Below are 51420 nucleotides of genomic sequence, written 5' to 3' on the forward strand. Positions count from 1 at the left end.
ATCAGACATTTGCTCCAAGCCGTCCAAACGAAGTATGGCTGACTGATATCACCTATATCAGCACTGGAGAAGGATGGCTTTATCTGGCAGGGATCAAGGATGTGTATACCTGCGAGATTGTTGGCTACGCCATGGGAGAACGAATGACGCAAGCCTTGACTGCGCAGGCGCTCTGGCGTGCAGTGCGCAACAAACGCCCACAACCTGGATTGATTCACCACTCAGACCGGGGCAGCCAATACTGTGCGCTGAGTTATAGAGAATTGATGACACAATTCGGCATGCAGGCGTCGATGTCGCGCAAAGGAAACTGCTATGACAATGCGCCGATGGAAAGCTTCTGGGGTAGCCTGAAAAATGAATTGATACATCACCAGCACTACCCGACCCGTGCTGATGCACAGGCTGCTGTTCAGGAATATATCGAAAGCTTTTATAATCGCCAGCGTCGTCACTCACGCCTCGGCTATATTCCACCTGCCTTGTTTGCTGATAATTTCTATCAACAATCGCAGGCTGCTTGAAACATGAGTGTCCGTTATTGACAGTACACCTCAATCAGTGAGCAAGCCAAACCCACGGTGCGCATGGCGCACCCTACTGTTGGAAAATACCTGTACCGAATGTGAGCAATCCATGCGGCGCATTGCAATACGCCCTACATGGCGGCCATGCTTAACGCTACGGTAGCTGCAATGCGCAAGTGTGTTCTCAGACTAGCGTCAATCACAAATATCTCAATTCTTCACACCCACCACACACTCCCTTCATCTGGACATGACATGCTGTGGATTCAATGGCGGCGCGGGCTTGCATAAGGCTTGGTCCCGTGGGCCACCATCATTGCTGAATTCAGTATGACATTTTTTATGAGCTTTTTATTTTCTGTATTCCTGCCCTTATACGCTTTACCCTTTTGCATCATGGCATTCATGCCTGGCCGCCGTGCACTGGCTATTGCAGGCTCTGTTCTTGGCTTACCGATCATCGCATTCATCATCTTCGTATTCAGGGAGATGAGTAATCCGGACAATAATGCATCGTCATTCGGGGTTGCCATACTTTTGTGTAGCCTTGCTTTGGTGTGCATGGCTTTGGTTGCGGGCGCCATTACCCGCCTTATCCTGCTGCGAAGGCAAGCTGTGGTGGCCAGCCCGCGGGTGCGGGCGGGGATCATGCTGGGGGGCTTTTTGTGCCTGCCTGTATTGCTTGCGTCGTTGATGGTTTAGCCAGTCAGGGGGTATTGAACAAAAGCGCTATATGGCGGATGATCGTAGCAGACACAGTCTGCCAGCGCTTGTCCATTTTCAATACAATGTGTTCAGGATCCTGAGGCTGTTTTCTACGCCAGAAAAAATACTCAAAAACAGGTTTGAAAACAGCCGTGCAGATAGCTTTAACATTTTTTCAGTGGGTTTTTCAGAAGGCGCTCAGTATACTTTATCGCGGCATCTCCTTGATGGCTGTCGCACGCTCTGCCAGTTTGACAGACTCCTGTTTTTTACCCATGCGTTTGTACATGTCTGCCATATCTTCAAGAATGACAGCTACGTCCGGGTGATTTGGTCCCTTGATTTTTTCGCGTATGCTCAGCGCACGCTCATACAGCGGCTGTGCCTGGGCATATAAGCCTTTTTCTCTATCAATTGAGGCGAGGTGATTAAGTGCGATACTCACTTCTATTTCATAGGGCCCCATAAATTTTTCTGCCATCTTCATGGCACGCTCTGCATAGACTGTAGCTTCTGCGTATTTTTTTTGTAACAAGCAGAGATTCGATAAATTATTAAAACTCATGATGAGATCAGGAGCGTCTGGACCCAGGTTTTTTTCTTTGATGACGATTGAGCGTCTCAGTAGTGACTCTGCTTCCGCATCTTTTTTCTGGTCATGCAAATTTGCCGCAAGGGTAAGCAGGCCATGAGCAAGATCTGGACTATCAGGCTCCAAAGCTTCTTCCAGGATTTGTAGCGCACTTCTGGAATAAGCCTCCGCCTCGCTTAACCGTTGTTGACTGTTATAAATGCTGGCCAAAATACCCAGGACTGGTGCCACATCCGGGTGCTTGGGACCAAGCAGCTTTTCGCTGATGATCAAGGCACGGCGCGCATACGGTTCTGCTTCAGATGGTTTTCCCATGTTGAAATAGAGGTAACTCAGGCCGAGAAGTGCTGCGGTATTATGGATACTATCTGTTCCATACAGTTTTTCGCTGATGGACAAGCTGCGTTTCAGCACAGGCTCTAATTCTTTATACCTTTTTTCATGGCTATATAATGTCGACAAATAAAGCAGGCTTTCGGCAACCCACATATCATTTGGCCCATAAAGTTTTTCGCGGGAGGCCAGGGCGCGCAAATATAATTGCTCGGCCTTGGGGAACTGGCCTAGTTCCCGATAGACACTGCCCAAACCTAAAACTGCGGTGGTTAATGTGTGATTATTTTCCGTCAGGGATTGCTCGCCGATAGTGATAGCGCGCTGGTAAGCCTCTTCTGCCTGCTGAAATTTAAATTGCAAGGCATAGACCTTACCCAGATCATTGAGCGTACCGACAAGTACAACAGGAGGCTCTTTGCGTGTTTTTTCCACGATAGCCAAAGTGCGGGCATAGTTTTTCTCTGCCTGCAGATATTTCTTGGCTTCTTTAAAAAATTTTCCCTGCCAGTCTAAAGTCTGAAGCACCTCGCGATGCTGGGCACCAAGCATTTTTTCCTGGATTTGCAGAGCTCGTTCAAAAAGCGGTTCAGCCAGCTCATATTTGCCCTGCTTGGAATAGACCCAAGCCAATTCGCGCATTAAATAGCTCAAAATCAAAGGTTCGGGCGGGGATGCTTGTTCTGCCAGTGGCAAGGCTCTTTCCAGTTTGTTCCTGGCCTGATCGAATTTACCCTGATAGAGCAGCGGTTGGCTTTCATTTCTCAAAGTTTGCCAAGTTTCATTGTCCGCTACTGCGGCATTGGTACCGAACAACAAGGTGCTGATGAACAGGCTTGATAACAGATTAGATACCTGACTTGAATGCAATTTCAATTTAGTTCTTTCTTAATTCATTTTTCTCTTATTTTTATCCGCGCGTTGCGGCATAAATTCCATTGACCCCGCCATTCTGCCTGGTCCTGAACACCGACACCGCATTCATCAGTTCACCCGACTGGTCATTGAGGCTGGCTGCTGCTGCGGCCATTTGCTCTACCAGGGCGGCGTTTTGCTGGGTGGTCTGGTCCATCAGGGTCACGGCCTGGCCGACCTGGCCTACGCCTGTCGATTGCTCTGCACTCGATGCGCTGATCTGGGCGACGATTTCACTGACCTTGCGGATAGAGCTGACTACTTCGGCCATGGTGCTGCCTGCCAGATCGACCTGCTGCGTGCCTTTGCCCACGGCTTCTACGCTGGTACCGATCAGTGACTTGATCTCTTTGGCGGCCTCGGCACTGCGGCCTGCCAGTGATCGCACTTCGCTGGCGACCACGGCAAAGCCACGCCCCTGTTCACCGGCGCGTGCGGCTTCTACTGCGGCATTCAGGGCCAGAATATTGGTCTGGAAGGCGATGCCATCGATAACGCCGATGATGTCCTGGATTTTTTTGGATGATTCATTAATGCCGCGCATGGTGCCCACGACTTGCTCGACCACGTCGCCACCTCGGCTGGCGACTTCAGACGCCTGGGCGGCGAGCTGGTTGGCCATCTTGGCGCTGTCGGCGTTGTGATTGACGGTGGAATTCAACTCATCCATCGCCGCCGAGGTTTCTTCCAGTGAGCTGGCCTGGCTCTCGGTGCGGTTACTCAGGTCCATGCTGCCAGAGGCAATTTCATTGGTGGCCTGGGCAATGCCGCTGGCCGAACCGCGCACGCCATTGACGAGCGATTCAAGCGAGGTCTGCATCTCTTGCAGCACACCCATGAGGCTGTCGTCACCGGCATTATTGTCTATGTTTTGCGCGAGGTTGCCCCTGGCGATATTTGACAGTGCATTCCTGGCTTGCGACGGGTCACCACCGAGTTCTTTGTGCAGGGTTTTCTGGCAATAGAAGGTCAGGAACACTGCCACCAGGCTGGCCAGCACTGCCAGGATCAGCGACAGCGTGACGGTAAAGCTGACCTTGCTGTTAACATTCGCATGTTCTTGCGCCGAGCGTTTGCCCGCCTCATCGCGCTGCTTTAATAATTCTGAGCGCAGGTTGCGCCACGCTGGGGTTTCTTCTGCATTCAAAACCGGCGCGGCATCGCCTTTTTCTTTGAGGATGGTGACGATTTTTTCCTGCGCTTGTGCATGGGCAGCGCGCAACTTGGGCAGCTCAGCCAGGCTTTGCGTGGTGTTATTGTTGGCCGATATTTTTTTGGCTTCTTCAAAGGCCTTGTCATAGGCTGTTTGGGCGGCCTGGAAGTTATCCACACCTTTTTTATTCGATGGATCAAGCACCACATTCCGCAAAGCCTGCCCCATCTGCAAACCCTGGGCATACATCTCAGAAATACTACGCTCCAGCGCCTGTTCAGTTGAAATATAGTTATCAAACTGGCTGCGCGTCGCCATCAGCGAAGTGATGGCAGTGGCCAGGCCTATAGCAAACAGGACAGCAGGGATGGCAGAGCAGAGGACGATCTTGGCTGAGAATTTCATGCTGACTCCATTATCTTGCCCGTTTTTGGCAGGCAAACTTTAAGTTTGTATGGTATTACAGCTAATGTGCGTGCCCAATGAACGGTAGACGTTTGCTGAGTGTAACTGATGAATGTGACAAGAGGTGTTGCGGCGATGTGAAATATTTTTCCAGGGTAATAGTAAATAGTAGGTCATTATTGTCTCTGGCCCCACTTTGTCCGTGTTGGGCATTTGGTACAATGAAACTTCTCCAGACAAGGATTTTTGCGAAAGACCAGGCATGCGTTCAGACGACTATACCGCCCATCATATTTGCCAGGCCATGGGTATGCCAGGTTTTGCTGTGGACCCTGTCCTGCAGTCCGCTCGAGAGGCATTGCGCTTATTACTGAAGCCCTCTTTTGATCCAGAAATCTGTATCACCGTCATCAGCGATGGGCAGCGTGTTGAGGCAAGGGTAGTCGCTGCCCGATGGATGATATGGCACCTGTTCGAAATGGCTCCCATGATGACGTATAGAGATCAGTGTGAGTTACCCATGGCGTGTTTTCAGGAATGGGTAAAAAGTGCAATTGTCTCTGGCAAGAGTGCCGACGCCTCAGGCATAGCTATAGACGGGATGTCAGTCGAATCCATCCTGATAAAAAATGGAGAGCTTGTCGCACAAACGGGGCGTGATTTAGGAGAACCCTATTTTTCGCGTAAGCTCACTGGCCAGATCATTCAGACAGTGTGGGCCGCCTTGCAAGATGTGAACTGTAAAAATGCATTGGCCCTGGTAGCAAGGTATGAGCAAGTCAGCTTGCCCAGCTTGACTGCTCCAGCACCTAAAATGCCGATTCAAACTGCCATAATTGGGACAGAACAAGACAGAATAGAATTACTGAAGGCGATGAAAAGGCAATTTGGTTGATGGGCGATACATTTGCCTGAAAGATAGGGGCTCGCAAAATTCAGAGACTGCATTCAGCCTATATCGATACCACAACCCCGGCTCGCCCTTCTGCCACACGGGCAACAATACTGCCATCTGGTGCGATGATGCAGGTGCAGCCATGGCTGATCTTGTCTTCATGGCTGCTTGCGAGCGTGCCAACCACGTCCGCTGATACTACCCAGCAGCCGGTTTCGATGGCCCGCTGGCGCAGGTTATCGAGGCTCTTGCTGCGCCACTTTTCTGCGGTGGCAGGGGCCAGCATATTGTTCAGGGGGTAGCATAGCAGGCGCGCACCTTGCTGGCTGAGCTCTGCTGCGCAAGCAGGGTAATTGGCATCATTGCAGATATTGATGCCGTAAGTGTATCCAGATTTTTCAAATACCGGCGAGGCATTGCCAGCCACTACGCCGCGTTCATTGGGGTACTGCTTTGCATATACACCCATGAGCTGACCTTGCCTTAGCACGGCGGCAGAATTGTAGATGCCTGCCACTCGCTGCTCAAAAAATCCCAGGATGAAATCGGTGTTGAATGCGGATAATTCCTGTAGTACCTGTTTGAAAACCGGGCTGTCGATGGCGAAGGCACGTCGCGCAATCGTCTGCGCATCGGACGAATAACCCAGCAGATAGCATTCCGGGAAGAGGGCGAGTTCAACGCCTTGTTCCTGGCACCATTGCAGATCAGTATGTAACTGAGCTATTGTTGCTTGCAGATCGTCAAATACAGGGTAGCGCTGGAAGGCGGCAATGCGTATTTTGTTGGTCGTCATTGTTGTATGTTGTGCAAAGCCATCATTTTTTTTATGTTGAAGTGAGTAAGGCTAGTATTTCTTCTTCAGTTGAGACTTGGGTTTCAATAACCTGTTGTCCGTCGCCATTCGTGAGCACAAACCATCCTTGATCGTTGCGGGATACCTGAAAAGACATGGCATATATTGTTATCCCTGCATGAACGGACATAGTGTGTCCTCCAATAATTCGCGGTGGTGGCCCCGGAATTATGCGTCCTGTCATGCCATGAGCCAGGATGATGTCGAGTAAATGCTGAAGCTCGTTCACATTGTTCCATTTCTTGAAATTTTTGAAGTGTTTTAGCTCGTAACTGCGGGTTCCTCTTTACGGCTATGTTCGCACTTGGGAGCATCTTCACTCACCCGGGCTTAGCATCGTTACCGTCGCATCATCCGCCTTCTTCACCGTCATGCCACCTGCCTTGCCCGCTTCATGCATGCGCAATTCCTGCATCATCACCTCCATCCCACGGGTCGCGCAAGCCTGCATCAGGCTTTGATCGTCGTAGAGATGGTAGCTATCAACCAGCCGGTAAAAACCATCCGTCATCATGAGCAGGCGCTCTTTGGCAGCCAGGCTAAACCTGTATTCACGCGCCGCAAAGCGGCCCTGTGGGTGCAGGCAAAGTATCGATGGCTGCGGGCTGTTGTTCTGTGCCACACGGCGCTCGCGCAGCATGGGCAAGAGCCTGGCCCAGCGTGCCTGTTCATCGAGACCTTCCTGTGTTAATTCTTCTATCGCCGTCTTGAGTATGCCTTCCTGCGGATTTTCATATGGGTCAAGGTTGTTTGCCTTGCCCTGCGCATCCAGTAAAAAACTCTTGCAATCACCCAGGGCATACAGGCTGCACTCTTCACCATTCGCCTGCACGCGCAGCCAGCTCAGGGCAGCAACCGGCCAGGCATAGGCGGGCATGGCAGCGGCCTGCAACAGGCTGCTGTGCTGTGTGCACAAGGTTTGCAGGGCCAGCATGATGCAGTCTGCCTGGGTTTGTGCTGGGGTGGCGGTTTGTTGCAGCGCCAACGCAAATTGCTGCACAAACCAGGCCGGGTCACCTAGCTCGGCATCAAGATAATGCCGGTCTGATACCGAGCTGGCACCGTCAAACATCAGCACATCGAGGGTGCCGTCAGCGTGTGTGAAGTGGCAGGCCAGGTCTTCGTTTGCTTTGTCAGGTTTATTGCCAGCGGCGGTGGAGAGGGTATTGATCTGCATAATTGTGGAGCCTGGTTTCTGCATGTTTATTGATGGCAGAATATAGCATTGACGTGACGTGGTTGTGGCAAATTGTGAGAATGTGCCTTACATGCAGCTAATGTGCAAAAACGCCCGTTTTAAAGCGATGCCGCCCAACCCGTCATGCCGGACTTGATCCAGCATCAAGCGGCGTTCGTCGTGCACGCTCAACGTGTTTTGCTGATTGCTTGAAGTTGTATTTTTCCGGCTCCGGGCAGATCAGATGCATGGGGCATAACGACACTGGATGCCAGATCAAGTCTGGCATGACGATGTTGGGGCTCATTGCTGGCGAAGGATGTTACCGTGCATGATGCAGCAAAACCAAACGGGCTGCGAACACGTATTTCGCGTTTATATGCGCATCCTCAAACCCGTCATGCCGGACTCGATCCGGCATCCAGCGGCCTCCGTAGCACACAGCAAGTGCGTACTCAACTGCTGACATCAAGCTGCTTTTGCGGTTTCACTTGAGTACGAAGCAAGACTTAAAAATACTGGATGCCAGATCAAGTCTGGCATGACGACATCAGGGGCAGTGCCTGATCATCCGGCCACAGGAAAGGCGATTCACTTCTGAGGAATACTCTGCTCAAACTTGAAATAATCGTGCGGATCGTATTTGTGTTTGACGATCTTTAAACGGTCCAGATTAGGGCCATAATAAGCCCTTGCCCAATTTGGTTGTTCTCGGTTCGGGAAATTGACATAGGCTTGCGGCAGTACAAAAGGGCTCATGGCAGTAAAGTAATCGCGCAGCCATTGTTGCTGCTTCTGTACCACGTCCAGCTTGTCTATCGGCCCCCAGGCGGCTTCCATTTCAAAAATATAATTGGCATTGCGATGCGGGTAAGCGGTGGCATTGACGGGCACTTCACGCACCTTGCCGCCAATGGCAAACAGGATGCCCATGTTTTCTGGTAGGAGTGAGCCGCCAGGCCATTTCAGCATCCAGCGCAGCATCATTTCCATGCCTTCTGGCGACATTTTTTCGCCCACATAGGATGAACGAAGGTCATACATGCCGTTGGGGTCATCGGTGATCAGGTAATCGCGCGCCTGCCAGTAAGTCATTTCACGGATGTCGGCCTTGGCTGGTGTCAGCATTTTCAATACCGGTTCCAAAGCCTTGAGCGCGGCTTCTTTACCACCAAAGAACTGGCCCAGGGTCGTGACCTGTAAATCTGCCATGGTGTAATTGGTACCAGCACGGCGTGGCACGATTTTGCTGCGGGTAGAAATCGTGGTGGGACTATTTTGCTGCAGGTCTTGCAAGGCAGAAAATAATTCCAGCTGCTGCTGGGCAGGCCAGAGGATATTGAAAATCGTGACGTTATGCGAGACATCGACCAGGTTAAAGGTGAACGAGGTATTCACCCCAAAATTGCCACCACCGCCGCCGCGCAGTCCCCAGAATAAATCCTGATAGCTGCCCTTATCCTCGGCCACCACCAGTTGCTGGCTGGGTAAAACAATTTCTGACGACTTCAGGCTGTCGCAAGTCAGGCCCGCGTGAGTGGCAGAAAACCCCCAGCCACCACCCAGCACCAGGCCCGCCGCACCCACGGTCGGGCAACGGCCAGATGGCACGGCCAGGCTGCTGCCGCTGAAAAAATTGGCCATGTCCTGGTTGCTGACACCGGCGGCTATGGTGCAGGTATTCTCTTTTTCATCTACCCTGATGCCATCCATGGCCTTCACATCAATCAGCAAACCCCTGGTAGTAGAAAAGCCTGCGTAATTGTGACCACCAGAACGCACTGCAAAGGGTTTGCGGTTGTCGATCGCCCAGCGCAGGCACAACTGCACATCCCTGTCATTGGCACACATGGCAACAGCAATGGGCAGGATATCTGCATAGCGCTGGTTATTTGGCGCGGCGGCCATCATGTAGCCCAGCTCGCCAGGCAAAATCAGGCGCCCGGCCATACTGCGCGCAAGCGCTGCCAGGTTGTGCTTGCTGTGCAGTGCAGGCGCAGCTGTGGTCTCGCCCGACATACCCAGCATGCTGGCGGTGGCAAGGGTGGTGGATGTCTGCAAAAAACGGCGGCGTGAGGGGGCAGGGACAGGGTCGGTAACCGGGGTTGTGACTGGGGTGGACAAGACATCCATGAACTTCTCCTTGCTTGGACAAAATAGCGCTGAATTCAGGAACAGAAGCGCGTAGCACCAGGCGATCTGGCGAGCAGCGATCAAGCATCGCAACTGCCCATCCTTGTTTTTCTCTGGCCAGCATTTTGGTTATTGTCTTTTAATGTAACTATTTATGCAATATTGAATGAGCACCTCCACAAAAAAACAACCGAAGGCTTTTCGGCATGAGAGCTGGAGCCGACGTGGCGAAGCAGGCGGTCTTATAAGGAAGTATGGAGTTTTTCGGGCGGAGTGAGGTGTTACATGCTGAAATTGAATAAATGTAGCAATATCGGACCTGACTCTGCCTTCAATGCAGATAAGATAAGAGTTCAGTTTGGGATGTTATTATTCATACTGGAGGGTCTAAGGGGAATCGAATAAGTGAGTAAAGATACCTGTTCCGTCCGCAATTAATTTGAGTTTATTCATTCAGGCTTACATAAGCCTACGTACATTTAAAATTACATAGGCCCCAAGCTAGACCGTAGCTTTAGAACCAGGCTCAGAAAAATTATCAAAATACCTATTTACTATGTCGCTAAAAAACAGAATACAAGTTATTTCAGCTGGATTCCTGATTATGGGGTTGTTCGAGGGTATAGATGGATTTTTCGAAAACTATGCTTTCAACAATCATGGAAAAACCGGTCTGGTCGAACCACTTAAAAAAATATCTGAACCAGCGAACAATGAAACTGGCGTCCGTTTGACTTTCACTACTGAACAGGGGCGGAAAGTAACTATAACCACAAACATTGATCAGGCAACATCCCAAACACTGCACGGTGGGCAAGGAATGAAGATCATGTATTTAGAGGATGATCCTTCACGTACTAGATGGCCATGGGAATCCAGGAGCGTGAAAACGGGGCTATTACTTGCTTTGTTGGGTTTTTTCGTTTTGGGCGGTGCCCGGATATTTACGTTTATTCGGTAAAACTAAATTAGCAATGCGCAGAAAAGTGATTGGAACTCATTTCATCAATTGGTGTGTTATGACGCACCCTGCACATAGTGTTGAGAAGTCTTCCTTTTTAAGATCAACTTTTGAAAAAACAAAACCCGGCTGATCATCGATCACCGGGTTTTATCATTTCTGCTGCCAGCCAGTTATCAACTGGACTTTACATCAGCACATGACCAACACAATTAGTTCTGTGTCGATTTCTGTGTTTTGGATGTCGCTACTTTGTCGCTATTGGCTTTGTCAGCAGCCAGGCGTGTTTCATTGGCTTTGACCAGGGCAGCTTTTTGGGCTGGGTACCAAGAGAAACCTTCCATGCCGATTTCTTCACCGTTAGCACGGGCTTCTTGCAGTTCAGCGACGACTTGGGCGCGGGTTTTTGGGGCTGTAGTATCTGTATCTGCAGCAAAAGCGGCTGTAGCTGTCAAAAATGTCAGGCTAGTTGCCAAAAAGAGTTGTTTCGCATTCATGATCGTTCCTATCAATAAGTAAGTTTAAGAGATAGCCGCCTCGGTGATCTTGCTCAATTGTCATGAGAAGTGAAATTTCACTTCCGATAACAACTGAAACAAGTCGTCGCCAGCGGCGCGGTGTAGAGCTTGATTTATGTTGCACTGCACCGATGGAAAGAAGTGTAGGCTTTTCGGATTCAACAATAAAGTATGTAAATGGGAATATACTATTGCTGAATCAGGAACAATAAGGGGCTTGAAAATGGACAGATTGCAATCAATGCGTACTTTTGCCAAGGTGGTGGAGCTGGGCAATTTTGCCAAGGCTGCTACGGCACTGGACATGTCTAACGCAGTGGTCACCCGTTATATCGCGGATCTGGAGACCCATCTGGGCACGCGATTGCTGAACCGCTCTACCCGTAAATTGTCGCTGACAGAGACGGGTCTGGTGTATCTGGACAGGGTGCGTGCCATCCTGAGCGATATTGACGACGCTGATGCCATCGCCTCGTATGCGGCCAAAAAGCCCAGCGGCACCTTGCGCATCTATTCTGTACCGCATTTCGGCAAAGCGCAACTGGCGCAGCTGTTGCCCGAATTTGCCAGGGATTATCCCGACGTCATGCTCGACATCAAAATCACTGACCACCAGGTTGATCTGGTCGAAGAGGGTATTGATGTCGGCTTTTACCTGGATTTGCAAAAGATAGACGGCAGCATGATCTCGCGCAAGCTGGCCACGTCTGAAGTACTGCTGTGTGCCTCGCCCAGCTACCTGAAGGAACATGGCACGCCGACCACGCCTGAGGATATCTCTGGTCACCGCTGCCTTAACTTCAATTACGACTTTTTGCGCGATAACTGGATGGCCTTTGACAAGCGCGTAGGCCGCGACTCTTACCGCAGCATCCCTATCCAGAGCAAGGTCATCAGCAATAATGCCGACGTGCTGCGCGCCTGCGCCCTGGCGGGCATGGGCCTGGTCTTGCGCACGTCTTTCCAGATTGATGATGACCTGGCGCAGGGCAGGCTGGTCAGGCTGTTTCCTGAACACTGCTTTGGTGCGGTGTCGATTTCCATGGTCTACCCCAGCCGCCGCCAGTTGTCGGCCAAGGTCAGGCGCTTTGTCGATTTTGTCGCCAGCAAGTTCCCGCGTCCAGACGAAGACATGTGGCTGGGCACTTGCCCTTTCCGCATCCATGAAGAAAAACTCAGGGAACTGGGCATACCGCATCCGGGCAAAATGCGGATTGGTTGAGACAGTACACGCACCTCTGCCACAGATGCGCCTGATGCAAAAGTATCCTTACTCAGTTTACATGCTTGTAAGCAATTGTAAAATATCGTCGTCACACTTGTGTAACATTAATCCGATATCCTATGATTGTTGTGTCTCCTTAGGTATTTTGCCGCCACGGAAATCCCCCTTCCGTGGCGGTTTTTTATTTGGGGAAGTGATTCGTGCGCGTTATCATGCAGGCATGATCAATTGCTGATTTGCAGGGTGCGCCATGCGCACCGAAGAATGTTTATCGCCAGACTCCAGAACGGTGCGCACGGCGCACCCTACTCATCCACATTTTTACAAGATGAAATTCTTTGAATCACAGCAGGTTGGGGAATATGACTTCGATTTTTCGTCTTATCAACGATACTTGCAAGAGCATCGTGATCTTTTTCCGCCAGACGTGTATGCCTTCGCTGTAGACACGGGTAATTATGATCTGAGGAGCCACCAAAGCCTGCATGACGCCTGGTTGGAGCGGTTTTGTATCTCTGAACCGGCAAGTGGAGAACGTTCAGAAATTCGCGCCATCCAGATAGAGGCAAGTTTTCTGGGGCCGTACCATGATCTGAAAATCCACCTTGTTTATTCGGGCGTGATTGAATACAGCATCATGACACCGCAAGACTTTGCTCATCCCCCATTTGCGACAATTGGCCACGGCGATTTATGGATACACGAAGTGAGCCTGACAGACGATCATCAGGCTGTGGTTCATGAATGGTATTTCTCACGCGGCAGCGTGTTCAGGATAGTCTGCAAAACTTTCAGGCACTCGGTTGAGCTAATCAAGTAGCAGGGGTATTTGCATGCCTGGGAAAAATGCCTATGCCGTGCAGGACGCTGACATGCGGCGCATTACAATGTGCCCTACGAGCTGGCAATTATCACGAGCCTCATCGAATCACATGCTCTCCACGAGTGAGGACTCCCTCTGGGTCTTTTACAAATTTCCAAGCTAAAGAATCCCGCAGTGCTTCGATGACCATGTCCGTGTCTGGGTCTATCAGTCTGCCGCCATCTTTCAGCGCGAGTTTGCAATCCAGATCGTGCGCAATGTTGACAATGGCTGTTAATAAGGTGACGTCCAGATTGGCGACGTTAAAAGCGCAATGTATGCCGTCATCCCATACCTCCAGCTGACTTTGTTCTTTACTGCCATACATGCGTGCGTCGCTACTCCACGAAGTTTTGTGTGGCAGTAATTGCTCTAGCAAGCGCACTGGTCCCGATGACAGATCAGAGCCTGCCCAATAATTGAAGAAATCATCGTTTTCCAGGAGTGGTGCGTCTGGCTGGTGTCGGCCATATTCCGGCAAAAAATCCACCATCTTGCCATGCGCCTTGCAGATACCTGCAGTAGGGATCAATGAAAATTCGAAATGCCAGATTGCCATAACAGTTGGGTAGAGTGCGTAGGGTGCGGTATCGCGATTGTAAAGCAGCTTCGATATTGTGAGATGAAGCATGCGGTAGCATAACAAAGCCCATGGAACCAGCAGTAGGGTGCGCCGTGCGCACCGTTTTTATCTTTCGTGACTTATGGACATTGGGACACGGGGACATGGACGAACATGGTGCGCACGGCGCACCCTACAAAACATCAATCCACAAATTCCGTCTTGAAATCCCATGCATCAAAGCCGCCCACATTGGCAGCGATGCCGCCTGTGTGTTCCAGGAAAAAATGCACAGTGCGTAAAAATTCGCGGTAGTCTTCCAGCGATGCAGCCTTGATTTCAAACGAGGCTACGCACAGGTTTTTGGCTTCTTGCACATTCTTTTTTTCTTTGTACTGGCCATCATTGCGGTATTGAAAATAGCGGGCTAGCTCATGTGCGGCATCGCCAGTTTTTTCGCGATGTACATACAAATGAAAGTCACTATTGCGGCCATTCGCATAATGCTTGGTCAGCTTTAGCGTGGTCCATTCCTTCGATTCATCATCGCCATAAAAATCGCCATCTGAATCAAATTCTTCTGCCTGCCAGAACGCCGGACAAAAATCATCTTCGCCAGGCATGGCGACGTGGTCATACAGAACGATGATTTCAGAATAAATTTTCATGCTTCTCGCCTTTACCGGGGTCAGACTGACTTATTGACTTCAGTGCTACTTGTATTTTGTTTCTGGTTTGCTGAGTGTTCGCTTATTGCTTGCTTCGGCTTACTCTGCATTACTTCTAAAATATAATGCCACAGTCCCCAGAACTTGTCTTAGAACATCAAGATGATTTTCTTTTGCCAGCCGGGCTGATGCTAAAAACGGACAGGCACGGGCAGGTTTATTGCCCGATAGTACAATGGTCTTTAGCGCTGGCAGTCAGGCTAGCCTTTCTCTTTACTTGAGCTTGCCCACTTTGCAACAGCTTTACAAAATGTGTAATATGGCTGCAGCAGCAAATCCAGCAGTAATCCAGCATTAATAATCAGGACAAAGATATGATGCACGCACAGGCAGCCCAGGGCAGGCAAAGAGAAGATGAGGTCTTGCTGACTATGGATAGCACCCCCATGATAGGTATCATGCTGGCGCTGATCGCCATGCTGGTCATGACTGTGGCGCCAGAAAGGCATCTGATTGAATATGGCCAGGTTGGCTGTACGCTCAGTTTTGGCCGGGCTACAGACGTCAGTGTTATTGACATTGATTTCGACGGCAGCCTGCAATGGAATGGCAAGGCGGCGACAACTGCACAACTGGAAGATTATTTTCAAGGCCTGACCAAGGACAAGGATAGTCGTCACGACGTGCATCTTCGCGTCAGCCGCACTACCACCTACCAGCAAGTGATGACAGTGCTTGCATTAACCCAGCGCTACGGATTAACTTCTGTCGGTGTGGTCAACGGCGGCATACTGTCTTGATCAAAACAGATCAGCCCCCCTCAGAAACGGAAAACACATTATGAGCATGGTTTTGTGGATACAGCTTGAAAGCGACAGCGACGATGTCGCACCAGACGACCTCGGTTATTTGCTCGACGAGCTCGAAGACATCGATGCTCAGTGTGAAGAACTGGGCGTGCAAGCCTTGAGCGAGTTTGTTGCTTATTCTGACGTTGAATACAACATCAGCGAAGAAGACCTCGATGAAAACTGGCCTGCCGAAAACGCCAAATGGGTCAGCCCCACCGAGCTGCTGATCAGCATACGCGCACTCGAAGCGGCGCTGAGCGAATCAGGCGACAACAACGAAGTACTTGAAGAATTGCAGATCATCGGGCAACGTTGCAAAGAGGCAGAAGAAAACGCAGTGCAAGTGCGGCTGATTGCGGTGATGTAAAAACGACGGTGCTACCTCGCAAGGGGCGCCATGCGCAGTGGCTTTATCATGCAGGCACTCACGTTATTCAACGATGGTGCGCACGGCGCACCCTACGCAATGGCAAACATCGCCGTGAACAACGCACACATGCGGCGCACTATAATGCGCCCTACGGCCATGCATTGACTGACCTCGCTGCAAGAATGAACGCCCGATGTGTTTAAAGACTTGAATATATAACGCTTCAACATCATCATTAAACTGCGCCGTGCGCATCCGCACAATCACCTGGATATAATACTTATGCGCACACTTTGTACCCTTGCCCTGATTACTTTATTCTCCACCCTGGCCAGCACCACGCAAGCCGCCAGCTTTGATTGCAGCAAGGCCGCCAAACCGGTGGAACGCATGATATGTGATACGGGCAATCTCTCTACTCTCGATGAACAGCTTGCCGGTGCCTACAAGGCTATGATGAAAGCGGCCAGCCCAGCCACAGGCACCGATACCAGCGAGTTACTCAAATCCAGCCAGCAACGCTGGTTGCGCACTAGCCGTGATGCCTGCAAGACTGTGCAATGCCTGGAAAATGCCTATGTCGGGCGGATTGCATTTCTTGTGCAATGGAATGAGGACGCACCGGCAAACAGCAAGATCGACGGCAAGCTAGATGGCAACTACGAATTCAGCCATGACATGGAGTTTGCCAACGGTAGCCATACGACAGTGCAGGATTGCCTGGCAATCAAAAGCACAGGCAATGCCCAGGCACAGGTGAATACCATACTCGTGCAATCGAATGGGCACAATTGCAGCCTCAATGGCAAGTTCGCGCTGGCTGGTAATGTGTATAGCTATCTGCCAGGCAAAGGTGAAAACGATATTCAGAATTGCCAGATCAAGCTGACTGTCAAACAACACCAACTCGTCTTGTCAGCTACGGGTGATGGATGCAGTTCACACTGCGGTGCCCGCGCCAGTTTTGCAAACGGCGCCAGCTTTTTGCGTACAGACAAAGCTAAACGGGCTTGTGTGGCGGATTGAGATTTGTGTGGCAACTGAGCGTTTTGCGTATAGTCTGAAGTAGGGTGCGCCGTGCGCACCACACGCATAACTCGTTCCAGCGCTTCGCAAATCATGTCACGCATCTGCTGTTGAATTGTATTGCAGGGTATTACCGGAAAAGGTTGCCAACGCACACAACCCCAACACCGTCATGCCGGATTCGATCCGGCATCCAGTGCCGTTAGTCTTCAAGCCATGCGGTATTTATCTGCGAGGATGGCGGCAGGTCAGCGCATTGCGGCACGGTGAATAAGTGCCTTATCGGTGCACAAACAACGCCGCTGGATGCCGGATCAAGTCCCACTGCTGTCCGGAATAATGTGCTTGACAAAAATAACGAGTAAATTCCCTCCCTTTCAAGGGGAGGGTTAGGGTGGGGATGGGTTTCGGTTGATTAACGATAAATGAATTTACGCCGGAAACCCATCCCCATCCCAACCTTCCCCTTGAAGGGGAAGGAGCTTCAAGCACGACCGCTCGCAAATAATGTTCAATTACAGAATTAAGTCTCCGACGCGGGAAAAATCGCCAGGACACTGCTTGTACTTGATGTTCAGAACGAGTCAAGATAATTATTCCGGACAGTAGTGGGATTAAGTCCGGCATGACGGGGTGGGGGGCGCCACTTAAAATGGATATACGGAGGGTTTGCGGCAGTAAAGTAGGGTGCGCCGTGCGCACCACACGCATAACTCGTTCCAGCGCTTCGCAAATCATTTCACGCTTCTGCATTTGAATTGTATTGCAGGGTAATGCCGGACAACATTGGCAACGCGCATAACCCCACCACCCGTCATGCCGGACTTGATCCGGCATCCAGTGTCGTTAGTTTTCAAGCCATGCGGTGTTTATCTGCGAGGACAGCGGCAGGGCGGCGCATTGCGGCATGGTGAATAAGTGCGCTATCAGTACGCAAACAACGCCGCTGGATGCCGGATCAAGTCCGGCATGACGGAGTGGTGGCCGCCACTCAAAATGGATATATGGAGGGTTTGCGGCGGTAAAGTAGGGTGCGTTGTAACGTACCCTGCACATTTCCATGTTTTACCAGCGCCCGTCATGTGGCCGTCGCTACTTGCGCAAACCCGTTGCCAACCCTGACACCCCCAAACTCTTCCTCGCCATCCTGGCAACCGACGCATTACCATCTTCTGCCGCCAGCGTAGCCAGCGGCGCCCAGGCCAGGGCATGTGACTCTTCGCTGACATTAAAATCCACTTGCTGCGCCTGGAATAAAAATCGAACGTCGTAATGATAGTGTGCAGGCTCGCTGCCCCGGGCCGGGATGGGATGTACATCGACGTCAAACAGGGCATCGCTCAGCAGGCGCAAATCAGCCATGCCGCTTTCTTCCCGCGCTTCGCGGGCGGCAGCGGCTTGTATGCTGGTGTCGGCATCCTCGGTATGCCCACCGAGTTGCAGCCAGCGATTGAGTTTCTTGTGATGCGTCAGCAGGGCAGATTTACCATCGGGGTGCAGTATCCAGGCGGATGCGGTGACATGCCCGGCCAGGGTAGCACGGCTGGCGCAGTCGGTGGTGCTGCGCACGAAGTCCAGCGCGGTTGACAAGTGCATGGCTTCTGTGGCGTCGCTGGCCGTATGGGCCTGTAGCAGGGCGGTGAGCTGGTCTTGCATGATGTCATGTACGTTTCAAAACGCAGATTATAGCCGAGGGCTGCCCACCTGCATCTTTGGACTGCCCTTGCGCAGCATAGCGGCATACATTGCAGGAGCGGGATGGCACAATGCAGATGTTGTTGCCGTCATCATCATGATGCTACACTGGCATGATCATTGTAGATTAAGCAGGGATCTGAGCATGGCAAAAAAGAGTATAGTCTTCAAAATCCTGGGCGTGGTCGCTGGTCTTGCATTCATGGCAGCGGGTTTCTCTGAGCGCTCATCCCTGGCACATATGAAGGCCATAGGCAAAACCGCCGTGGTTGATCCTATCAAGAACTACACCAAGCGCAAATCGATTTACACTGCCGAGTTCAGCTTCACCACTGAAAAGGGTGAAAAAATCACCGCTAAACATTCTTTCCCTTCTGAGTTGATCGCCGATTTTGAAGCAGGCAGACCAGTCAGCGTCTTGTATGACCCCAATCGTCCACATGAGTTTGTCTTTGAAAAAGAAAAAGCATCCTGGTATATGGTCATTGGTGGAATTGTCTTTGCGATTGCCGCCTTGCTGTTTGCGTGAGTGGCGGTATTGCGTTTTTAGAGATGAAAAGTCAGCCAGTCAAGCTGCTGCAAGAAACCCGACTGGGATAAGTAAAGAACTTCATTTCCCCCAATGTGGCTGCAGTAAGCGTATCACTGCCAGGTGCCTGTCTGTCAGCCCGGTATAGCGTGATGTGATCCCCTCAGTTTCATCACCGTCGGCCAGGCGACTCTTGATGAAATGGACGCTGAGCTCGCTCCCTGAAAACATGGGATTGCCATACTGGTTAATCTCTATCGCATCACCAAGCTGATGTGGCCCCAACATGTCCTGGTAATATTTTCGCTGCACCTCGCTTTTAACCTGTAAGACGGATGCCTGAATCGCCGCCGTTGTCTGTACTGGTGAGGGCAACTCCTTGCCATTGAGCATGACAATTCTTTTCGCGCCTTTGCCATTTTGCCTGGCAGATGATGCCGTCAATTGCAGATATGCATACCGCTTGGATAATAAGCTCAATAATTTCTTGGGCATAGCCAGCGATAGTTCAAAAATAATGTCTGTGTGCTCGTCCGCAACGCCGATCACGGCGTCACAAACATCTTCACTGATTCCCCAGTATTGCTTGCACCAGGTACTGGCATGCCCATGCCCATAGTGATCAAGGTTGGATTTGAATAATTCTCCAAGCGATAGCCTGGTCTCACCAAATTCACCCAGGGACTTGATGCAGTTCAACACTTTTTCTTGCGTTGCAAGAGGGAATGGGTAGCCATAGCTTGCCGCTGCATCTTTGAACATCCACCGGCCCGTCAGGGTATGCCAATCCCCATATAGGGCAGCGTAACCATCATCGACAAAGTTATTGAGCTCGAAATTCAATTCAGCTGGCATGTATACAATTGATGCAAATGAAAAGTTATTCTCCGTTAGGTGATTTTGAAAAAACAATTTCATTGATGCGGCTGGCCCTTCTACCCGCAAGTGCACATCATAAAAATCTATATGGGCCATATGGTCATTCTCTATTTTTTCGAGGTTGTTGCAAAAATTAAAAACATCAATCATATGCGTATCAACCCGCCATTTTCTAGCGGGTGGAGTGGACAGGGTATGTTTTTGCAACTTACTCTGCGTAGGCTGTTACTAAACCTCAAGGGCACTAAGCAACATCTCACTTACCCCGGCCAGCAATATATACCAGCGTTTTAAGGTCGTCTTCACTGGCAATGGTTCTTTCAAAAATACTGTCACTGCCAATGACACAGCTGGTATTTCTATTGTAGTAAAGCATGAGGTTGATTTCACCTTGTGCAGGGCATTCTGGCGCAGAGTCATATCTCTTTCCCAGCAGGGTAGATGTACCTGCATGTCCCCAGGACCATAGCGCGCCGAATGCATGCGTCAATAGTGGATGGCCAACTTCATGCGCCGCTGTCATGGCATACGAGCGCTCAGGGTCTGGTCCGTCATTCTCATCGTAATATAAAGTGCCGGTAAAAAACGGGTATGGATTGCGCGAGCGCCTGCTCAGGTTGCCAAGCAGGCGGCTGCCCGGGTTTGCCAGGGTCAGGGGCATGCCTTGCGCGGATCTTTCCGGCCTTACCCTGACATCCCATGCTTCACCCTTGAGCGTGATGGTTCTGCTCCAGTATTTTGCTATACCCTCATCGGCCAGCCTCGCATAGTATTCAAACTGCGCGTCGCCGGGCTTTTTGGCGAGCCCCAACAGACAGGTCACCAGTGATGGTTTGCCATAGTTCATGCATAAGCGAATGTGGATGATTTTATGCTCGTCATCCATGTTCGCAGTGGCATAAGTCAACGGGCGCTTACTGCCATTGTGTATCTGCTCATCGTTCACTGCGCCGATAGGCTGTGGCCTGGCTCGATATGGGTCAGGCAGGATAGCGCCAGGATAGTTGTTCTTGCCAGTGCGGGAATTATTTGCCATATCTTTGATTATCTACACTGGAATATCTGCAGTCGGTCGTCAAATCAGTGTCAGCATTCTTGTATATGGAAGTCCCGATGGGGGGAAGTTCGCTCAACAAATATGGCCTGTTCAGGGATGTTTGCCTGCTGGCTTTTTTTCATCGCTACATACGCGCTGATAGCCTTCATCATTGATTGCCATTCTATAATAGATCATACTTCGACCATTATTTTCCTGTACAGGAGGCGTGCCAATCCTGCTCAGGGGCACTTTTTTTCCACAAATCTCGATGGTAGTACCATATAACCAGCGGTAAAAATTGGGAACTTGTTTCCCGTTTGTGATGTACCCATTCTGATAGGTATCTCCCGGGATTATTTTTTTGCATTCTGTCGGATTATGGTCGCATATCTCGACTACCTGGGCAGTGGAGTTGACTACAGTGAAGAGAAGGTCGAATTTTTGCTCCAAAGCTTGCGCTTCCGGCGTGGTGAGCAGCAGATTACTTGCGGCGGCCAGCAAGATGAAAGAGTGCCTTAACGTCGTTTTCACTGGCGATGTTCCTTATTCAAAGGGGCTTTCCTGTAGTCTGCCTGGTATCCCGGCATAATTGCTGAGTGCTTTCTTCAGTGATGCTCATTCTGTAAAAGACAATGTCGCTGTCGTTTTTTTTCGGCACGGGTGTCGTGACCACCCTGCTTAGCGGCACAATTTTTCCACAGATTTTGATGGTCGTGCCATATAGCCAATAATAAAAATAGTGAATTTGCTTTCCGTTTGTGATTTGTCCATTTTCATAGGTATCTCCCGCAGCGACAGTTTTGCAATCTGATGAATGAGTGTCGCAAAAATCAATGGTGTGTTTTGTTGAATTGAGTACCCTGAATTCGAGATCGAACTTTTGCTCCCACGCTTGTGCTTCCGGCGCGATGAATAGCAGCTTACTTGCGGCGGCCAGCAATATGTATAAGTGTCTTAACGTCGTTTTCACTGGCGATACTCCTATTTATATATTGGCCTAGTTTTACTTGTGGATGATCATTGTGGTACTGCATGAGATTGATTTCTCCCGTTGCCGGATACATGGGCGCTTTTTCGTAGATGTCACCATAGAAAGTTGATGTGCCTTCATGACCCCATGAATAATCTTTGCTGAGTGCATCTGTTAATACAGCATGCCCAAATTCATGTCCCGCAGTTCTCTTGAGTATGGCATCAGCATCTTTACCATAATTTGTGTCGTAATACAATTTTCCTGATCCGGTCGGATACGGATTGCTTGAGCGCTTGCTCAAATCACCATAGATCGTCTTGCTTCCAGGATTGGCCAGGGTGAAAGGCATGCCATCTTTTGATCTTTCAGGCCTGACATTGACTGTCCAGTCTTCTCCATTGAGATTGACTTTCCTGCTCCAGTAGTTTGCTATGCCTTCATCGGCCAGTTTCGCATATTTTTCAAATTCCTGGTCATTGACCTGTTTGTTCAAACCAATAAAGCGACTGAATAAGGATGGTTTTTGATAATCCGTGAGGACCTTGACGTTGATGATTTTATTTTTTTCGTCAATCTCTGCGTTGGAATAGCTGACGGGTCTGTCTCTTCCCTTGAGTATTTGATGTCCATTGTATGGCGTGATCGGATGTGCATTTCCACCAAATGGCAAAGTCCATGAGCCATCTGAATTCTGTACTTCCGGTATAGACGGATCATTACCCGGAATTTGTTCCATAGGATTGCGGAATCGGGCATCCTGTCCTTTGGCGCTAAATCCATTACCCTCTTTTCTCGCAAGAGTATCGGTAAACTTACTTAACAGACCTGTTTTCTTTGCCTGATTTTTCTCACCAGTTGATTGCCCCGAATAAGCACTGGTCTGATAGCCTTGAGTCGCTGGCGACTCAGCAGCGTCGTCAATGCCGCGGTCCGGCGAATCTTCCCATTCCTCGTCGTCTTCTCTGTCAGAGTAGGTATCGCCTTCATTGTCAACTTGCGGGGATTGTTCAGTATCGTCACCTGCATCATCGCCAGCCGCCATGGTACGCAATAGCAAACCCCTGACCGGTGTGGCCGCTTGCATGCCACCCACACTGCCCTCTAGCGCGGCCAGCTTTTGCTCATAATCCGGGTTTGGTCTTCTGGAAAATTGGAGCCCGGCAAATGGATCTACGTCTGCGCTAATAGTACCTGGTAATAATTGTATATATTTGTCTTTTTCTTCAGGACTGGCCCAGTTATTCGATTGCTCATCGTCTTCTTGTGTCTCGATGAGGTAGGGCAGGCCGTCCGGGCCGGTGATGCGTTTCATTGGCATGATGTTCCTGTGGTGATTTTTATTGCCAGGTGTTTTTGCTGCATCTTCAATGTAGGTTTGGGCATGCGGTAGGGTGCGCCGTGCGCACCGCATTTTTTCAGAAATGATGACAAAGATAGCGCTGAAAAATGCTGCGCATGGCACACCCTGCTTGCTGATGCAGCCCGTAGGGGGGCGTTGCAACGCACCACATGCAAGCGTCGATGATGACAATGCGCATAGACCTGGGGAGCACAGAAATTACATGCGGCGTACAGCAGTGAGCCCTGCATTCCCGCCTTGAGCAAAGCGCACGAGGTGATCGTCAGGCTTCACCATACAAGGCGATCATCAGCGGATCGGTGCGGCGGATTTTGTCGGCAGCAGGTCTGATCTGGCGGGTATAGATGGTGGGCGCGGGCTTGCCGCTGTGCCAGCCAAACTGCAGCTTGCTGCGGCCACGGGGCGTGGGCGTGGCACGTTGTACGACATGGCCTGAGAAGCACAGGTCACTAATGAGCTTGCGCGCATAATTTTCCGAAGTGCGCAGCTCGCGCATGATGTCTTCGATGAACAGGAATTTGTCACTCAGGATTTGCGCCACCTGGGCATAGCGTACGGCGATGTCGTTTCTCATATTGTGTCCTTTCGGCGGTTGTTTGGTTTGTTACTTCTTTCCCTTGCAAGGAAAATTGCTGCGGTTTCGCAAAGCATGCTTTGCACTATCCATTTCCAGGCCGCCTGCTGGCAGCGCGGTGAAATGGCAGGGACGGCGATGGTTTCCATTTGATTGACTGATCATCACATTGCATAGGAAACCCATCTTCACCCTGAGCATCTCCTTGAAGGAGTCGGAGTTGCTACTTTGTTGATTACTATCTTGTTGTCTTGTTTTGCGTGCGGTGTTGACTATCACTCAAAACGGTAAATCATCATCCATGTTGTCCCAGGTCTCAGGTGCGCGGGCGGGCTGGCGGGGTTTTTGCGGTGTGCCATCCGTGCCATCTGCCTGGGTTGCGAATCTGCTGCTGAGCATCTGCATGGTGTCGCCGCGCACTTCGGTGATGGATTTTTCCTGGCCATCCTTGTCTGTGTATTTGCGGGTGCGCAGGCTGCCTTCTACATACACGGATGCACCTTTTTTGAGATGCATGGCCACCACTTCTGCCAGGCGGCCAAAGAAGCTGATGCGGTGCCATTCAGTGCGTTCCTTGCGTTCACCAGTTGTTCTGTCTTTCCAGTTGTCGGTGGTGGCAATGGTGATGTTGCTGACGGCTTCGCCACTGGGGGCGTAGCGGGTTTCAGGGTCGCGGCCCAGGTTGCCAACGAGGATCACTTTATTGACGGATGCCATTCGTGTTATCGCCTTGTGTGAAAATTTTTAAAAATTTCAAAAATCAATGTTGCAACGCTGTCTTGCATGCCGCCAGGCGGCTGTAACCGAGGTCGCGTATCATGCGATATACGGCGCACTTGATGCGCACACGCATGTGCAGGTGGTTGATGAGGGCATGTGTATCGTTCATGTTGTGGCTTTCTCTAAAGACAGGCAAAGTTCGCGCAGGGCTTGTGCTTCATGGGCAGCAAACCAGTGATCATCTTGTGGCAGCCTCGCTGCCAGGGCCTGCGCCTTGTCCAGCAGCTCAGGTGCCTTGGCCCACAGGCGGGCATTGGCAATGGCTTCGTCAGACGGTTGCAGGGCATCCGGGTTGCAGATTTTGCCGCTGGCATCGTAATGCGCCTCGGCCTGCCAGCCGTAAGCGATCGCCATGCACTGGCTGCTGCGTGTATCGAACAGGGCATTGCCCACGGCATGTAACTGGCGGCTATGCTTCATTGCACCCTCGCACCAAAGCCGGTCATGCGTTCTGCTTCTTGCGCCAGCTGGCTCAGCTCGCTACGCCCAGTGCCTTGCTCTGGTATTTTTTTGGCGAGCTGTGTATTCATTGATGCATTCGCAGATGCAGCCACTGGGGTAGCTGCTGAGGTAGCCACTGAGGCATGTAGTCTCGCCGCAGCCCGGCTGGCGGGAGCTGCCTGTTTTTCAGGCTGCTCAAGCTGTTCAGCGCCCGGTATTTTGTCTTCTTCATTATTGATGATGCTGAGCACAGTGCAGATGACGATATACGCCAGGGCAGTGACCAGCCAGTCTGTCAGGGATGTTTTCATACTAGTCCTCACAAAATTTTGGGCGAGCGCGTACGCACAAAAAAACGCACTCGTTCTCGTGTTAATCAATGTAATTTTTGGGTGATACTGTAAGAGAGATGCTTGAGGGTGATACCTGGTGATGCCGGGTGATACTTTGTTGTTGATGCCGTACTGCTGATACTGTGTTGCTCATGCTGTGCTGCTTTAGCTGGCCATTGCGGCTGGCTGTTGATGCCGGAAAAAAACAGGTGACAATGTGATGCGCTGGCCTTGCCCGCCGCGGGTGAACGCGGCAGCAGAAGGTGCAAGGCCAGCGCAGACAAGGTGCCGGACGCTACTCCGGCAAGTGTGAAATGGGCCGCGAACCGATTTCACCAGCGTATTCTTTTTGCGTGCTATGCACTCAGATGCAGAGCGCTTCGGTGTTATAGTCAATATCGACATTCAGTGTTGAACTTAGTGTTCAACTCAGTGCCGCACTCGGTGTTGAAACTCAGTGCTGAAACTCTGTATTCAGATTTCAAAACCCAGATTTCATCGTCCAGCTTTCAAACACAGTACAGCGATTTATTGCTGCCAGTCCTGCATGACCTTCGCCATCATCCTGCCAAAGTTTTCATACCGCCCCTGGTCCAGCATGCTGGCCATTTTGTTGCATTGTTCCATGCTGCATTCAGCAAAGGCGTCGATCAGGTTTTGCCCGTTGATCAGCACCGCAGTGGATGCAGTGGCCGGTTGGGCGTAATAGGTTTTGGGTAATCCAAAATAAGTTTGCGTGCTCATGTGTCGCTTTCTTTGTTTGTCTGACCATGAGTAGAACTATACGCTTTTGTATTAATCAAGTCAATACGAAAATGCATTAAAAAGTATGATTTCGTATGGAATTGTTGGTTATATGTAAACGTGGAAAGTGCTGGAATTGGTATAAGGCGGTTTGATTCATGTCACTTAAAGGTATTTTTATTGAATCTGACGGCAGTTAGCCGTACAATTCTTATGCAGGGAAGTATGTAGAAAATGATGCAAGAAACTATGCAAGGAAAATGACTGATGACCACAACCAAAGCCAGAATAGAAGCCAGGATATTGCCTGACAGCTATGCGCTGATCAAGCGCGCGGCTGAGTTGCAGGGTCGCACCGTGACTGATTTTGTCACCAGCGTCAGTTTGAAGTTTGCCCAGGAGGTCATTAACGAGGCAGAAGTGATGCGTCTGTCTGTCGCCGATCAGGCGAGTTTTGCCGATGCCCTGATCAATCCCCCTCCTGCCAACGCAGCCTTGAAAAAAGCCTTCGCCAGGAAAAAGCAAATCATCAACGACCAGCACTGATGGGGCTCTGCAAACATGGATGAGCCATTCCTGAACATCGTTCAGCTTGACCAGACGCATGATCGCAAGCAGTTCAATTGCCAGTCTGAAGCACTTAACCGCTATTTCAAACAGCAGCTCATGCAGGACGTTAAACGAAGAGTGACGGCCTGCTTTGTAGCGACAGATGGCGAGGGGAAGATTGCTGGATATTACACACTGGCATCATCAAGCGTGGTGCTGACATCCTTGCCTGCCGGGGTGCAAAAGAAATTGCCACGCTATCCCAGCGTGCCCGTGGTTCGTCTGGGGCGCCTGGCAGTCGATAGCAGTTTTGCGGGCAAGGGCTTGGGCGGAGTTTTGCTGGCAGATGCACTGGAACGCTCAGCTACCGCACAAATTGCCGCCTATGCTCTGGTCGTGGATGCCAAAGATGATACTGCAGCAGGTTTTTATGAGCATTTTGGCTTCATTCCCTTGCCGGATACGCCCTTGTCCCTGTTCTTGCCGCTTGAAAGCGTGCGTGCTTTGATCTAAGTGATGGCTACAGCAATTTGCAGGAGTAGAGTGTGCCATGCGCATCAAATGGCAGGCTGCGCTTCTCAAGCGATATCACCATCCGTATCAGAAGCAATATCACAAGCAATATCGCAATCCATATTGCCAAGCTATGGTGCGCACGGCGTATCCTGCTTGCCTGGTATTGCTTATCGCCGGTCAATTAAATTGCCGCGTGCGCCCCTGCCATACAGCGCATTGCAACGCGCCCTGCAATCCGGAAATCACATTCCGTAGGAGCGGCTTCAGCCGCGAACAGCGGTACCGTGGCGGCCATTCGCGGCTAAAGCCACCCCTGCACGTAAGCATGCATCATTTCAGGTTTGTCCTGGCCGCCAATGGCAAAGATCAGCCTGGCCGGTTTGCCGCCTGCCATTCGTCGCGCAAGAGCCCAAACATCCAGGTGTCCTTGATCTCGCCCTTCATCTTCCAGCGCTGGCGTAGCAAGCCTTCCTGGGTAAAGCCCAGTTTGCGCAAGAGCTGGGCAGAGGCGGGGTTGCGGGGATCGACTTCTGCCTCGATGCGGTTGATGCCCATCTCGCCAAAGGCGTGCGTCAGCAGGGCGCGCAGGGCTTCGGCCATGTAACCGCCACCCCAGTGCGATTGCGCCAGCGCATAGCCCAGCTCACAGCGTTCACTCTCGGTATCAAAGCGAAACAGCAGGCAAGAACCAATGACCTGGTTGCTTTCTTTATCGACCATCACGCATTGCACGGCTGATGCCTGCGCTGCCATTTCCTTGACGCGCGCATACCAGCTATGGGCAGCAAGGGTGTCTTCCCAGGTGATATACGGTAAAAAGCGGGTGACGGTGTCGTCAGAAAATACCTTGAACAAGTCAGGCAGGTCGTCTTCTTGAATGGTGCGCACGATCAGGCGCGGGGTGTGGAGGGCTTGCGAGAGTACAGTTTGCATGAAGCTTGATCATCCATCGTGGTGGAATTACAGAGAGCAGGGGGCAGGGCGCCGGTTGCATCACCCTGCATACAAGTAGCTATCATAGCAAATTGGCATGGGCGAGTGTACAGATATGCCGCCGCCATGTCAGGGTCTGTGCACCGTCACAAACCCATCACGCAACCATCCTGCAACTACCCAGCAACCATCCTGCAACCAACACGACGGATCAGCCGCCCTGCCTGTAAACAAAGCGCCCTATGATCTTCAGCAAGCCCACATTTTCAGGCGTGATGCGCTCATCGGGATAAGTGCGTTTGTCGGGGTTGCGGCTTTCCAGCACCCAGGTGCCATCGATTTCGCGGCGTAATTGCTTGATGCGCAGGCCATCAGGATGCTGGATGGCAAAGATCTTGCCGCTTTGTGGCTCAGTCTTGGTTTGGTCGATGATGACCATGTCGCCATCAACGATAAAGTCAGCCATCGAGCTGCCATCGGCATAGATGGCCGCCAGGTTCTCAGGCTTGACGCCATATTTCTTGAAAAAGCCCAGCTCTTTAATCAGTTGACCCTTGGGTTCGGCATCTTCATTATGTGCGCCGCCACCGCAAGAGCCCTTGGCTGCATAGTAATTAATAGTGGCGATGCTGACCTGTTCATCATTGGCAGCGACAGGTTGGCTGCTCTCATGCCCGCGCAAATCCTTGCTGCGCAAGTCAGACAGGGTGACATTAAAGAACTTGGCAATCGGCGCCAGCGAAGAGGTGCGCGGGTCCTTGGTGATGCCCTCGACGATACGGAATATCGTCGCCTGCGGCACCCTGACTTCATCAGGGAACATTTTTTCCAGGGCAGTTGCCAACGAAGTCGGGTTCATGCCCGACTTATCCATGAGATATTTGATATTAGTTTTAGCGTCCATGGCTGCATTATGCGTTATTGCATTAAAAATGCCAAGAATTAGTGAAAAAAACTTGGATGGCAATACGAAAGTGTATATAATTGAACTTGTGGGGAGACGCTCGCTTACTTTAATCAGGTATGCATCTGGCAATGAAACGAAGCTATCAACCCATCTATCCTTCAACCTTAAACATACTAGCCGTTCGCCTGCCTTGATCTGTTACCGCGCGAATACTGTTTAACCATCTACTTACTCCACCAGGATTCCCTGGTCACCATCAGCCGCCTGTGGTTTTGGCAATCCGGCTGATGATTTTGTCGTCTTTCTGGCGACTTGGGCCCCGCATGCATGGGGCATATAAATTGACGATGAAGACCTCTTGATACAGATGTACAGAGAAAAGCGAAACATTGGGAAAACGAGAATGTTGGCAAGTGCGTAGGTTGGGCTACGGGGTATCAGCCCAACACTTGGCCTTTGTTAAACGAGTGCGTTATTTCAAAGCCCAGTGCGTAGGCTGGGCCGGGCCTCGCTAGGCTACGTTTCATCAGCCCAACACCGGGCTTTTGATAAACGATTACGTTATTTCAAAGCCGAGTGTTGGGCTGATACCCCGTAGCCCAACCTACGAGGACTAGCGAGGCCCGACCCAACCTACGCACTACGCAATGGCTCCTACCCCTTCGAGGGGGAGGGAATAATGTCCATGCCTGTGAAATAGCGCTTACAAACGAGATTGTTTCGCTCCTCTGCATCTCTGTGTTGAGAAGTCTTCCGGTTTTAAAAAAACACAAACCAGACTGCCCACGCAGCCATACGACAACAACATGACAATACAAAATGACATCCTGCGTCAGGTGTCCGCACGCGCATGCCTGATGGGGCAAGCCTGTGGGGAAAATCAAGTAACACCACAAACAAGGGCCTGCCCATGCTGAGCCAGTCGCCCGCAACCACAGACTGGCAGCATCTGGACAACCGGGTGATTTCACCCACTCACACCATTACCGCCCGTCGTCTGTGCAAAGGCCCGCGCTGCCGTCACGGGCGTGGGCAGATGCGATCAATACGGCAGTTTTGCAATGCGCAGAATCAGCCTGTGTATACGTATTGCAAATTGTGCCGTGGTGGGTAGTTGGCTTGCGAATGGCTGGCCGTCCTGCGCGGTTCGTTCCAAACCCTTGCGACACCACAGAAAAATCCAGGAAACGGAAAAAGATTTTCAGCTTGCCTTGAGATGTGATGCTGCTGCAGTGGCTTGCGAATAAATGATCAAAAAATGAAAAAAGGAAAATGAAATATGGCACGTTCAAGAAATATCAAACCAGGTTTTTTTACCAATGACGCGCTGGCTGAATTGCCAGCACTGGGTCGCTTGCTGTTTGCAGGTCTCTGGACCATTGTTGACAGAGAAGGGCGCGTGGAAGACCGCATCAAAAAAATCAAGGCCAAGGTTTTGCCTTATGATGATTGCGATATTGATGCATTGCTTGAGTCATTGCATGAACGTGGCTTCATCCAGCGTTATATCGTAGATGGAAATCGCTACGTTCAAATCTGTAAATGGGATGTGCATCAGAATCCGCATTTCAAAGAAATGGAAAGCATCATTCCATCCCCGGTTGAACCCCAGACAAGTATAGGGTCGGGCACTGACAAGGTCGAAAATATAACCAGAACTAGCCCGGCTGATTCCCTTAACCTGATTCCTGATTCCCTTAACCTGATTCCTGATTCCCTCACCCCTGACATGGCTGCGCCTTGTCACGAGAGCGACGACAAAAAAATACGATCTGCCAAAGCAAAAAAACTGACCAAGGCTGACGAAGATACTGCGCAATTCGAAGCAGCCTGGAAAGGCTATCCACGCCGACCCGGTGCCAGCAAAAAAGAAGCCTGGCAAGCCTGGCTGGCAAGACGGCGTCAAGGCGTCGATGCGACTCTCATGCTCGAAGGTGTCAAACGCTATGCGGCTTACATTGCCGCTTCCGGGGAATCACCCAAGTTCATCAAGCATGCGGCGACCTTCTTTGGCCCTAACGAACATTACAAAGCGGACTGGAGTGCGCCCGCCAGACTGGCATCAAAATCTCATGGAAAAGACCTTGCCAACACCAACTACGCACAGGGAATAGCCCAGGATGGTTCATTCTGACAGCAGCAGTTTTGTCCGCGTCGGCGGCATGCAGCTTAGCAGCCAGCAGCAACACTGCACGCAGCATGGCAGTTACACCGCCTACTCGCACAAGTCCGGCATCTGGTCTGCCTGCCAGCAATGCCAGGAAGCCAGCGATGCGCAACAACGCCAGGTCAGCATGCAGCAGCAACGGCAAGAACAGCAAGCCGCACTCTGGCAAAAACGCCTGGGCCGTGCCGCCATACCGGCACGCTTTGCAGAACGCAACCTGCAAAATTATCGCCCCACTTGCGCTGCAGCAGAGCAGGCATTGCGCACTTGCCAGGCCTATGCGCAAGAGTTTGATGCTGTTCTCAAGTCTGGCCGCAGTCTGATTTTTTGCGGCAGTGTAGGCACTGGCAAAACCCATCTGGCGGTGGGCATTGCCAGGCACATCATGGATGCAGGCAAACAAGCCGTGATGAGTTCCGTTTTAAAAGCAGTACGCCGCATCAAAGAAAGCTACCGCCGCGACAGCCCTCACACCGAGGCGGAACTGATACAGGAATTTGTAGAACCAGACTTGCTGATACTCGACGAAGTCGGCGTCCAGTTCGGCAGCGAGACAGAAAAAATGCTGCTGTTCGACATCATCAACGGCCGCTACGAAGTCATGAAACCCAGCATCCTCATCAGCAATCTGGGGCTGGCAGAACTCGAACACTACATCGGCACCCGCGCCATGGACAGGCTACGTGAAGGTGGTGGCAAGGCCGTGGTGTTTGATTGGGAATCTTATCGGCGGGTGGTTTAGTTTTGATCAAAACCTCTCAACACAGAGGAAGGAAAGACTGCTTGCAAGCAGTCTTCGTTACGCAGGCGAGGAGCATGCTCCCCTACGCGGGCCGCACGAAACCCCTGCTGCACCACAGAGTATTCACAGAGGAGCACAGAGAAAAGCGAGAAAGACAGTTAAACGGAAGTGTTGGCATTCTCGTAGGTTGGGCTACGGTGTATCAGCCCAACACTCAGCCTTTGATAGACGATTACGTTGTTTTTAAGCCGAGTGTTGGGCTGGTAAGGCGTAGCCTAGCGAGGCCCGGCCCAACCTACAAGCCCGGCCCAACCTACGCGCCCAACTAGAATATGCTTCCAGCCTTTCTCTGTGTCCCTCTATGAATACTCTGCGCCTCTGTGTTAGGAGGTCTTAAAGTTTTAAAGTTTAAAAAATACGCAAGCAACACCTCTACAGCCCATGCACAACAAGGAGCAAGCATGAACGCACGTCAGAATTTTGCACACACAGTCACCAACAACAATGACCCACAAAAGCAGCAAAAAGACCTGCTGACCTATTGGCTCGACCAATGGGCCATGTGGATGAACAACAACCACGCAGAAATCGCCCGCGACACTGGCATCGGTGGCGGCATCATCGGCAAGAATGCCCTCAGCAATTATTCTGTTGCTGCCGATGATTGCCACGCCGTCTGGGATATAGAAAGGGATAAAAAAGTCAAAGAGATCGATGCCCTCATCAACGACCTGCGCCTCGAACAACCCTGGACTTACTGGGCCATCTGCAAACACCTGGGTCTCATGAACTTCTGGAAATACCCCAAGCTCGACCCGCAAGAAGCTTTTATCAACGCACTCGATGAATTGCTTTACCTGGTCGAAGAACGCAAGCTGGTTTTGTAACCGCAGCACAATAAACTGCACGCCACGCACACCCTGCACATTACCGTGCTGTGTAGGGTGCGCCATGCGCACCGCTTTTCACGCATTATTCTGCAATTTCCCACATCAAAACCCGGTGCGCACGGCGCACCCTACAGCTTAACAAGCATCGCCGCACGCGGCGCGCCTTACAAGTCAGCAAACATCGCCATATTAAGCTCGTGATGCAGGAGACGATTTTTCTGCAGGAGCGGCTTTAGCCGCGAATGACTGCATAAAGTCGCTCTCAAGAGGAAGCAATCGCCGCGGTGCAGAGAGCATTGCCACGCACAAGATGGCGTTTTACCTGTGCTGTAGCAACAACTAAGCAACAACCAAGCAACATGCCTATACCTCTATTCAAAAACACCTAAGGAACATACATGCCAAACAGAAGCCGCATACGCGGCCGTGACGGCCTGTACTACCGCATCCTCGATTTTGACGAGCTTGACGGCGACGATAATTTCAATGCGCAAGACCTTGGCAGTAACATGGCAGATGATTTGCAACTCTCAGACCTTGACCCCAGCATCCGTCTCTTACCATCTGGCACCACCATGGGAAGAGGCGGCAATGATGAAGACAGCTACAGGGCTCAAACATTCGATGGAATGGGTGGCATGAGCACAAGCGTCGGGCCAGCTAATGATGAAAACAGGGATCCTATATCAGCTACTCCACTAGTCCGTCGCTTTGAAAATGATGCTTACTATACCTCTGCTCCGGATGCATATGGAAATGCGATTACTGCGGCAGAAAAAAACAGGCGGAGCACGCGCTCCGCATCTTCAGATTCATCGGGATCTGGCTGGGCCGCCCCACAAACCAGCAGTGGCAGGCTGGCTGATTATGCAGCACAAACATACGGCCGCGCAGCAGGCTGTTCGACCATTGACGAATGCAAACTTCTCAGCGACCAGCTTCGCACGCATGCAGACACCTATGGCAGTGCATATGCCGCCCTTAAAGACAGCGATCAAAAAGCAGCGGCGGAGGAGTATTTGCGCATGGCAACGATTGCCACGCGTGCGGCAGGCTTGACAGAGTCCAGGGGGACCTATTTAGCGCGCCCGCCAAAGAGTGTCGTGCCCAGTGTAATCGATCCAGATACTTACCAAGGATCAAGCTATGGAGGTCCCAGGGGCTATCCTGTGCTGGACGATTTTAGGCAATACAGAGATGGAGTCACTGGTGCAGGAGTTGCTTATATTTCGCCCGCTGCAATCAGTCCATGGAGTAGCCCCTTGATACAGGATGATCCGGGAACGAAAGATTATCTTGCCGATCTGGATTACCGAACCTGGCGTTTTCTGGCCACTGGTGGGGCACAACTCGCATCGGATGGCATATTAAGTGCCGCCTTCAATACAGTGCCGGGAGCTGCAGCTTATGCAACAAGAGCACGAACAGCTATTCCTGATCACATAGTTCCAGGCCGCACGGGTGTTGCAGACACAAAATACCATGCTTTGCCAGAAATCACTCCACAATCGCTTAGCAGATCAGAAGCGGTTCGCGATATCATGTTACCCGAGAGCGAGCTTCACTCTGAGGGCTTATTCAAAGTCCGGCACCCTTACGCACTGGATTCCTTGCCACCTGACTGGACGAACAGGCTCAATGACTTCAGGATGTTCCCCAGCCAAAATAATGCAGAGGGTATGGCACAACAGGCTGTGAAAGAAGCGCAAAATAAAGCAAAAAGAGGAATGGCAGCTGCCTTCATTGACCGGGAAGGTAAAGTGACTCTTGGATATAGCAAGTATACTCGTAAAGACTTGCAATTATCTTCAATAGAAAATTCTCTCGTACAAGACCTGATCAACAAAAACAATTTAAATCCAGATACCGCAGGATATCGTGGCGTTTGCGCAGAACCTCAGGTTTTTTCACAGATTTTGAATAATAATGAAAAACCGTGGGGTTTCATGGGGGCAGCACAGATACATGATCCGACCGGCAATATCAGGGCAGCCTGCCGGAATTGTGGTTCGGTCAATCGCTATTTTGGGGTTGGTTATCGTGACGAGAGTTTGGGAGTCGTACCTCCGCAAAAATAGAAGAGCTTTGCGTCAATTTACACTGTGACGTGGCAGCAATCCTCATCATTATTGTTTGTCACAATAAAATTTTCAATTTTAAGATATAGTCGAAATATCATTGAAAATTTTCATGCATTGAAAACTGGCAACTGTATCTGCACCTGTATTAAATGGACGCAAAAGATAAATCAAAAGACTATTTACACATTCACTCATCAGAAAAATAATATGTCCGATCAACGTAAATACCCGCCTTCCCGCTGGGAACCCGAGCTACATGAACATCTTTTATTTGGAGAATGTAAACGCTGGCAACAAGGTGACTGGAGTGCCGATACGATTGTGAATGGTCTTGATTACCCCATCACAATAAAAGCAATGGGAACCGAACCAGTCAAAGCTCAAATCGACAGATTTGCAGAACTGATAGCACGGCTGCCAGAAATCATTGTTGCTTCTAATTTGCCAGACGCACCAACAGATGAGTGGAGAACCAAGCATCCCGATTACCGCCTCCTCAACGCGCACATATCTTCCTTGATTTTGTACGAGAACGGCAGTTTTTTTGTCAGGCTTGATGCTTATCCTGAAGACGACTGGGCTCCGGGGTTTGATATCTCATCCGATTTCAAAGTCACCCTGGCTGAATGGGCTGTCTGATCTGGAAAAAATATTTCGGAGAAATAAATGAACGAAAAAAAACAAGTGCCACAAGCCAAAGAACCGGAATGGATCAGCCATCCTCTTGTTGGACAATACAAATACCGCGTTGAACAGAACAGTTGGATTGCAAAAGCACCTGTACGCGGGATTGATTACTCCGTCTCATTAAATGCAAAGGGAACCGAGCCCATCCAGGCGCAAATGGACACATTTGCAGAGTTGATTGTACGGCTGCCCGGAATCATTAGCTCATCCAATTTGCCTGATGCACCCACGGATGAATGGAGGACAAAACACCCCGAATATCGCTTGCTTAATGCAAAAATTAGCTATTTGTCGATCCGTAAAGACGGCAATTTTCTTATTTATCTTGATGCTTTTCCTGAAGATGACTGGTCTCCAAGCATCGAGACATCGTCAGACTTCATCGTGATTGAAGCTGAGTGGATAGTCTGACCAGAGAAAATATTCTGGAAAAGAAAATGAATGAACAAAATGAAGTGCAGCAAGTTAAAGTACCTGAATGGATAGATCATCCGCTTGTTGGTCAATATATATACCGAGTCAGAGCAAATGACCAGGTGGCTGACACACCGTGCGCGGCATTGACTACCCAATCAATATAAGCGTGGCCAGCATAGGGCGCATTGCAATGCGCCGTATGTGATCACTGCATTCTCTGGGAAAACACCTTTTCCGTAAACAATACGCAAATGCGGCGCAATACATTGCGCCCTACATCACGGCAATGTGCAACAAATAGGATATGCCAAAAACTGCGTCATGCGGTCAGTAGCGCACGCCGTGATCACCATATTTTACCAATATTTTTGCAGACATTCACATCAAAAAAACCGGTGCGCCTGACGCACGCCGGTTAACAAACATCGCTGTATCAAGCTCTTGCCGTACATGAGAAGATCAAAATAATGGGAGCAAAGAGCCTGTCTGCGACGTAGGAAAAAAGTGTAGTGTGATCGTAAGCATGGCTATCGTCGACCTCATGATAAAAAACATGTTGCACGTATTTGCGCTACATTGATTGCAACGGAAAAATGAATGCAGTCAGAAAGGGATATTGATGAAATATCAAAAAAAGTCAGGTCTTCTTCTTGACAGCATCATTGATGCGGAAGGGGCGAATATATGATGGGGGAATGGGTCTTGAACTCGTTTATGTGGGATTTTTTTTCTATGTTTCTGGGCGGCGGCTTACCTAGCATCAGGGTTTGGTGTTGTCTATGCCTACAAAAGGCGCAGAACCAATCTTCGCAAGGCGCTCATTGTTGGGGTTTTGTCGCTTTGCGTCTTTGTGCCTACAAGTATTTCCCTGGATTTCAAATTCGCAGTGGGGACATGCTGCGCCTTGCGATATACCGCTTGTCATCGCTACATTTCCATCAAGATGACATGTTCCATCTGCTGAGCATGCAAAACTGCCAGCCGCCTCCTAAGACGCTCAGCTATAATGTGCAAAAAACTACTCAGGCACACTTTATGCGCATCACCAGCATCCTCATCTCATTCATTATCCTTATCAGCGGCCCGGCATGGTCCGCGGAGTTCAGCAAAAAAGAAAAAGAAGCATTGTTTGGCCCCAATGGCGAACTGATGAGCGTTTGTCAGCATGAGATGCAGACATTGGAAAAAACGCTTCTTGCGCCAGGCAAGTTTTCATCCCAGATGGTGGAATTATTGAAATGGACCTCCGGCATTGTCAATCCGTCTGAATATTGCACTTGCGTTGTTGCGCGCGCCAGCGCCAAGCTGACCCCGGATACAATCAAAAATATGTCGGAAGAAGATGGCAGGACTTTGGGAAAACTGATGGGGCAGGAATGCGTGCTGGCAAAAATGCAGACACAGAAATCCGGTTTTTGTCATGCCGTCATGAGTGACGTCATCTCGATCAGCCCGCCAGGTGCATGGGATGAATCAAAAATGCCAGAAGTCTGTAGCTGCATGCAAGACCGCTTTAATCAATTGACCCCGGAAAAATTTGAAAAATTCTTCAAATATACCCCTGTCGATTACAACGCCTACATCAACTCCGGGCTATCACCAGACACCGATACCCTTAATGGCAGCATGATACAGTGCGGGTTTTTGAAAATGAAAAGATAAGCTAGTGGATGCTATTTTCGTCAACGCTGTTTTGAAAGGCAATAAAATGAAATTTTTGTGGGCACTGTTTTTGTTCATGGCATCGGGCTGGGCTTGCGCTGGTGATCTCGATAAAATCACAGGTAAATATAATTATGAGCAATACCGGCTCACGATGGCCAACGGTAAGACTTTGTCGATGAGTGATATCGGTGCAAAAAGCATGAGCATAGAAGTAAAAAAAGATTCGACCATCTCAATGAAAATGTTCATGATCGATGGAAAAATCATTGCATCGGATGCGCTCATCAAAGAAATCAAGATCGACGGAAATAAAGGATACTGGATCGCACAGTGGCCTGAAATGAACTATCCGGTCAAAAAGCTTTTTTCAATCAATGGCAGCCAGATTGAATATGACATCAAATTTGAAAATGCACAGGATTTGTTACGCTACGGCATGCATGAACATGCTGTTCTCAGAAAAACCAATGCTTCCTGATCAGGTTTAAAACTGTACCGGGAATATGTTCATTTATGTCTATTTAAGTCCATTTAAGTCCATTTAAGTCCATCTATGGTTGCTCTTGATGCACCCATACTTAACCTGGAATGAAAGACACTTGCCATGGATATACTGAACAATAACAACGGTAATTCAAAAAAATCATTTACCCAATTCGTACTACTTGTGGTTTCGATGGCCTGCCTGGGTTGGTCTTTGTATTATTTTTTTGAGTTTTCCCCATCAAGTGACCGGCCTTTTCGCCTGACTGCTTTTATACTGTTATGGCTCAAGGAAATCATAGTGCTGGTCCTGGGTTTGCTCGTGCTTGTTTTCTGGCTTGTGGATCGTGCTGTCAAATTCATCAGGCTATCAAAAGATGGACACACAAGTCTTGCTAAACGCAGCCATGAAAATTAAACACCTCTGGCAGTGACAAGGCCATCCTCTTCAATTTGAATGCAACCGGCTACGGTCAGCGTCTGCCGCACATTTTTGCTTCGTAGGTCTTGAGGTCTGGTGTCAAGCCTACGTCCTGCCGATAGATATCGACTTTCCCGGCATCTTCTAGTTGATAGACGCCACAGCCATCGCTATTGTTGACGATCTGGGTGCCATATTTTTGCGGCTTCCCATGCAGCATGTTGATGCGGTCATACATCAGCGCGTAGTTGTTGCCCGTGCTCTTGCCGGCACGGTAATCGGCCTCAACATGTATCAGCGCAAATTCCATGAGTGGCCAGTCAGTGACTGCATGCTGGGCAATGAAAAAAGCCCCCTCGCTTGCCTTTGCCCCTACTTTGTCCACCGAGGGCCAGCCTATGGCCTTGATGATTTCCTTGAACCTGGCCAGGTTGTTTTTATCCGTCTCTATCAGATTGTCGATGCTCCTGGGGTCATCCCTGTCAAAATTCTTCCTGGCGTCCTGGTCTTTTTGAACATTGCAATAAGTTCTTCGCTGTAAGCGCTGACATCTTCAAGCGCTAAGGCCCGTGAAGGCAGTGCACATACCAGCAGCGCCAGACCAGCCAGTCTGCGCAAGCTCTGTCGCGTGCCAGGTCGCTTCAATAGTGTAAATCCATGCATGGCATTCTTACTCCAGTTGTTGGACAATGCTTTACTCATGTTGCTGCAGCTTAGTCTTTTTTCTTTATCGTAGGCAGGTCATAACCCAGTTCATTCAGAACAGAACATTTCAATTTGCCGCTTTGATACAGGGCCAGCATGTCATTTTGTATGTTCAACTCTTGTGCAGTTTTTTGAGTCACGCAAAAACCACTGTGAGCGAAATCCCACCAGATAGTTTGTAATTTCCCTTCCTGATCCTGACGTGCCAGTACGTAAAAATCACGCTTGGGCCAGTAAGATTCCATAGGCATGTGCCAGGCCGTCAGCAAAGCCGGGCCACGGGTATTGCTGACATGGCCGACGAGGTTTTCTTGTAGCATGAAATCGACCCAGAAATAACTGGTAAAGTCCACGGTGTTGGGTTTGCGGGACCTTGGATAAGGCGGCCCGTCGCGGATATCATAAATCGCCGCCTTGAACAACACCACAGGAGTAGGTGGAATGCTGGTGCACGCGGCAAGGCACGCGAGCATCAGGCTCGATGACAGGTGTTTGGACCAGGTTTTGAGAGGATTTTTCATATAGCTATGTTACCTAAAAATATTGTGCTTGCAATATCTTTTACAGGACCGTAACCTAAATAGCTGTAACGAGCGGTGCATTACAATGCACACTACCTGACGATCACTAAAAACCGGCATGCAATTTATGATGATTATTTCTGTATAAGCCGGATAGCAAACATATTTGTCCCAAAAGGAAACGAGAATGAACAAGACGGATGATGAAACCAGATTTCAAGATGGCGATAAAGTGATCTGCCTTGAATGCGGTCAGTTCCTCGCTGTCATTTCGGAAGAAGGTATTGTGCCCGGGCCTGAAGAACTCTTGTTGGCCAAAGCAGTTCCTGTTCCGCATGTAGGGTGGTTTTGTGGACAGCAATGTGGAAACGCTTTCGAGCGCAAAATTGGATGTACCTTCCAGCGCGATCTTGACGGTAAGATTAATTATTACGGGGTTTAGCACCATTGAGCAGGTGCCGGGATATAAGCGTAGGGTGTGGCGCAATATATATTACCCTGAGCACCCTGCATTACGTCATTTTGCAAAAATACGATTTCTCAAAAACGATGCCATGCCGCCAGTAGGGGGCGCCATGCGCACCGCTCCACACGCAAAATTCTGCAATCATCCAATTCAAAGCATTCACTTCAAAACATGGTGTGCACATTGCACATTTGTGTTTGCGCAGTGCCGCTTTTTTTTCCGGCCCCTTGCTATGGCTTCAGGCTGGTGCTTGGATGACGGCGGTGCTGTACAGTGAATGCAATTCCCAGCCCAGGCTGGCATACAGTGCCCGGCCCTGGGGAGTTGCCACCAGTGCGCCGCCGTGGATGCCGTGCTCCGCCGCGATGGTTTCCAGTTGCTTCATGAGCACACGCCCCAGGCCGCGCCGCTGGTGTGCCGCTTGCGTTTCTATGCTGTCATAAATGGCAAGCCCATCGACCAGCACGATGCGTCCGGATGCGGCCACTTCGTCCTCTGTCGTCAGCACCCGCACCGTGGAGATGGGCTGTGCCGGTGCGATATCGAGTTTATATCCCGCAGGTAAATCCGGCGCTGCTGGCATGCTGGCTGCCAGCGTCATCATGTAACCGGGGCGCTGTATGATCCAGTGCGCAGGCAGCATGGCCTGTAGTGCAGCAGCGGACGTGCAGGTTTTCAAAAAAATCCAGGGTTCGCTGATGCTGTGGGCCAGGTCTGCAATGCCTGGCAACAAGCCAGGGAAGACATAGCGTGCCTTTTGCTCAGACCAGCCTACATCAACATGCCAGCCACCATGCGCAGCGACAGGCGGGGCAGTGTCTCGTGCCAGCGCCCAACCCTTGAGCCAGCGTCCGACCAGCTCCGGGTTTGCCTGTAGCGAGGCTGCATGGACATCCTCTGGATAAGTCAGATACTGATTGTTTTGGTGTTGTGCATTGAGGTGTGTGCTCATTGATTTTGTCCCTGAGTATGGGGTGTTTTATTATACCCAGCTTGCCTTGCTGCTGTGGCGGCAAACCTCATCCAAAACCGCTAATCCCCATACCTGAGCTCGACTATAATGGTGGAAAAATTCTTCAGGTACACATTATGCGCATAATCAGTAACATCATCTCATTGGTCATCTCATTGATCATCTTCATCAGCGGATCTGCATGGTCAGCAGAGTTCACCAAGAAAGAAAAAGAGGCATTGTTTGGCCCAAAAAGCCAACTCGTCACAACTTGTCAGCGACAAGTAGATGCGAGTGGGAAAAACATGCTCACCCCTGAAAGAATCGCTTCTGGGGCGACACAAGTCTTTAAATGGACTACTGGCATTGTCAATGGAGTTGACTTGTGTTCCTGTATGGGTGATCGCCTCAGCATGACGCTGACGCCAGATTTAATGAAAAACATGTCGCCAGCCGAAGGTAAGGCACGGGGAGAGCTAGCTGCGCAAGAATGTGTGATCGCAAAAATACAATCACCAACATCCGGCTTTTGTGCTGCGATGATGGGTGACCTCAAAGTTGTGAGCGCTTCAGATAAGCTGGATGAGTCAAAAGTGGACGAAGTCTGTGCTTGCGTGCAAAGTAGTTTTAACAAGCTGAGCCCGTCCACATTTGTTAATTTTTTTAAGTTTACGGCCATTGACTACAATGAACACACTTCTGGAAAATCGATAGAGACCGATACCCTGAAAGGCATCATGATCAATTGCGGTCTTTTGAATTTGATAAAGTGAGACTGTTTCAGACACCAGGTGTGTAATCTGGCTGGCACTGCGTAGGGGACGCGATGCGCACCTACCTTATGCCAAGAATGTATTGAAGCTGGCACCTTGACGTCTTCGGTTAAGGAAGGCCGTTTGTTGTGATTGGCAGATGTGATAGTTTCAAACAAAACGACGCCATGCAGCAAGCAGGCGTCGTTTTTTTTATGTCCCTACGCGCGTAACGCATGAGCCTGGCTATCGGTTGACAGGTGACATGCCGTTTAGAACAACAACACTAAGCCTCATGTCCTGTGGTTTTTTGCGTCAACGCAATGTAGCCGGGCGGCGTTTTTGGCTTACGTAGCGTGACTACGAAACGAAAAAACAAGCAAAACGAAACGCAAAGAAGAAGTACCAAACTTAACAAGCAACCCAAAACATAAAGAGGGAAATATCATGAACAAACTGATCACCGCCATCATCGCTTCCACAGTTGTTATGGGTAGCGCCTTTGCACAAACTCCAGCTTCTGCATCTGCAACTGCTGCCTCCAAGCCAGCAACAGCCGCAGCAGCAGCGAGCGTAGCGAAATCTGCCCCAGCCGCTAAAGTGGTCGCCGCTTCAGCTTCAACATCTGCCAGCGCAGTAACGCCAGCAGCAGAAAGCAAACCAGCAGCTTCCACACCAGAAGCCAAGCCAGCCAAACATGAAAAACATGTCAAGCACGGCAAAAAAGAAGTGAAAGCAGCAGGCGCCTCTGCCGCAGCCAGCGCAGCATCGAAATAAGTCTTAAATAAGCATCAAATAAGCATCAAATAAGCATCAAATAAGCATAGCTTCAGATTGCATACCGGCAGCCAGACGCTGCCGGTGAATCAAGTAAAAACAAACAAATCGCTCACAGTCATATTAAGGATTATCACCATGAACAAGCTCATTACCGCCCTGATCGCTTCTACTGTTTTGATGGGTAGCGCATTTGCACAAACGCCCGCTGCACCAGCCAAGGCCGCCCCTGCCTCTGCTGTTGCCAGCACCCCGGCACCAGCTGTAAAAGTTGCATCTGCATCGGCTATGGCTTCAACTCCAGCAACAGCGGCAACGCCAGCAGCAGAAACCAAAGCAGAAGTCAAACCTGCGGTAGAGAAAAAAGCAAAGCATGTGAAGCATGCCAAGAAAGAACATACGGACAAGAAAGCGGACGATGCCAAGGCAGCTGCACCAGCAGCATCCACCCCGGCAGCATCGAAGTAAGCCGCTAAGCCTGCACCCGGGTGGGCTGTCATAGCTACGAGGGATGCAATTAAAAAAATCGACGTGCTATTCATATTGGATAGCGCGTCGTTTTTTTTGCTACCCCGAATTACCCTGGGCAAAAAATTAGTTTATTATTCAATAATAAAGCTCAGCGAGCATTTCCACTGATGCGATAGGCCAATTGTGGATGGGGCACCTGGCCGGGTGCCTGATTTGCCGACTCAAACTCAACAGATAAAGGATGCACGATGGAAGCACATGGCATAAATAATCCATTCCCTGTGCGGATACCGTCCAACGATATTCCGGTGGGATCAGTGCTTGCCTTTGCTGGTGAGATCAGTTCACCTGAAGGCGCCCAGCAATATGTTTCGCCGATGCAAGCATGGGGTTGGATGCTCTGCGATGGCCGTATGCTCACGGTAAGCCAGTATCCTGCATTGTTCGCGACACTTGGCTACCGCTACGGTGGTCAGAATGATCAATTTCGTATCCCTGACTATCGCCCTGAGCCCGCGTCCGGCACAGGTGCCGGGCCGTCGAAAGTCAATGATATACGAGATGCAGCTTACATCATCAAGTTTAGCTAAGGTAGTGCTGCACTTGCCCCTTAGAGCCCCTTAGAGCCCCTTAGTGCCCTTTAGTGCCCCTTAGTCGGTAGGATCAGCGCAGCATCATCGCAGGCAAGCCCCGCCCGTGTATCCTCTCTGCTTAACCCTTGCTCGCCAGCACCTCGATATTGACTTCCTTGCTGGCGATGTAATACGGCACATGCTGGTGATTCGCAAACATCAGGCGCAGTTTGTGTTTGCCCGGTGGCAGGTTCAGCACAGTCTCAGTCTCGCCCTTGCCAAAATGCTTGTAATGCTGGTGCTGGAATTCTTCTGCACTGTCAAACGGGATAGGTTTCTTGATGTCCTGCGGCAAATCCAGGTCAATCAAGATGTGATGATGGCCGGTGCCATCGATATTGCCCGCCTGCACAGGCGCCACACCCATGCCTGAAACAGAGAACGCCACCCTGAAAGGCGAACGCACCTTGTCGCCATCGCGCAGGTTCAGGAAATATAATGCTTTGTCACCGACCGGGAATGGCAAGGTACGTTCCACCGCATTGCTGCTGCAAACCGTATTGTCCGGCGTATTGATGACAGGTGCAGGTTTGGCCTTATCCGCAGAAAATGTCAGGCAGGGCAGGGCTAACAAGGCAATCGCATAAGGCGCATAGTTCTTTTTGAGCTGAAGTTTCATCTGCGTGTTTCTCTCAGGATGGGGGGTAAGGCACATTTTATTATAGAAATGACCAAAGATATGCTAATGTTTTTTATGCTGTTGCTGTCAATGCAAGCGCAGGCCTGGAAGTAAGCGAGTGAGCCAGTGGGCCAGCCAGGACGATGGCGGCGTTGCATGCAAGTCTTGCAAGCCAGGCCATGTGCAGCGACTGCAGCGATCGCCTTAGCATTGTTACCGCACAAAGAATGCTGACAAAAAATACTGACAAAAAACCGAAAATAAACGAAGACAAAGAGATGAAAACAATTTATTACTTTGACGATGAAGAAGAAGGCCCCGCCCGCGAAACGAGCCACCCAAGATTTGTGGAGCTAGCCCCAGAAGATTTTTACTACGATTGCACGGATGACTTCAGCCCTTTTGGCAGTGACGACGGCTACGATACCCTGGCTAGTCTTGAAGAATGGTATCGTGATCATGGCAAAAAGAAACCAGTCGTGTCACAGTTTTTAGAAGAGCTGCTGGACGACTGGGATTTTGGCCTGCCTGACAAGCTGATACGCGCAGACGCGCAGGTCATCACTGAATGGCTGGATGAAGACAAGATGCATGAGACCTACCTTCACTCAGAATGTCGTGCGCGAGTTGCCACTGCATTCGGGCAGTTAAAAATTGCCGGACAGGTAGATGCAGACATTCTCGACGAAGCACTGGCAGCACTGCGTTGCCAGTTATGGCTCAATCAGCGTGCCCGCATCCATTACCCGCAATGGCAATATGCAGATCAGGAACTGTCGCGGTTGACGCAAATGCAAGGCGTGTTGCAGCAGCTTTGAGGTTTAAATCGGGAAGCGGTGAAGGCAACGGCAGGAATGCATGCCAGTTGTATCTGACAAATTCATGTATATTAGCCGCCGGAAAATCACAGACCATGAAAATTTTCACCAGGATTCTTTGCCTCATCGCCACGATGGCAGTATTAAGCGGCTGTAATAGCCTGGCTGGCCTTGAGCATCCCAATATCATTCTGATGGAAGCGCGCATGAATGATATTAAGTGGGGCAGGCCGAATATACCCAGGCCAAACGTCATCGATTTCTATACTGACGTGATATTGTTCATTGGTGTTGAAGAGGTATTGATAGGCCATCTTAAAAAAGATCCGGCTACTGTCGTCACCAGGATGCATGGCGAACCAAGCGTTAGTAACATATACCTTCTTGCCCGGCAAAATCAGGAAGGTGATTTGGAAATCATCAGATGGTGGCTTGGGCCAGACCGCCTTTGCATGAACCGCAAGCTGGCACAGAATCTGGACATAGAAAAGCAAATGCTGGCGCTGTACGGCAATGCCAAAATCAAGTGCAAGTATTGGAAAAAAGGGATATGGGAATAAGCGAGCTAATGGTAAATAATAATTTGAAATACCTCTAAAATGAAAAAAACTATTGTCATCATCTCGCTATCAATCATCTGCGCTGCACTTTTTGCAAAGTATCAATTTGGCTCTGTCTCCTGGGGGTCTTATGGGCGTCCAAAATTAGTCCGTGAGAATGGCGTGATCGTGTTTTGGCGGTATGGACGAGATTATGGGGGACACTTTAATGGATTTGATCTTGATCCAGCACAGACAGAAGTTTTGGGCTATGACGCGAGCATACAGTTTTCAACAGCGCCAAAAGACCGGGGTGCGATACCAAAAGCGGTGACCATGCCTTTTGCACGAACTCAGAATTTTAACGCCGACTTGAAGCCGTGGATTTCTAAAGACACTATTTATCCTGTTGGATGTAATAGCGTTGATGATGGTTCCAAGGCTGCCGACGATTGCGTTGCAGCACATCCAGGAATGCGCCCTATGAGGCAGGTGGGATATAGGGGTGAAGAAGTCTGGCTTAAAGGGCGGCAGATAATTACACCTGTAGCAAATCAGGCTGATTGTGCAGTGTCTTTGCCTGGCAAAGTGGAACTGGATCTTGGCAATGATGATAGTGATGATAGTGTCGCTTATTTCCCGACGAGTCGAACCTTGTATTTGCTTAACCTCCGTGAGGAGCCTGGTGTTTTGTATGTATCAAAAGGGTGTCAGAGTTTTGAGAGAGTCGATTATTCGGCGCATATAAAGCGTGCAAAGAATAGTTGCTCGGTTAGTCTGCATGTCTATGATATCGTACCGGGAAAAAACGCACTCCTGCCTGCTTTATTAATTAAGAGCTGTCGCAATACCAAGGGAGTTTTTGACCTTGATGCAGGCTTATTCAAGCTTACTCCCCACCAGGACGCATTATTTTTTTGGGGTAATGATGGCAATAGGGTCGCACTAATTTTGGAACAAAAACACGATTGGGATGAAACGGCGCGAAGCAAGTTTGCTTTTGTTGCCAAGGTGTTTGATGTTGATACTGGCGAGGTAGAATGGTTGACATCCAGCTATCGACCGAAAATGCAAATGTCATTCGGCTTTTGGGGCAGCTTATTCAACTGGTAAAAAGGTTGCATGTGCAACAGGGAAGCACGTAGGTACGATTAGCGCAGCGTAATCATACGCATGCCGATCGCCACTAACTGATGAGATTGAAAGTCACCACGACTTCAATGTAGCATTTTCAACAAAGACTGCAATGTTGTTGAAGCAGGTATTTTGCGATGCTCAGATTTTCGTGAGACGGTGATTATTTTGGCGCACATCATGCGTACGATTACGCTACGCTAATCGTACCTACGAGAGTATGACTGTTGTGAGTGTTTTTGGGGGGCAATCACACTTACTTCCCACTCTGACAAGTCTGCGCCGCGCTTTCTTTTGGCCACGCATCCGGCTTGCTGGCAAGTGTGAATTCATGCAAGGGAACAGGGGCGGGTAGTTGGGCAAAAGCGTGGGTAAAAGCGGCAGACTTTTCTTCCACGCGGCGCTTGCCATTGTATGACCAGCGCACCTGGCTGTTGTCGAGATAGTTGATACTGCATCCGGCCAGCTCTTGCAGGACGCGCTCTATCTTGTCATCTGTCCTGATCTGCTTTGCCTTCATGCCGGCGAGTATCAGGTTTTCTCCTTTTTTCCTGAACTGGTAAGAATAGGTGATTTGCTCGCAGCAATCCTGAAAATCGATGGCATCGATAAACACACTGCCATTATCTATCCTCGCATACGTGCTGGAACTGTTGATGCCCCGTCTTGCGCCGAACAGGTCTGGCCATAGCTTTGACCTGCCGACCAGGCTGATATCGCTATTGCGGTTAAGGTCAGTGTCTTTCGCACGCTTGTCTGTGTTTTGCAATACCACCAGGGCAGAATGACGCAGCAGTTGATCATCCCTGAAGCTGACAATCAAGGCATGGGTATAATTGCCCGCCACCTTGCCTTCACCCCGGTACCGCTCAAAAATTGGTCGGGCATCTTGCCATTGCTGCGTCTCAGGAAAAGCCGAGCGGATCAGCAGGAAGATATTTTCTGGCAGGCTCTGTTCGTAAAAAACCGTGTCTGCCCAGCTTGCAAGCGGCAGCAGGGTGCAGATCAATAACAATAGTACCCGCTTCATCCGGCTCCCCTTTTTATGTTTTGATTGCTTATTTTTAATCGACGATTTTTAATCGATTATCTTTGATGGCTTTTTTTGATAGTGCAGATCAGGCGTAGCAAAAGATCGTCCAGATCGTGCCAAGTTAAAGCCCTGTTATCATGTGCTGATTTTATCCCTCATTTGAGTAATACGGAGTACATCGCATGAAAATTCCTTATCTCCTGTCGCGCCATCTGTTGTCTGCATGCCTGCTGGCGACGATCACCTTGTTTGCAACTGCTGCTGCGGCTAAAACCAAGGCGAAGGCCCCCGTGCAGGCACTGGATCTGTCCCTGATCAATCTGATTGCGACGCCAGAGCGCTATCACGGCAAGCTGGTGAACGTCACAGGCTATATTTTCGTCGGCCCGGAAAAGATGGTCGTCTGCCCTTACCCGGTCGAAGTGTCCAGCAAGGACTGCGTCTGGATCAATATCGATTCTGGCCCCACTGCAAGTGATGCTGATCAGGAGAGAATCTTCAAGAAACTGGCAGTGCTAGAAAAATTCAATAAAAAAACTGCAACCATCATCGCCAGATTTAATAAGAACCATCAAGGCCACTTTGGCGGCTGGTCTGGTGAGTTGACAAAGATAGTTGATATCTATGACTACAGAGATCAATCAGCGCGGGAAATCAGTGTATGGAAATAAGCGTGCGGAAATATCTCTTGCAAGTAATAACCTACGGGCTTACTGCTTGGAAAACCGGCATCCCAATAACTCTTGCCTGTTAGCGCTCAAAGATTTTTCAGAAAAAACTTCCATCAGCTTTTTCGATTTCAGCGCAACCCGGAAACCAAGAGTTTGCCCCATATTGGCGCAGGACGAATGCGGTGGTACTTCGGCAAGGAGAAGTAAATCCTGTTTCCCCCAGGCCAGTGCGGCGAAATTGGCTACTTCCTGTGGTTTGCAGCGCAGGGTTTTTTTTGAGATTTTTTGGGTGATATCCGATAAGTCAATGGCGGCAGGATGACCCTGCGCATCAACTGCAAACAGCTTCGCCTCCCAGGTGCCAACTGCTCCACCATCGCTGGTGTTGATGGCAAGATGCCTGGAGTCTGCACTCCACAGCACTTCGGTCAGATCAGGCTGGGCCATCACACCCAGTTTAGCGGTTTTCCCATCGCTGTTTTGCAAGACCAGTTCACCTGCTTGTTCCCTGATAGTCAGATTGCCGTCGGGTGACGCCAGTTGCCAGCCTGCCTGCATATTGCTGGCCTCGAGCTGGCTGGCTTTCCCTGAAAATATTCCTTTGCAGGATGCTGGCGCGGGGCAGCTGCCGCTGCTGCAGCGGCGCAGATCAGCATGCCTAGTGCCAGGCTGATGCCAGCGGTGATGTGCAAACGAGGTATGATCTTCATGGGATATTTTTTGCGAATTTACGATGGATATAGGGCGGCACGTAGGTACGATTAGCGCAGCGTAATCGTACGCATGTTGGTCGTCAATGTCTATGGAGATCGAATGTCATCACGACTTCAATATAGTGTTTTCAGCAAAGACTGCAAAGTTGTTGAAGCAGGTATTTTGCGATGCTCAGATTTTCTTGCGACGGCGAGTAATTTTTCGCGCATCATGCGTACGATTACGATTACGATTACGATTACGATTGCGCTTCACTAATCGTACCTATAATTGCCCGCGAGCCAATGCAGGTTCAGCCGCCTGGTAATAACGGCGCATGCCTGGCAGATGAAACAGGCAGGCATAAACGCAGAGTGACACGATCAGTGTTTGTAGGGCCAGATCAGCGATATTCAGGCCTTCTTGCGCCATCCATGTCGATGGATATAAGGCCAGCATCAGCAACAATGCTGGCTGCATGAATACCAAAACCCAGCGCGCCCAGGGTTTGCGTGCTGCCATGCCCCAGCAACCTGCTGTCCCCATCGCTAAAAAAACTGCAAGCCCAACAACTGTATCGGTAGTCCAGAGCTCAAGGTAAGTCATTTCCTGGCCATTCACTTCCCAGTTAAACAGGGGCTGCAGCAATAACAGCAGCATCAGCGGACCCACAAACATCCATCCATGACACAAGATACGTATCACGAGTGGAAGCTCCTTCGTGTTGTTGATAAGGTGTGCAAGCCTGGAGATCATCTGTTTCACAAGGGTAATTGATTGGTCACTGTCGCCATTCTATCGCATTCTGTTTCACAGCCTTTATCGAATGATAATGAATGATACTGGATAATGCTGGATGCCAGATCAAGGCCGGCATGACGAGTTTGCGGTTGACGGTAAATAGAGCTGTGATGTGGTCAATTTCAGGGTAGTAGGGTGCATTGCAATGCACCATCCTGCATTATCGCAATTCATATCTGGCTTACTACGCTGGCTCCAGTTCAGCATCTCATTCTTTCTTGTCTCTTAATTCTTCAAAATATGGCCCTAGCCAATAAATGGCAATAAACAAGCCCAGGCTAAAGCAGGTATTAAATAAGAGCTTTACAGGCCTGTCGTCCAAATAGTGCCCGAAGGCGATTAACCAGGGCAAGGCTGCGCCATACAAGGCAACTGAAAGCCGGCTTTTCATATTCAATTTCATCTCTTATATGCCCTTTTTATCATGCTGGTATTGATCGGTACATTGTGGTGCTTCGCCATTGCGCCATTTAAATAGCAAGCCCAGGCCACCCATGCGCATGCATCGCTGATAATGTTCACCTACTGTGGCCTTGTCATACTCGCCCTGAGTTACTTTCAAGGCTATCGGTTCTGGATTGTTCTCTCCTCGAATGGTGAGTATGCGTGAAGGAAATTTGCCGTGATAGGCTTGCTTGTAAATGATAGTTCCCTCTAGCAGGAAGGTGGTTTTATCTGCGCTCAATGCATTCACCAAAAACACGTAGGGAGCGCCTTGCAATGTTAAGAAGGAAAAAACAAGGAGCATGAGAAAGCCCGTTTTCAGCAAACCATAATGCATGAATTCCGCAAGGTGTTTACGCCAATATGTGCCGCATATTGCCATCACAACTAACACGGCAATAGCTGCATAGCTGAAGGCAAGTGGCCAGTCCTCATTCATATCGTCCAGTCGCATCATGCATGCCATCCCGCTAAATGCATACGCAAGAAAACACAAGACCGGCGCGTTACTTTTAAACTTCTCTTTGGTGTATGCGTGCATCATGTAAGCTAAGAATAATGATCAGCAAGTAGGTACGATTAGCGCAGCGCAATCGTACACATGTCAGTAAAATCCTGTGATCTCCAAAGCTGATCTTCCTGAGAAATTGCAGAGTAACATTTTTTGCTCCAGCGCCAGATCAAGGCAAGGTTTTTTGTGCGCTTTTGTAATTTTATGGGCATCATACGTACGATTACGCTGCGCTAATCGTACCTTGTATTATGACGCCTTCGGTAGTTATTCGTTAATATAGCTACCAACAAGTTCTTGGTAGGCATATCAAGATCGAGTGACTGGATGCCGGATCGTACCT

64 protein-coding genes and 1 pseudogene are annotated in these 51420 nt (G+C 50.0%); 31 read left to right on the top strand and 34 right to left on the bottom strand.

The features are described 5' to 3' along the window. Positions 1-524, top strand: a 524-nt coding sequence (locus ACO0LI_RS28315) for an IS3 family transposase (protein WP_423036969.1), incomplete at its 5' end; no start/stop codon positions are given. A gap of 333 nt (positions 525-857) precedes the next feature. After that, the gene (locus ACO0LI_RS28320; RefSeq protein ID WP_423036971.1) at positions 858-1229 is read left to right on the top strand and encodes a hypothetical protein; all 372 of its coding nucleotides are present in this window, start codon (positions 858-860) and stop codon (positions 1227-1229) included. A 211-nt stretch (positions 1230-1440) separates the two neighbouring features. On the opposite strand, the gene ACO0LI_RS28325 is transcribed toward ACO0LI_RS28320, so the two are convergent. Together ACO0LI_RS28325 and ACO0LI_RS28330 are read right to left on the bottom strand one after the other, a co-directional pair. Continuing rightward, positions 1441-3033 carry a tetratricopeptide repeat protein gene (locus tag ACO0LI_RS28325; RefSeq protein WP_423036973.1) on the bottom strand — a complete coding sequence of 531 codons (1593 nt, stop codon included), beginning with the start codon at positions 3031-3033 and terminating at the stop codon, positions 1441-1443. A gap of 34 nt (positions 3034-3067) precedes the next feature. After that, on the bottom strand, positions 3068-4630 hold the full coding sequence (locus ACO0LI_RS28330; RefSeq protein WP_423036975.1) for a methyl-accepting chemotaxis protein: 1563 nt from the start codon (positions 4628-4630) through the stop codon (positions 3068-3070). A gap of 304 nt (positions 4631-4934) precedes the next feature. Here ACO0LI_RS28330 and ACO0LI_RS28335 point away from each other — a divergent pair, with 304 nt between their 5' ends. After that, positions 4935-5525: a hypothetical protein gene (locus ACO0LI_RS28335; protein ID WP_423036977.1), complete on the top strand. Its 591-nt coding sequence runs from the start codon at positions 4935-4937 to the stop codon at positions 5523-5525. Positions 5526-5583: 58 nt separating this feature from the next. Here the strand turns inward: ACO0LI_RS28335 and ACO0LI_RS28340 are convergent, their stop codons facing one another. The 4 genes from ACO0LI_RS28340 to ACO0LI_RS28355 all read right to left on the bottom strand — a co-directional run bounded on the left by ACO0LI_RS28340 (position 5584) and on the right by ACO0LI_RS28355 (position 9691). Continuing rightward, the gene (locus ACO0LI_RS28340; RefSeq protein ID WP_423036979.1) at positions 5584-6321 is read right to left on the bottom strand and encodes a carbon-nitrogen hydrolase family protein; all 738 of its coding nucleotides are present in this window, start codon (positions 6319-6321) and stop codon (positions 5584-5586) included. A gap of 31 nt (positions 6322-6352) precedes the next feature. After that, positions 6353-6511 carry a hypothetical protein gene (locus tag ACO0LI_RS28345; protein ID WP_423036981.1) on the bottom strand — a complete coding sequence of 53 codons (159 nt, stop codon included), beginning with the start codon at positions 6509-6511 and terminating at the stop codon, positions 6353-6355. Positions 6512-6697: 186 nt separating this feature from the next. Then, entirely contained in the window at positions 6698-7558 is an 861-nt protein-coding gene (locus ACO0LI_RS28350) for a hypothetical protein (protein ID WP_423036983.1), read from the bottom strand. Between the two features lie 591 nt (positions 7559-8149). After that, the gene (locus ACO0LI_RS28355) at positions 8150-9691 is read right to left on the bottom strand and encodes an FAD-binding oxidoreductase (protein WP_423036985.1); all 1542 of its coding nucleotides are present in this window, start codon (positions 9689-9691) and stop codon (positions 8150-8152) included. A gap of 556 nt (positions 9692-10247) precedes the next feature. Between ACO0LI_RS28355 and ACO0LI_RS28360 the strand changes: the two genes are divergently transcribed. Continuing rightward, complete coding sequence (locus ACO0LI_RS28360; protein ID WP_423036987.1) at positions 10248-10652, top strand: hypothetical protein; 405 nt, start codon at positions 10248-10250, stop codon at positions 10650-10652. Positions 10653-10864: 212 nt separating this feature from the next. Here the strand turns inward: ACO0LI_RS28360 and ACO0LI_RS28365 are convergent, their stop codons facing one another. Further along, complete coding sequence (locus tag ACO0LI_RS28365) at positions 10865-11149, bottom strand: DUF4148 domain-containing protein (RefSeq protein ID WP_423036989.1); 285 nt, start codon at positions 11147-11149, stop codon at positions 10865-10867. A gap of 244 nt (positions 11150-11393) precedes the next feature. Here ACO0LI_RS28365 and ACO0LI_RS28370 point away from each other — a divergent pair, with 244 nt between their 5' ends. Together ACO0LI_RS28370 and ACO0LI_RS28375 are read left to right on the top strand one after the other, a co-directional pair. Next, the gene (locus tag ACO0LI_RS28370) at positions 11394-12392 is read left to right on the top strand and encodes a LysR family transcriptional regulator (protein WP_422953698.1); all 999 of its coding nucleotides are present in this window, start codon (positions 11394-11396) and stop codon (positions 12390-12392) included. Positions 12393-12645: 253 nt separating this feature from the next. Further along, the gene (locus tag ACO0LI_RS28375; protein ID WP_423036991.1) at positions 12646-13215 is read left to right on the top strand and encodes a hypothetical protein; all 570 of its coding nucleotides are present in this window, start codon (positions 12646-12648) and stop codon (positions 13213-13215) included. Between the two features lie 100 nt (positions 13216-13315). On the opposite strand, the gene ACO0LI_RS28380 is transcribed toward ACO0LI_RS28375, so the two are convergent. Together ACO0LI_RS28380 and ACO0LI_RS28385 are read right to left on the bottom strand one after the other, a co-directional pair. Further along, positions 13316-13816, bottom strand: coding sequence for a hypothetical protein (locus ACO0LI_RS28380; RefSeq protein WP_423036993.1), 501 nt, complete (start codon positions 13814-13816; stop codon positions 13316-13318). Positions 13817-14022: 206 nt separating this feature from the next. After that, positions 14023-14487 (bottom strand): hypothetical protein, encoded by a 465-nt coding sequence (locus ACO0LI_RS28385; RefSeq protein ID WP_422953695.1) that lies wholly within the window; start codon positions 14485-14487, stop codon positions 14023-14025. A gap of 374 nt (positions 14488-14861) precedes the next feature. On the opposite strand from ACO0LI_RS28385, the gene ACO0LI_RS28390 reads away from it, so the two are divergent. The 3 genes from ACO0LI_RS28390 (at position 14862) to ACO0LI_RS28400 (ending at position 16734) form a co-directional block, all read left to right on the top strand. Next, entirely contained in the window at positions 14862-15287 is a 426-nt protein-coding gene (locus ACO0LI_RS28390) for an ExbD/TolR family protein (RefSeq protein ID WP_423036995.1), read from the top strand. 40 nt (positions 15288-15327) lie between these two features. Further along, positions 15328-15705, top strand: a complete 378-nt coding sequence (locus ACO0LI_RS28395; RefSeq protein WP_423036997.1) for a hypothetical protein — start codon at positions 15328-15330, stop codon at positions 15703-15705. A 285-nt stretch (positions 15706-15990) separates the two neighbouring features. Continuing rightward, a complete protein-coding gene (locus ACO0LI_RS28400) occupies positions 15991-16734 on the top strand; it encodes a lysozyme inhibitor LprI family protein (protein ID WP_423036999.1) in 744 nt (247 codons plus the stop codon). Between the two features lie 1092 nt (positions 16735-17826). Here the strand turns inward: ACO0LI_RS28400 and ACO0LI_RS28405 are convergent. Continuing rightward, on the bottom strand, positions 17827-18390 hold the full coding sequence (locus tag ACO0LI_RS28405) for an NUDIX hydrolase (protein ID WP_423037001.1): 564 nt from the start codon (positions 18388-18390) through the stop codon (positions 17827-17829). Positions 18391-18574: 184 nt separating this feature from the next. Between ACO0LI_RS28405 and ACO0LI_RS28410 the strand changes: the two genes are divergently transcribed. Continuing rightward, entirely contained in the window at positions 18575-18958 is a 384-nt protein-coding gene (locus tag ACO0LI_RS28410) for a DUF3592 domain-containing protein (RefSeq protein WP_423037003.1), read from the top strand. 81 nt (positions 18959-19039) lie between these two features. Here the strand turns inward: ACO0LI_RS28410 and ACO0LI_RS28415 are convergent, their stop codons facing one another. From ACO0LI_RS28415 to ACO0LI_RS28470, 12 genes are all read right to left on the bottom strand, one after another. After that, positions 19040-19813 carry a hypothetical protein gene (locus ACO0LI_RS28415; protein WP_423037005.1) on the bottom strand — a complete coding sequence of 258 codons (774 nt, stop codon included), beginning with the start codon at positions 19811-19813 and terminating at the stop codon, positions 19040-19042. A 280-nt stretch (positions 19814-20093) separates the two neighbouring features. After that, on the bottom strand, positions 20094-20873 hold the full coding sequence (locus ACO0LI_RS28420; RefSeq protein WP_423037007.1) for a hypothetical protein: 780 nt from the start codon (positions 20871-20873) through the stop codon (positions 20094-20096). Positions 20874-20984: 111 nt separating this feature from the next. After that, positions 20985-21407 carry a hypothetical protein gene (locus ACO0LI_RS28425; RefSeq protein WP_423037009.1) on the bottom strand — a complete coding sequence of 141 codons (423 nt, stop codon included), beginning with the start codon at positions 21405-21407 and terminating at the stop codon, positions 20985-20987. A 16-nt stretch (positions 21408-21423) separates the two neighbouring features. Further along, the gene (locus ACO0LI_RS28430) at positions 21424-21816 is read right to left on the bottom strand and encodes a hypothetical protein (protein WP_423037011.1); all 393 of its coding nucleotides are present in this window, start codon (positions 21814-21816) and stop codon (positions 21424-21426) included. Next, complete coding sequence (locus ACO0LI_RS28435) at positions 21797-23380, bottom strand: hypothetical protein (RefSeq protein ID WP_423037013.1); 1584 nt, start codon at positions 23378-23380, stop codon at positions 21797-21799. Before ACO0LI_RS28435 ends, ACO0LI_RS28430 begins: the two co-directional genes overlap by 20 nt. 91 nt (positions 23381-23471) lie before the next feature. After that, positions 23472-23783: a hypothetical protein gene (locus ACO0LI_RS28440; protein WP_423037015.1), complete on the bottom strand. Its 312-nt coding sequence runs from the start codon at positions 23781-23783 to the stop codon at positions 23472-23474. Positions 23784-24062: 279 nt separating this feature from the next. Then, a complete protein-coding gene (ssb, locus tag ACO0LI_RS28445; RefSeq protein ID WP_423037017.1) occupies positions 24063-24500 on the bottom strand; it encodes a single-stranded DNA-binding protein in 438 nt (145 codons plus the stop codon). 43 nt (positions 24501-24543) lie between these two features. Beyond that, the gene (locus ACO0LI_RS28450) at positions 24544-24672 is read right to left on the bottom strand and encodes a hypothetical protein (protein WP_255431517.1); all 129 of its coding nucleotides are present in this window, start codon (positions 24670-24672) and stop codon (positions 24544-24546) included. Continuing rightward, complete coding sequence (locus ACO0LI_RS28455) at positions 24669-24983, bottom strand: hypothetical protein (protein ID WP_162060350.1); 315 nt, start codon at positions 24981-24983, stop codon at positions 24669-24671. Before ACO0LI_RS28455 ends, ACO0LI_RS28450 begins: the two co-directional genes overlap by 4 nt. Continuing rightward, the gene (locus tag ACO0LI_RS28460) at positions 24980-25315 is read right to left on the bottom strand and encodes a hypothetical protein (RefSeq protein ID WP_423037019.1); all 336 of its coding nucleotides are present in this window, start codon (positions 25313-25315) and stop codon (positions 24980-24982) included. Before ACO0LI_RS28460 ends, ACO0LI_RS28455 begins: the two co-directional genes overlap by 4 nt. Positions 25316-25380: 65 nt before the next feature. Next, entirely contained in the window at positions 25381-25605 is a 225-nt protein-coding gene (locus ACO0LI_RS28465; RefSeq protein WP_423037021.1) for a hypothetical protein, read from the bottom strand. 259 nt (positions 25606-25864) lie between these two features. After that, positions 25865-26080, bottom strand: coding sequence for a hypothetical protein (locus ACO0LI_RS28470; RefSeq protein ID WP_422953677.1), 216 nt, complete (start codon positions 26078-26080; stop codon positions 25865-25867). Positions 26081-26347: 267 nt separating this feature from the next. On the opposite strand from ACO0LI_RS28470, the gene ACO0LI_RS28475 reads away from it, so the two are divergent. Together ACO0LI_RS28475 and ACO0LI_RS28480 are read left to right on the top strand one after the other, a co-directional pair. After that, positions 26348-26626: a DUF1778 domain-containing protein gene (locus ACO0LI_RS28475; protein ID WP_423037023.1), complete on the top strand. Its 279-nt coding sequence runs from the start codon at positions 26348-26350 to the stop codon at positions 26624-26626. A gap of 15 nt (positions 26627-26641) precedes the next feature. Then, positions 26642-27142, top strand: coding sequence for a GNAT family N-acetyltransferase (locus tag ACO0LI_RS28480; protein ID WP_423037025.1), 501 nt, complete (start codon positions 26642-26644; stop codon positions 27140-27142). 369 nt (positions 27143-27511) lie between these two features. Here the strand turns inward: ACO0LI_RS28480 and ACO0LI_RS28485 are convergent, their stop codons facing one another. Then, positions 27512-28078: a GNAT family N-acetyltransferase gene (locus ACO0LI_RS28485; RefSeq protein ID WP_423037027.1), complete on the bottom strand. Its 567-nt coding sequence runs from the start codon at positions 28076-28078 to the stop codon at positions 27512-27514. 211 nt (positions 28079-28289) lie between these two features. After that, positions 28290-28982, bottom strand: coding sequence for a S24 family peptidase (locus tag ACO0LI_RS28490; RefSeq protein ID WP_423037029.1), 693 nt, complete (start codon positions 28980-28982; stop codon positions 28290-28292). A 1282-nt stretch (positions 28983-30264) separates the two neighbouring features. Between ACO0LI_RS28490 and ACO0LI_RS28495 the strand changes: the two genes are divergently transcribed. The 10 genes from ACO0LI_RS28495 (at position 30265) to ACO0LI_RS28540 (ending at position 38535) form a co-directional block, all read left to right on the top strand. Continuing rightward, positions 30265-31119, top strand: coding sequence for a hypothetical protein (locus tag ACO0LI_RS28495; protein WP_423037031.1), 855 nt, complete (start codon positions 30265-30267; stop codon positions 31117-31119). Beyond that, entirely contained in the window at positions 31106-31894 is a 789-nt protein-coding gene (locus tag ACO0LI_RS28500) for an ATP-binding protein (RefSeq protein WP_422953671.1), read from the top strand. Before ACO0LI_RS28495 ends, ACO0LI_RS28500 begins: the two co-directional genes overlap by 14 nt. Before the next feature lie 461 nt (positions 31895-32355). Next, entirely contained in the window at positions 32356-32781 is a 426-nt protein-coding gene (locus ACO0LI_RS28505; RefSeq protein WP_422953670.1) for a hypothetical protein, read from the top strand. Between the two features lie 578 nt (positions 32782-33359). Continuing rightward, complete coding sequence (locus ACO0LI_RS28510) at positions 33360-34862, top strand: hypothetical protein (RefSeq protein WP_423037033.1); 1503 nt, start codon at positions 33360-33362, stop codon at positions 34860-34862. 210 nt (positions 34863-35072) lie between these two features. Further along, positions 35073-35504, top strand: coding sequence for a hypothetical protein (locus ACO0LI_RS28515; RefSeq protein ID WP_423037035.1), 432 nt, complete (start codon positions 35073-35075; stop codon positions 35502-35504). 27 nt (positions 35505-35531) lie between these two features. Then, entirely contained in the window at positions 35532-35963 is a 432-nt protein-coding gene (locus tag ACO0LI_RS28520; RefSeq protein ID WP_422953667.1) for a hypothetical protein, read from the top strand. Positions 35964-35989: 26 nt separating this feature from the next. Next, on the top strand, positions 35990-36133 hold the full coding sequence (locus tag ACO0LI_RS28525; protein ID WP_423037037.1) for a hypothetical protein: 144 nt from the start codon (positions 35990-35992) through the stop codon (positions 36131-36133). 550 nt (positions 36134-36683) lie between these two features. Beyond that, on the top strand, positions 36684-37631 hold the full coding sequence (locus ACO0LI_RS28530; protein ID WP_423037039.1) for a hypothetical protein: 948 nt from the start codon (positions 36684-36686) through the stop codon (positions 37629-37631). Positions 37632-37707: 76 nt separating this feature from the next. Further along, a complete protein-coding gene (locus ACO0LI_RS28535; protein WP_423037041.1) occupies positions 37708-38112 on the top strand; it encodes a hypothetical protein in 405 nt (134 codons plus the stop codon). A 126-nt stretch (positions 38113-38238) separates the two neighbouring features. After that, the gene (locus tag ACO0LI_RS28540) at positions 38239-38535 is read left to right on the top strand and encodes a hypothetical protein (protein WP_423037043.1); all 297 of its coding nucleotides are present in this window, start codon (positions 38239-38241) and stop codon (positions 38533-38535) included. A gap of 55 nt (positions 38536-38590) precedes the next feature. On the opposite strand, the pseudogene ACO0LI_RS28545 reads toward ACO0LI_RS28540, so the two are convergent. After that, positions 38591-39013: pseudogene (locus ACO0LI_RS28545) on the bottom strand (DUF6624 domain-containing protein); the annotation flags it as partial. A 238-nt stretch (positions 39014-39251) separates the two neighbouring features. Further along, a complete protein-coding gene (locus ACO0LI_RS28550) occupies positions 39252-39764 on the bottom strand; it encodes a hypothetical protein (protein ID WP_423037045.1) in 513 nt (170 codons plus the stop codon). Positions 39765-39951: 187 nt separating this feature from the next. Here ACO0LI_RS28550 and ACO0LI_RS28555 point away from each other — a divergent pair, with 187 nt between their 5' ends. Continuing rightward, positions 39952-40206 carry a hypothetical protein gene (locus tag ACO0LI_RS28555; protein ID WP_423037047.1) on the top strand — a complete coding sequence of 85 codons (255 nt, stop codon included), beginning with the start codon at positions 39952-39954 and terminating at the stop codon, positions 40204-40206. A 262-nt stretch (positions 40207-40468) separates the two neighbouring features. Here the strand turns inward: ACO0LI_RS28555 and ACO0LI_RS28560 are convergent, their stop codons facing one another. Next, complete coding sequence (locus ACO0LI_RS28560; RefSeq protein WP_423037049.1) at positions 40469-41182, bottom strand: GNAT family N-acetyltransferase; 714 nt, start codon at positions 41180-41182, stop codon at positions 40469-40471. A 137-nt stretch (positions 41183-41319) separates the two neighbouring features. Here ACO0LI_RS28560 and ACO0LI_RS28565 point away from each other — a divergent pair, with 137 nt between their 5' ends. The 4 genes from ACO0LI_RS28565 (at position 41320) to ACO0LI_RS28580 (ending at position 43772) form a co-directional block, all read left to right on the top strand. Beyond that, positions 41320-41955, top strand: coding sequence for a hypothetical protein (locus ACO0LI_RS28565; RefSeq protein WP_423037051.1), 636 nt, complete (start codon positions 41320-41322; stop codon positions 41953-41955). A gap of 426 nt (positions 41956-42381) precedes the next feature. Next, positions 42382-42711, top strand: a complete 330-nt coding sequence (locus tag ACO0LI_RS28570; protein WP_423037053.1) for a hypothetical protein — start codon at positions 42382-42384, stop codon at positions 42709-42711. 138 nt (positions 42712-42849) lie between these two features. Further along, positions 42850-43179, top strand: a complete 330-nt coding sequence (locus tag ACO0LI_RS28575) for a hypothetical protein (RefSeq protein WP_423037055.1) — start codon at positions 42850-42852, stop codon at positions 43177-43179. A gap of 251 nt (positions 43180-43430) precedes the next feature. Next, positions 43431-43772, top strand: coding sequence for a phage tail protein (locus ACO0LI_RS28580; RefSeq protein ID WP_423037057.1), 342 nt, complete (start codon positions 43431-43433; stop codon positions 43770-43772). Positions 43773-43893: 121 nt separating this feature from the next. Here ACO0LI_RS28580 and ACO0LI_RS28585 read toward each other — a convergent pair whose 3' ends face one another. Then, positions 43894-44433 (bottom strand): DUF4399 domain-containing protein, encoded by a 540-nt coding sequence (locus ACO0LI_RS28585; protein ID WP_422953656.1) that lies wholly within the window; start codon positions 44431-44433, stop codon positions 43894-43896. Between the two features lie 278 nt (positions 44434-44711). Between ACO0LI_RS28585 and ACO0LI_RS28590 the strand changes: the two genes are divergently transcribed. The 3 genes from ACO0LI_RS28590 (at position 44712) to ACO0LI_RS28600 (ending at position 46903) form a co-directional block, all read left to right on the top strand. Next, on the top strand, positions 44712-45251 hold the full coding sequence (locus ACO0LI_RS28590; RefSeq protein ID WP_423037059.1) for a MolR family transcriptional regulator: 540 nt from the start codon (positions 44712-44714) through the stop codon (positions 45249-45251). A 95-nt stretch (positions 45252-45346) separates the two neighbouring features. Beyond that, on the top strand, positions 45347-45811 hold the full coding sequence (locus tag ACO0LI_RS28595; RefSeq protein WP_423037061.1) for a hypothetical protein: 465 nt from the start codon (positions 45347-45349) through the stop codon (positions 45809-45811). Positions 45812-45850: 39 nt separating this feature from the next. After that, complete coding sequence (locus tag ACO0LI_RS28600; RefSeq protein WP_423037063.1) at positions 45851-46903, top strand: hypothetical protein; 1053 nt, start codon at positions 45851-45853, stop codon at positions 46901-46903. 277 nt (positions 46904-47180) lie between these two features. Here ACO0LI_RS28600 and ACO0LI_RS28605 read toward each other — a convergent pair whose 3' ends face one another. Then, positions 47181-47954 carry a hypothetical protein gene (locus ACO0LI_RS28605; protein WP_423037065.1) on the bottom strand — a complete coding sequence of 258 codons (774 nt, stop codon included), beginning with the start codon at positions 47952-47954 and terminating at the stop codon, positions 47181-47183. A 185-nt stretch (positions 47955-48139) separates the two neighbouring features. Between ACO0LI_RS28605 and ACO0LI_RS28610 the strand changes: the two genes are divergently transcribed. Then, entirely contained in the window at positions 48140-48628 is a 489-nt protein-coding gene (locus ACO0LI_RS28610) for a hypothetical protein (protein WP_423037067.1), read from the top strand. A gap of 39 nt (positions 48629-48667) precedes the next feature. Here ACO0LI_RS28610 and ACO0LI_RS28615 read toward each other — a convergent pair whose 3' ends face one another. The 5 genes from ACO0LI_RS28615 to ACO0LI_RS28635 form a co-directional block, all read right to left on the bottom strand. Continuing rightward, on the bottom strand, positions 48668-49114 hold the full coding sequence (locus ACO0LI_RS28615; protein WP_423037069.1) for a hypothetical protein: 447 nt from the start codon (positions 49112-49114) through the stop codon (positions 48668-48670). A 29-nt stretch (positions 49115-49143) separates the two neighbouring features. Beyond that, positions 49144-49338 (bottom strand): hypothetical protein, encoded by a 195-nt coding sequence (locus tag ACO0LI_RS28620; RefSeq protein ID WP_423037071.1) that lies wholly within the window; start codon positions 49336-49338, stop codon positions 49144-49146. A gap of 268 nt (positions 49339-49606) precedes the next feature. Next, a complete protein-coding gene (locus tag ACO0LI_RS28625) occupies positions 49607-50026 on the bottom strand; it encodes a hypothetical protein (RefSeq protein WP_423037073.1) in 420 nt (139 codons plus the stop codon). 304 nt (positions 50027-50330) lie between these two features. Further along, on the bottom strand, positions 50331-50525 hold the full coding sequence (locus tag ACO0LI_RS28630) for a hypothetical protein (protein WP_423037075.1): 195 nt from the start codon (positions 50523-50525) through the stop codon (positions 50331-50333). Positions 50526-50528: 3 nt separating this feature from the next. Further along, positions 50529-51107, bottom strand: coding sequence for a hypothetical protein (locus ACO0LI_RS28635; RefSeq protein ID WP_423037077.1), 579 nt, complete (start codon positions 51105-51107; stop codon positions 50529-50531). Between the last annotated feature and the right edge of the window lie 313 nt (positions 51108-51420).

This window comes from Undibacterium sp. Tian12W (assembly GCF_049339405.1).
Lineage (GTDB): Bacteria > Pseudomonadota > Gammaproteobacteria > Burkholderiales > Burkholderiaceae_D > Undibacterium.

What these genes read in the sequence shown, in the direction of transcription:
- ACO0LI_RS28320 (WP_423036971.1), top strand. Translation starts at nt 858, where the DNA reads ATGACATTTTTTATGAGCTTTTTATTTTCTGTATTCCTGCCCTTATAC.
- ACO0LI_RS28330 (WP_423036975.1), bottom strand. Translation starts at nt 4,630, where the DNA reads ATGAAATTCTCAGCCAAGATCGTCCTCTGCTCTGCCATCCCTGCTGTC.
- ACO0LI_RS28335 (WP_423036977.1), top strand. Translation starts at nt 4,935, where the DNA reads ATGGGTATGCCAGGTTTTGCTGTGGACCCTGTCCTGCAGTCCGCTCGA.
- ACO0LI_RS28340 (WP_423036979.1), bottom strand. Translation starts at nt 6,321, where the DNA reads ATGACGACCAACAAAATACGCATTGCCGCCTTCCAGCGCTACCCTGTA.
- ACO0LI_RS28345 (WP_423036981.1), bottom strand. Translation starts at nt 6,511, where the DNA reads ATGTCCGTTCATGCAGGGATAACAATATATGCCATGTCTTTTCAGGTA.
- ACO0LI_RS28350 (WP_423036983.1), bottom strand. Translation starts at nt 7,558, where the DNA reads ATGCAGATCAATACCCTCTCCACCGCCGCTGGCAATAAACCTGACAAA.
- ACO0LI_RS28355 (WP_423036985.1), bottom strand. Translation starts at nt 9,691, where the DNA reads ATGGATGTCTTGTCCACCCCAGTCACAACCCCGGTTACCGACCCTGTC.
- ACO0LI_RS28360 (WP_423036987.1), top strand. Translation starts at nt 10,248, where the DNA reads ATGTCGCTAAAAAACAGAATACAAGTTATTTCAGCTGGATTCCTGATT.
- ACO0LI_RS28365 (WP_423036989.1), bottom strand. Translation starts at nt 11,149, where the DNA reads ATGAATGCGAAACAACTCTTTTTGGCAACTAGCCTGACATTTTTGACA.
- ACO0LI_RS28370 (WP_422953698.1), top strand. Translation starts at nt 11,394, where the DNA reads ATGGACAGATTGCAATCAATGCGTACTTTTGCCAAGGTGGTGGAGCTG.
- ACO0LI_RS28375 (WP_423036991.1), top strand. Translation starts at nt 12,646, where the DNA reads ATGCGCACCGAAGAATGTTTATCGCCAGACTCCAGAACGGTGCGCACG.
- ACO0LI_RS28380 (WP_423036993.1), bottom strand. Translation starts at nt 13,816, where the DNA reads ATGGCAATCTGGCATTTCGAATTTTCATTGATCCCTACTGCAGGTATC.
- ACO0LI_RS28385 (WP_422953695.1), bottom strand. Translation starts at nt 14,487, where the DNA reads ATGAAAATTTATTCTGAAATCATCGTTCTGTATGACCACGTCGCCATG.
- ACO0LI_RS28390 (WP_423036995.1), top strand. Translation starts at nt 14,862, where the DNA reads ATGATGCACGCACAGGCAGCCCAGGGCAGGCAAAGAGAAGATGAGGTC.
- ACO0LI_RS28395 (WP_423036997.1), top strand. Translation starts at nt 15,328, where the DNA reads ATGAGCATGGTTTTGTGGATACAGCTTGAAAGCGACAGCGACGATGTC.
- ACO0LI_RS28400 (WP_423036999.1), top strand. Translation starts at nt 15,991, where the DNA reads ATGCGCACACTTTGTACCCTTGCCCTGATTACTTTATTCTCCACCCTG.
- ACO0LI_RS28405 (WP_423037001.1), bottom strand. Translation starts at nt 18,390, where the DNA reads ATGCAAGACCAGCTCACCGCCCTGCTACAGGCCCATACGGCCAGCGAC.
- ACO0LI_RS28410 (WP_423037003.1), top strand. Translation starts at nt 18,575, where the DNA reads ATGGCAAAAAAGAGTATAGTCTTCAAAATCCTGGGCGTGGTCGCTGGT.
- ACO0LI_RS28415 (WP_423037005.1), bottom strand. Translation starts at nt 19,813, where the DNA reads ATGCCAGCTGAATTGAATTTCGAGCTCAATAACTTTGTCGATGATGGT.
- ACO0LI_RS28420 (WP_423037007.1), bottom strand. Translation starts at nt 20,873, where the DNA reads ATGGCAAATAATTCCCGCACTGGCAAGAACAACTATCCTGGCGCTATC.
- ACO0LI_RS28440 (WP_423037015.1), bottom strand. Translation starts at nt 23,783, where the DNA reads ATGAGAAACGACATCGCCGTACGCTATGCCCAGGTGGCGCAAATCCTG.
- ssb (WP_423037017.1), bottom strand. Translation starts at nt 24,500, where the DNA reads ATGGCATCCGTCAATAAAGTGATCCTCGTTGGCAACCTGGGCCGCGAC.
- ACO0LI_RS28450 (WP_255431517.1), bottom strand. Translation starts at nt 24,672, where the DNA reads ATGAACGATACACATGCCCTCATCAACCACCTGCACATGCGTGTGCGC.
- ACO0LI_RS28455 (WP_162060350.1), bottom strand. Translation starts at nt 24,983, where the DNA reads ATGAAGCATAGCCGCCAGTTACATGCCGTGGGCAATGCCCTGTTCGAT.
- ACO0LI_RS28460 (WP_423037019.1), bottom strand. Translation starts at nt 25,315, where the DNA reads ATGAAAACATCCCTGACAGACTGGCTGGTCACTGCCCTGGCGTATATC.
- ACO0LI_RS28470 (WP_422953677.1), bottom strand. Translation starts at nt 26,080, where the DNA reads ATGAGCACGCAAACTTATTTTGGATTACCCAAAACCTATTACGCCCAA.
- ACO0LI_RS28475 (WP_423037023.1), top strand. Translation starts at nt 26,348, where the DNA reads ATGACCACAACCAAAGCCAGAATAGAAGCCAGGATATTGCCTGACAGC.
- ACO0LI_RS28480 (WP_423037025.1), top strand. Translation starts at nt 26,642, where the DNA reads ATGGATGAGCCATTCCTGAACATCGTTCAGCTTGACCAGACGCATGAT.
- ACO0LI_RS28485 (WP_423037027.1), bottom strand. Translation starts at nt 28,078, where the DNA reads ATGCAAACTGTACTCTCGCAAGCCCTCCACACCCCGCGCCTGATCGTG.
- ACO0LI_RS28490 (WP_423037029.1), bottom strand. Translation starts at nt 28,982, where the DNA reads ATGGACGCTAAAACTAATATCAAATATCTCATGGATAAGTCGGGCATG.
- ACO0LI_RS28495 (WP_423037031.1), top strand. Translation starts at nt 30,265, where the DNA reads ATGGCACGTTCAAGAAATATCAAACCAGGTTTTTTTACCAATGACGCG.
- ACO0LI_RS28500 (WP_422953671.1), top strand. Translation starts at nt 31,106, where the DNA reads ATGGTTCATTCTGACAGCAGCAGTTTTGTCCGCGTCGGCGGCATGCAG.
- ACO0LI_RS28505 (WP_422953670.1), top strand. Translation starts at nt 32,356, where the DNA reads ATGAACGCACGTCAGAATTTTGCACACACAGTCACCAACAACAATGAC.
- ACO0LI_RS28510 (WP_423037033.1), top strand. Translation starts at nt 33,360, where the DNA reads ATGGGAAGAGGCGGCAATGATGAAGACAGCTACAGGGCTCAAACATTC.
- ACO0LI_RS28515 (WP_423037035.1), top strand. Translation starts at nt 35,073, where the DNA reads ATGTCCGATCAACGTAAATACCCGCCTTCCCGCTGGGAACCCGAGCTA.
- ACO0LI_RS28520 (WP_422953667.1), top strand. Translation starts at nt 35,532, where the DNA reads ATGAACGAAAAAAAACAAGTGCCACAAGCCAAAGAACCGGAATGGATC.
- ACO0LI_RS28525 (WP_423037037.1), top strand. Translation starts at nt 35,990, where the DNA reads ATGAATGAACAAAATGAAGTGCAGCAAGTTAAAGTACCTGAATGGATA.
- ACO0LI_RS28530 (WP_423037039.1), top strand. Translation starts at nt 36,684, where the DNA reads ATGTGGGATTTTTTTTCTATGTTTCTGGGCGGCGGCTTACCTAGCATC.
- ACO0LI_RS28535 (WP_423037041.1), top strand. Translation starts at nt 37,708, where the DNA reads ATGGCATCGGGCTGGGCTTGCGCTGGTGATCTCGATAAAATCACAGGT.
- ACO0LI_RS28540 (WP_423037043.1), top strand. Translation starts at nt 38,239, where the DNA reads ATGGATATACTGAACAATAACAACGGTAATTCAAAAAAATCATTTACC.
- ACO0LI_RS28550 (WP_423037045.1), bottom strand. Translation starts at nt 39,764, where the DNA reads ATGAAAAATCCTCTCAAAACCTGGTCCAAACACCTGTCATCGAGCCTG.
- ACO0LI_RS28555 (WP_423037047.1), top strand. Translation starts at nt 39,952, where the DNA reads ATGAACAAGACGGATGATGAAACCAGATTTCAAGATGGCGATAAAGTG.
- ACO0LI_RS28560 (WP_423037049.1), bottom strand. Translation starts at nt 41,182, where the DNA reads ATGAGCACACACCTCAATGCACAACACCAAAACAATCAGTATCTGACT.
- ACO0LI_RS28565 (WP_423037051.1), top strand. Translation starts at nt 41,320, where the DNA reads ATGCGCATAATCAGTAACATCATCTCATTGGTCATCTCATTGATCATC.
- ACO0LI_RS28570 (WP_423037053.1), top strand. Translation starts at nt 42,382, where the DNA reads ATGAACAAACTGATCACCGCCATCATCGCTTCCACAGTTGTTATGGGT.
- ACO0LI_RS28575 (WP_423037055.1), top strand. Translation starts at nt 42,850, where the DNA reads ATGAACAAGCTCATTACCGCCCTGATCGCTTCTACTGTTTTGATGGGT.
- ACO0LI_RS28580 (WP_423037057.1), top strand. Translation starts at nt 43,431, where the DNA reads ATGGAAGCACATGGCATAAATAATCCATTCCCTGTGCGGATACCGTCC.
- ACO0LI_RS28585 (WP_422953656.1), bottom strand. Translation starts at nt 44,433, where the DNA reads ATGAAACTTCAGCTCAAAAAGAACTATGCGCCTTATGCGATTGCCTTG.
- ACO0LI_RS28590 (WP_423037059.1), top strand. Translation starts at nt 44,712, where the DNA reads ATGAAAACAATTTATTACTTTGACGATGAAGAAGAAGGCCCCGCCCGC.
- ACO0LI_RS28595 (WP_423037061.1), top strand. Translation starts at nt 45,347, where the DNA reads ATGAAAATTTTCACCAGGATTCTTTGCCTCATCGCCACGATGGCAGTA.
- ACO0LI_RS28600 (WP_423037063.1), top strand. Translation starts at nt 45,851, where the DNA reads ATGAAAAAAACTATTGTCATCATCTCGCTATCAATCATCTGCGCTGCA.
- ACO0LI_RS28605 (WP_423037065.1), bottom strand. Translation starts at nt 47,954, where the DNA reads ATGAAGCGGGTACTATTGTTATTGATCTGCACCCTGCTGCCGCTTGCA.
- ACO0LI_RS28610 (WP_423037067.1), top strand. Translation starts at nt 48,140, where the DNA reads ATGAAAATTCCTTATCTCCTGTCGCGCCATCTGTTGTCTGCATGCCTG.
- ACO0LI_RS28620 (WP_423037071.1), bottom strand. Translation starts at nt 49,338, where the DNA reads ATGAAGATCATACCTCGTTTGCACATCACCGCTGGCATCAGCCTGGCA.
- ACO0LI_RS28630 (WP_423037075.1), bottom strand. Translation starts at nt 50,525, where the DNA reads ATGAAATTGAATATGAAAAGCCGGCTTTCAGTTGCCTTGTATGGCGCA.
- ACO0LI_RS28635 (WP_423037077.1), bottom strand. Translation starts at nt 51,107, where the DNA reads ATGCACGCATACACCAAAGAGAAGTTTAAAAGTAACGCGCCGGTCTTG.